Source organism: Acidiphilium sp. MT5 (assembly GCF_054767495.1).
The window spans coordinates 1-57,671 of sequence record NZ_BAABMR010000002.1; the positions used below are offsets into that span (position 1 = coordinate 1).

Genomic DNA, 57,671 nt, shown 5'->3' on the forward strand with positions numbered 1-57,671 from the left:
CAGAGAATTCTGGATGCTTCACCGCTTCGCTAGTCCGTGATTGAACCAGCAAATACTCAACGTCGGGCCCTCGCATCGGTTACCTCTCCGAGACAATCGCCTGCTTCTCAACCATCGACCATCGTCGCCGCGCGCCACGCGTGATCACCTCAACACGCTCAATCGGAGCACTCCTACGAGCGCTCGTAGGAGTGCTCGCTATTGGTGCCCCGTCAAAAACCTCATTCAATTCTTCCTGCATCATGCCGATCAAAATCGGCATCACATCGACTCACGCCAACAAGGTCAGAGAAACAACGCTTACCCGTTGAATATTCTGGATAACGTTGTCTGGAGCGACGATTGAAGGAGCCGACCGATTTGCGAGCCATAGTCTCGGCCTGATGGCTAACCCAAGTCGGCGATCGTTGCGGGTCGAGATGCTACCGGTTAACGCTGGCGAGCGGATTGTCAGATTCCACGCGATCTGGGGTTTTTCGCCGGCGTCCCGAGAATTTGCGGATCACACGGACGCGGATCAACCGGGTCGAGAGCCAGATGAACCGGGAAAAATTGATCGTTCCGATCTGCACCAGGAACGCGAATGCCCTAGCCGCACTCAATCCGCCATGGCGCCGATTAACGCGCGATACGATGGTAGCACTATCGCCAAATGCGAGCATCACCGCGTAGCGTTCATCGGCAGCTGATTCCAACTCATAGACAAGGCCGATGCGGCGCAATGCGCCGGTGCCTTTAGTGTTGCGTACCCGCCCCAGCAGACTCATGCCCCGTCTGCGGAAAAACACCTCGATATAATCACCGACCTTGAAGGGCGGTAAATCAGGTGGCATCAGGACGCTGGCACCGTGCCGCGACAGATCATAAGTCTTGGTCGTGTGCCATGGTCCGGTATTAATGCGGATCCATACCGGCTCGCGGCGCACGGCGCGGGGGGTTGATCGCGTTTGTCTGCGCTCAGACAGTGCTCCGAGCACATTCATCAATGTGATGGTATCGAGGAATACCCAGAGGCCGACCAGTATCAGCGCGTCGCGAAGATTGGGCTCGGTAAGCAGGCGCCATGCCCCAAAGATCACCGACACAAAATTGACCAGCGTGATGATATAAAATGGCCAGATTAAGCTGGAGACGAAATCCTCCTCAAGGAATTCGCCTTTTGGCGTGACTTTGAAAGTCGGTCGGTTTGGATGACGGATTACAGAAAACACCCCAAAGGCCAGAAAAATCGACTGTGCGGTCTCATAGACTTGCGAGAAGAACGGCCAGCGGACCTGCCCGTAAAAATACTGGCTGTTGATCAGGGTCGCCACATAATATGGCGCGGCGAAAATCAGTAATTCGCGTGGAGTTGTCACCGCAACATTGATCCCGAAGAATAGAAAGGCAGGAGGCATGGTCAGTAGGATCATGCGCGCGATCGGGAACAGCCAGTAAAAGGCGAAATTCGTGAACATCAGCCGTTGCATGAACCGCAACCCGGGCTTCAGCCAGACATTTTCCAGAATGAAAATTTGCACCATGCCCTGTGCCCAACGGATCCGCTGTAGGATGAAGCCGCTGAACGTTTCCGGCTGTAAGCCTGAGACCATCGGCCGGTTATAAAAGGCAGTTCGCCATCCCGCTGTCAGTGCTTTCACCGATGTTTCGGCATCTTCGGTGATGGTGCGTCCAGAAATCCCGCCGATTTCATCAAGCGTGGCGCGGCGCATCACGGCAGCTGAGCCGCAGAAAAACGCAGCTCCCCAAAAATCCAGGCCCGGCTGCATGACCGAGTAGAATAGTTCGTTTTCTGAGGGCATGTTGCGGAAGGTGCGCAGATTTCGCTCAATCGGATCGGCCGTCACGAAATTATGAGGCGTTTGCAGGAGAAACAACCGAGGATCATCGAGGAAGAACCCAACGGTGCGCCGCAGGAAATCCTCGGTTGGCACATGGTCGCAATCGAGCACTAGGATCAGTTCGCCATTGATCGATGACAGGGCTGAATTGAGATTGCCGGCTTTGGCATGCTCGTTACGTGCGCGGGTGAGATACTGCGCGCCGAAGCGTGACGCGATATTTTTCAGCGTGGTCGCGCGTTCTCGAGCTGCAAGACCGGCGGCACCGGGCTGGGCGCATTTTGCATCGGTTCCACCATCATCAAGGATATAAACTGTCAGGCGGTCCGCAGGATATCGCATCTGCGTCGCGGCGATCACCGTGGTCTCCACGATCGATGGGTCTTCGTTGTAAGTGGGCACCAGCACATCGACCCTGGGAAGATGTTCCGGATCGTCGGGAAGCGCGCGCGGACGTCTTTGCAACGGCATAGCGTTAATAATCTGACCCAATAGACTGGACACGATGCCATGACCTTCGGCGGCTAAAAGCAGAAATGCCAAGAACACATCGATCCAACCATAGCCATAAGGCATCGTGTTGTTGAACCGCCAAGAAAAATAGCGTGCGGTCAGGATCACGGTCAGCAGGCTAACCAGGGTGCGCGCGTAGGGATTCCGATCCTTACGGTTATATCCGCCATCAATCCGATAGATCAGATAGAGTGCGCTGATAATGGCGATCTGACTGATCACCAGGCTGATCCCAAGCACCGGGACCATACCAGCGGATACCACCAGCATCAGCAGCATCACGGCAGCTGTCTCCAGCAACTTGCCGCGACCACGCGGTTGATCGATTGGTGCTTCAGTCAATAAGGATGCCTCCCCGATCAAACCGGATCCGGCCCGTGAAGGCCCCGATCCCGAACAGGATCAGATTTTCAGCATAGTAAGCTGATTTTCCCGGTAGCCGCCCATTACTATCCAGTGTGTGGCGCACCCGCGCGATCTGTTGGGTCAATGCGGGCTCAATGCCAAGCCGCTGCAGATAGGGGACCAGCGCGCCAGAAAATCCGGCGTTGGCGTTACCATGATATTTGCCGCTCGCCACGATCACGTTGATCGGCGGGACTGCTCTGTCCCTCATGATCCCGGCCATGCCGGTCAGATGCGCGAGAATCTCAGGCGCTCCTGGCATCGTCGGTGGGTTCATGCCGGCCCACAGATAGCAACGGATCGCATTATAGCTGCCGATTTTGGTGCCAGGATAGCCGGTCGGGTGTGATAGTGTTCCCGGCAGCCATGACCAATCAGGGGCAAAGCCGTTTACAGTGGTCGCGCGGATCATTGGGACAACAGCGTCAGCCAGATCTGCCCAATCGCGATTTCCCGTCATGGTCGCCAGTCCCCGCGCGAGAAATAGCGGCGTGTAGCTCGGATTAACCAGAACTGGGCTCTGCCTGGGAAAATAATCAGCCCCGGGCAGCAAGACCCGACCGATCTGCGTGATGGCAGTCTCCTGCTCGATGATCGTGCGGACGAGGTCGATGGCCAAGGAGGCATAGTCATGCCGCTGCCAGCGCATACCCGCCAGAGCGATCGTATAGGCCAACCAAGAATCGGCATCGGCAGCCGAGTTGCTGCCGAGAACGCCCCAATGTTGCCCCGTCTGCCGCCCCCATTTCCAAGCCGGCAATTTACGACCGAGTTGGCCGCCAGCGAGATTGGTGTCAGTCCAGGAAAGAATTTTCTTGAACAGCGAGCGGTCATTATCGACGAGGCTGAAGAACAGGGCGTAAGCCTGCCCCTCGGAGGTGGTGATGCCGTCATTCTCGCTAAAATCGATCACTCGCCCTTGATGGTCGATGAACCGGTCGCGATACGCGTTCCACAAGGTGACCCATGACCAATCCGCAGCACTGTCAGCCATCTCGCCGGTGAGGCCATTGGTGGCCGCCATGGTCAATAGGAGGTGGCGTCTCAGCATCATCGCAATGGCAATGTCACGCCGAGCCCGACATAGGGATGGTAGCTTCCCGGGATGTTGGTGATCGCACCCAGCGTTCCGGAGAGTTGAAGTCGATGCGCGATATCGGTGCCCAGTCGCAGGCCGATCGTGCGGTTCCGGTAATTGGGGCCGCCGCCCATATCGAACTCCGGTCCCAATGTGAAGTGTGGTGCAATCTGGTATTGGGCATAGGACGTCAACCAGTAGCTGCGTAGGCCAGTCAGATAACCGCTATTGACCACCACGGACAATTTGGGTGCGATCGGCGCCATGACCCAGAGCGATGGTTCCAGAAATCCCCTACCCCCATGAACCGCGCCAGCCGGCAGATAGGGCGATAGGCTGGTGTTGGCATAGCCAGCGGCCAGAGACAGGTTGGTGTTTACCCCAGCGCTTGAGAACGCATAGCCCAAACCAAGGCTAGCGGAGGGCTGTAGACCGGTGAACCGGGTATTGGACTGGGTGAAGCTGTAGCGGCTCACGCCGATGATCGGGGCCAGGAAAAATCCCTGGCCGAGACGACCTCCCCAAACGGGATCGATCAGCCCAAAATACCCATAGTCCGATGCACGGCTGGCCTGTGCGCCACCGATCAGCAGCGACTGCGCCACCGCGACGTCCGGTGCAGCGATAAGCACAAGCAGACCGAGCAGCAGGGTGAGCAGAACCGGTTGGATTCTGAGGGTAACCCGGCTCATAACGCGCCACCCGGTTTCTTGCCAGAGCTATTGCGTTCCGCATATCGCCGGTTGAGCGCCTTACGGACCACAAGGACAGTCACCACCAATAGCGCTAGGAAGCCAAGCAGCGCGATGATGATGTTACGGGTGGCAAAATAGCCGATCCGACCGGCAACGCTCTCAACCTTGAGATTGGCGGGAGCGATCGCCAATGTCTTAGCACCCGGCTCGATCACTGCAACATGCCCGCCGAGCTGTGACCAGTGCGACCATCCAATTAGCGTATCCACGCCCGATTTAAGCGACGGCCCGGTTTGGGCCGCCACCACAATCGTCCCAAGCTTGCCCGACGGGATCATGGCGACATAGGTGGCGTCGTGCTTGCTGCTCACCGCGACCACCGGTCCAGTTGGCGGGATCGAACCGGACATCCCGCGGCTCGGGCGATCGGTAGCATTGTTGATGTAGACCACTCGATGTGATGATGCCGGCGCGCTGGCGCCCGGGACGATACCCGTCTTACCGATAATGGAGGTTGGGATCGAGGCCAATTTACCAATAATGACCGCGCCTTCGATCGGCACACCAGGCTTGAGCATCTGCGCGCGTAGCGTGATCCCGGAATCCGTCTGCGTGATTTTTGCCGCAAGCGTTGCGGCCGCGGACAGGACCGAAGGTGAATTACCTGCGAGTAGTAGCTGATGCGGCAGGATCTGAGCATAGTTCAATTCAGCCAGATTATCCGGGATCAACCGCGAGCCACCAGCAATCCTGACCGTGCTATCGTCAAAGAGAGTGATTGGAATGCCCTTGCTATATCCCGCCGAGGTGCACTCGCCGCCATGCACGGGTTGGTGGCGCAACGTGCCACGGAAAACCAGCTCGTTCTTGCCTGGAACCAGGACGTGCGCCGGCACTGCAATTTTGTAATCGGTGTAGACGCCCCCGATTGATCGGTTAAGCGGAACATTGCCTACAAAAATACCGTTGACATAAACGCCAAGCAGATTGTCCGGCGCCCCACCTGCCCCGTAGACGAGGTGCGCCGTAATCAGCGCGCGACCGCCCCAGTAATCGTTCCAGAACGTTATAGGGCCAAATTCCACGTTCGGCCCAACCAGGGTCGAGGTCAACGTATGCAGGTCGAGCAAGGACTGATCGAGGTTATCAGATGGCGCGGTCTTTTGATGATTGAGATAGGACGCGGTTGAAATCGTCGCACTGTTGGCATCGGGCCATGAGAATTGTCGGGTTCCGAGCAACCGAGCGGCGACCATCACCGACTGCCAGGTGCCGCTGATCCGAATCAGCGTGCCACCATTCGCTGTCGGCTTTATGGCAATCTTGGCGTTGGTCGAATTCTTCGGGTTCGTCGATGATGGACTGGGCGCGAGAACAATTACCGGCCGCGAGGGCGGGTCCGCGATGTCAGATTGCTGACCGGTCAGCGGCACGACGTCGATCTTCACCGGCACGTAATCATAAAGGCGAGCGATCCCTTGCGCAGCGGCGACGATAATATCCGGATGCTGGCGGGCCACCGCGTTATACAGGATTGTGACCCGCGCATCCTTCTGTAAGCTGTGTTTGTCGAAAATCCTACCGAGATCCGCCAGATTGCGAGTGATCGGGCGCGGCACCGACACGATGGTGACGGTCGAGAGCGGCGACAGACGCGTCCAGAGAGACGGTTCGTCAAACTTCTCGCAGATCTGACCCGTCGTTTGCACCACACGCAGCGTCACCACATTATAGCCCGGCGTGAAGAACTTACCTGGAATCGTGATCGTCTGGTTAATCTCAGGCTGAGATCCATCTAGCGACAGCGTCGATGCAGGATTACCATTCACGCTCACCAGGATCGATGAACGTTTCTCCAACAGACTCGGGGAATTGATGCCACGCAGATGCAGCGTCACGCTGGTGAAGCTGCGGTCGTAAGGCTCGGGTATGGTAATCTGGGCCGAGGAGATTTCGTGTTGGAATGACAGCGCGCCACCCCCCTGAAACCAAGTGATGCGATGATGGATCGTCAGCTTGGTAGGGACAGGCAAAGATGTGATTTGGGCGTCAGCTTGTGAAAAAAACAGCAAAGCTGACATGATGGATATCAACAGCAATAACAATTTTCGGCATATCTCGGAATTCAGGCAGTCACTTGATCGGCATGGGTTCAGAAATTCCAACACTGCTCTTGATATCATGCCTGCGCTTTCATTCGTCGGGTTAGGGAGAGACTGCTTACGCCGAATCTATTCACGTGATTGGTTGTAAAGAAAGCTAATTGATCTTTCAAACATTACACGCGATTTCTCGGTTCAATTTAGCAGAACGTACTACGGTCACAACAGCAGGTCGGATGCACGATGTGCCGCTGTTCAGCTAACTTAATCGATGGCGCTCGGATATTCGCACACCAGCCCGTGACTGGCGCCTGTTTGTAACACTGTCCCCGTATGACTGCGAATTCGCTTGCAATAACGACCCCGTGAGATGCGAAAATCGCGTCCAACGTCGATCCCCCTGACGTTTGGTGTCAGCACTGTTGATTTCCGCTGAGAACTGCACAGGGAAGGCCGGATTAATCGTCCGCGCCGCTCCTCATTGGTTGCCCTGCCACAACCACGGCTCGGCGATACCGAGCCCCCTGACGGCGATGCCATTGGCGGTGTGACCCTCATAGCTGCGGTGATGATGCCCATGCACCACCAGGCTGACGCCCATCTCATGGGCGAGTGCGTCGATCGCGGCAAACCCATGCCGATCCGATGTCGGTGCTTCATGGCAAACGAGGATGTCGGCCCGAATAGACCGCAGCGCCTGGTGATCTTCGGGAAAGATCGTCGCCCGTGCAGAGCGCGGCAGCCCGCCCTTGAGCCGATCCGCCCGGGCGGTGACCTTGACCATGTCGCGCCGAGTGCGGAATTTTGGGGGATCATCATCGGTGCCGCCAAATTTGGGATACCAAACTTGGGCGCGATAAATGCCACCCAGCCCCGCGACGATATGGCCGTCCAGTGAGGCCCAGGTGCCATTGAGATTTCCCGCCGGATCGCTCTCCACCAAAAACTCGTATTCTCCGAGACTATCGACATCGTGATTGCCGATAATCCATTTCCAGACCGGCACCAGATCCCAGATCGCGGCGAGTTTTTGACGGAGCGGTGCATCGAGACCGCAATCGCCGAGGATCACGACGGCGGCCGGCCGGTTGCGCAATACGGCGTCGATCAAAGGGCGCCAATTTCCATGAGGATCGCCATAGTACAGAATGCCTGACGGTTCACGGTGGTCTGGCAGGAGAGAATGCGTCATTATTTTGCTCCTATCGGTATTTCGCGCCGCTGCAGAGTAATACCGTGCCAAAATCGGTTGAAGTTCATCAGCTTGAATAAAAGCCCACCAATACCCGCCGGCATCGGCGGGGGTCAGAAGGCTCAACCAGCATTGATCGGGATCGGCGGGCAACGGGTGGTATTCGGCGATACCGAAAGATGCCAGCCGATATAAGCCCATATGGTCCACCAGCCATCAGAACCGGCGATCAGAACCGGCGATCAGCCTGCACGCCACTCTCCCGCCATGCAGGCTGATCTTCCGGATAGGCTGGCCTGGCTGACAGCGAGGCATCTGCATGCCAGCCGGGTTCGTGTGCCTAAATCGCTGACGGCTCGTCGCCAGGACGCGTAGTTTGGGTCCTTGAAGATTCTGACGGTGTCGCCCCCTGATCATCGCAGCGCGAATTTGCGCCGGATGGCGCAGACCCCTCGCTGTGCGTCGGCTTGCCAGACATTAGGTCCTGGCTGAGCGGCCCGTGACCGACTGGATCTTGACCGACTGGATCGTGACCAAGCGGATCGTGGCGGCGCGAACGGTGAGGGAGCGGCGTAGTATTATCGCCGGGCACGGCATCATCCTGGAGCAAGCGCGCAAGCTCTTCACCCGCCAGAGCCTGATGGCGCAACAATGCCTCCGCCAGCTTTTCCACCGTTCCGATCCGGGCGCGGATCAGCTCACATGCCCGCTGATAAGCGCGGTCAAGCCTCTTACCCACCGCCTCCGCCACATCCGGGCGCCGCCCCAGCCATTCGCCTACAGTCCGCGCCGTCGGCGGCATCTGCCAGATCAAACCCTGGCTCCCCAACCCAAGGGAAAGCTCAGCCTGCGCCGCAAGCACGGTCGCACTGCCCAAATCAGATCCCTCCGCACCCCCAGACCCCGAGCTGACATCCCCCAGCAATACCGCTTCCGCTGCCCTACCACCCATCAAGGCAATGAGCCGCGTCTCCAAAAGCGATGGCGTCAGAAAATTATGCTCCGTCATCGTGCTCAGGGTGGCGCCGCCCGTCTCACCCGTCCCGATCACCGTGACCGATGTAACCTCTACGCCATCAAGCTGGTGCATCACCACCGCGTGCCCGGCCTCATGAATCGCGATGCGCCGCCGCTGCTCGGCACTCAGCGTCCCCCCGTCCTTGTCGAGTGCCGCGATCAAATCCTCCTGCGTAACCTGCCGGCTCTGGTTGCGTGCCTTGCGGCGGGCTGCCGCGCAAATCCGCACCACATCCGCCCCCGTCTTGCCCGCACTCAGATATCCAAGCTGTTTCAAGTCCACTGAATCCGCGCAGTGACCTTGAAGCTCATCCTGGTAAATCCGCGCGAGCGCGGCAGGGTCCGGCGGGTAGAGCACGATATGATCCTCCATCCGGCCTGATCGCAAAATGGCCGGATCGATCAACTCCGGATAGTTGGTGGCGCCAATGATAATGACGCCCTCATTGCTATCCACGCCCGCGATTTGCTCCAGCAGCGCATTGATGATCGAGCGCCACCAATCGCTGCGTTGCGGACTATTATCGCCTCGCGAGCCGAGCGTATCGAGCTCATCGATAAATAAGACGCAAGGTGCGCAGGCGCGGGCCTCGGCAAAGACGCTCGCCATGGCGCGCAACACATCCCCGAGATGCCCGCGTTGATCGCGCTGCCATTTGGCATAGCTGGTCGACACGAAGCCAATGTCGCAATGCGCGGCAATGGTGCGAGCGAGCGTGGTCTTGGCGGTGCCGGGCACGCCACAGAGCAGCAGGCTCCGTCGTGCCTGTGACCAGGTCAATTTTTTTGCCGCATAATCCTGCAGGTCTTGCTTAAGCTCATCAGCCCAGGCTTCGGCCTTCTCCACGCCATGCAGCCGACTAAACGGAATGATCTGGTGGTCGATGATTTTGGGCACGGGTGTAGAAAGTTGTTTCAAGCGGCGGAGAAAAGTCTGGGTTTTGATCGCTGGCCGATAAGCCAAGCGGAGCATATGGGGCATCAGCTCCTCCACGGGGACATCGAGCAGATCGAACCTTTTTGTCCCAGGTGCGATCTCGCGCAGCAGGGCGATGAGGGCCTGCCGGCTGGGGGGTGGCAGGATAAAAATGCGATCCGCCGCATAGCGAAACGCCAAAGGCACGGTCTCGAGATCATCGGTGACGATGAACACAACGCTGCCGGCGGCAAGGTTTTGCTCGATATTTTGCAGCAAACGATTATTCTCCGAGGTCAGATCGGATGATTGCTCCTCTGCGGTCATACCGTACGAGCAAATTGTTGGGCCTTGGTAGATATAGGGCCGTCGCGACGAGCGACGCTGGGCTTGTCCGGGCCGGCGTTTCAAATAGGGGTCGATCAGATTTTTGATCGTCGAGGTCCAGGCGCTGCTGGGGGTTTGCACGATGAACAATCCCGGGCGGGGCGGGTTGGCCCATGGGCCCAAAGCCTGATCGAGCATTTTTGCTCCGACGAAATACGCGCAATCGAGTTGCCGCGGCTCGGATTGGTTGGGTCCGGCTTGGGTGGGTTGGTTCGGCTGGTCCGGCTGGTCAGGCTGGTTGGGCTGGTTGGGCTGGTCAGGCTGATCTGACTGCGCCGCGTCATCTTTTTCTGCCCATTCATCTTGATCCGCAGACGGATCAGACGGCTCGGGCAGGTCCCATTGATCGGAGTGATCAGAGTGATCAGATGACGCTGCGGTCGTGGGCAGAGTGCAGATCGGGCCATCCGCTTCAAAGTCGAACGTAAACTCCGCATCCGCAGGGGTGAGCGAGGCGGCTGCCGGATCAAGGGCCGGGTTGCTGAGAGATTCGCTGGCCGGGTTGATCACCAAGTTGTTGTCATGGTCGGTGGTGGAATCGGTGCCCGTGTTGGTGGTTGCCTTGGTGGCAAGGTGGTTCGCCGCGTTTGTGACAGTAGCGGTGCTGGCCTTGGCGCCGGCTCCGGCGTCGGCTTGGGCGCCGACCTCGGCGCCGGCCTGGGTGCCGGCCTGGGCGTCGGCCCCGGTCTGGGGTGTCGCAACATGAGCCCCCTGATCCGCCAGGGCGTGAGTTTTGTTGTTATCAGTCGAAGATTGGTTGGTCATCGGTCATTTACCTTCAATCAAAATGAGGTTGCGTGCTGCCGCACGGCGCTTCTGGCGCCGGGGCAAAACCGGAGTGCAGTTGGATGGGGGAGGGTTATCGCGCGGGCTTAAATCGGGATGATCGCGTCGTATTCGCCCTGGTCGTCGAACATGGCCAGCGCTTCATCCCAATCCACTGCGTCAAGCGCATCTTGCGACGGGGGTATGGGCGGCGGAGCCTTTTGCGGGCGCACCTGGGGTGGGGCGGGCACCCGTATTGGGCGCCGCTTTGGCTCAGATGCCTGCGGCAAACCCGGCGCCAATTTTGCGCCGGGCCGTGATGCGGATACTGGTGCAGGAATTGACGTGGGAGCCAACATGGCAACCGGCACAGGAGCTGGCGCAGGATCCTGGGCAGGAACTGGTGTGGCGATTGGCGCAGAAATTGGCGCACGAAGTGATGTTGGCACTGGCGTCGATCCTTGTGCAGGAACTGACGTCGGCACTGGCACCGGCACCGAAGACGGCATCAGGCGCGAGGCCGGGATTGGCGCCGGACGTGGCAAGGCGGACAATACTGGACACTGCGCCGTATTCGCTTCCATCCTCGGCGCCGGTGCATCATCATTCATCGAAGCCAGCCAGGAAAGCTGATCAATCCGGCGCCGCCGCTGAATGGCATGCAGCGCCAGATCAAAACTGTCGCGCGCAATCGTCGATGATTGCATCCAAGCCCGGCGGACGCTGACGTGACTCTTCGGGTTATGGCAGAAAAACACCGCGCCGATGGAGAGGCACACAAAAGCCGCGAGATCAAAATCATCTCGCTCATAATTGAACATGCCCGCCTTGGAGTAATAAAAACCCCGCGTCATGGTGAATGAGCAGCTTTGCCCTTTAGGTCGGCTGCGGGTTTTGACCTGAATACGGAGCAGATCCAGACCGGGAATATCCGCGATCAGATCATAAGCGATCCCCGGCATCGCAATCTGGGCCGGGATACCCCAGCCGAGCAACTGTGCCAGGACCAGGTTCGCACCGGCCTCGCCAATGAGGATCGCCGATGGGGGGCCATATTTGGGGCCCGTGTGAATTGTGCCCGCTTGCACTTTGCCGCCTCGGTAATAAGGAAGCGCAACACGGCTCAGGTCAGCATCGACCAATGGGGCCGAGCAAAACGGAGCACCGGCCCTGACACCAGCACCCAGGTTCTGGTTCAGGTTATGGTCATGGTTATGGTTGTGGTCGTTGTTCTGGCTGGATCTCAGCCCCGCCATGATGGGGAGTTTGGGTTCGGGTTTCGGCTTGGCTTCTCGCGTCGGCCCTCTGCGTCCCCGGCGTCTTGCTTTGGGTTTCAGCTCATCCAGAGCGTCGAGCCTCGCCGAAGGACTGACCAGGTTGGGCGTGAATAAATCCGGCTTCACCGCCACCGCAGGCATGGCATCAACGGTTGCAGGATGGCGTTCGCCCAAGCAGGGCGGCATAATAGAGGTAACCTGTCGCATTTGGTTCTCCAATAAATGTTACGGGCTAGGCTGGGCCGCGCGTTGCAGCGCACGGTCCGGCCGTCATGACAGTCATTTTATCGGCAACCCATCCTACAGGTTTGGTGTGCCGACATCCCATATCTAGTCAAATTGATCATTAAAACAATCAAAAAGATTATTAAATTTTTCTAATGGATGTAAATTGTGATCGACGTCTGGCATGCCACGTCGGACTGGGATAAGTATTTTACGTGAGGACGAAGATGATCTCTGGTGGTCAAATACGCGCAGCTCGAGCTTATGCCCGCTTGTCAGCAGCCCGCCTTGCCGAAATGTCTGGGGTGGCGCGCATGACGATCGTAAAGGCAGAATCGGTCGATGGAGATCCGCCGTTGACCGTTACTAATCTTCGATCAATTCAAGAAGCCTTAGAACAGATCGGAATAGTTTTCGGCGCCGACGGAACAGTGAATTATCAACCTAACGCTCTTGATCCAGCCACATTAACAACGCAAGCGGATCGATAAGGTCTGGCACCCTTGATCACGCTTGTTTTCAACGCACGTGATTCAATAACTGCTTTGATGAGATGGATGATGGCGAGCGCACAAAGTGGGGTTTGCGATCCCGGGTTCTGAAGGCTTCGGCGGAAGGGATGTCGGCACAGCAAGCGACAGTGCGTTTTGGGGTCGGGATATCGAGCGCAATCAGATAGATCGCACGGGCGAAGATTAGCGAGTGAATACCGCGCCCGCAGGGCGATAAATTAAAGACAGGAGCTTGATATGGAAAACGAACCGCGATTTGAGCTTTTTGCGTTCTGGCGCACATCGGCCACGTATCGGGTGCGGGTCGCGCTGAACCTGAAGGGCTTGCCGGTGACGGAGCGGTTTGTCGATATCGATGCCGGGGAGCACCGAGGTGCGGCGTTCCTGGCGATTAATCCGCTCGGGGCGCTCCCAGCGATGATCGATCGGGGCGAGGGTCAGAGCCAGGTGCCATTGACCCAGTCGCTGGCGATTTTGGAGTTTCTGGAGGAGAGCTATCCGTCGCCGGCGCTGTTGCCGGTGGACCCACATGGGCGGGCGCGGGTGCGTTCGATTGCGGCGATGCTGGCGGCCGACACGCATCCGTTGATTACGCCGCGGGTGAAGAAATATCTGACCGGGACCGGCGGTTTCGACGATGCGGCGTGGCGGGCCTGGCAGGTGCATTGGTTCACTGTTGGGCTGCAGGCGGTCGAGGCGCGGCTGGCGCGCGAGGTGGAGACCGGGGTGTTCTGCCATGGCGACGTGATGAGTATTGCCGATATCTGCCTTGCGAGCATCCTCGTGGTGATGCGGATATTCAAGATCGAGGTTGCGGCGATCCCGACAATCGAGCGGATCATGCACGCGTGCGAGCAGCAGACGGCGTTCGTGCAGGCCAACCCGTTCATCCAGCAAGGCGCCCCGGGGTAAGGGCGATTGTTTCCTCGATGGGTTAACCACGATTGACGAGCGCGTCGATCTCCTTACGAGAAATTGCGTCCATTCGATTGCCAACACCCAATATTGCGAACCTAAAAATAGTCAGAAATCAACAAGAAATCAGATCCGCGCACAGGTTTCCTTATGTAGCGAATGGACGGCGCTCTATTTTTTAGCCGAGATCAACGTTTCGACAATCGATCGTATGTCAGGACCGGCGTAATCCCGCCCGCCGACCGCTTTATAGGCAATATGCCCGGTTTTATCGATCAAGAACGTGGTTGGAATACCCGCGACATGAAAGGCGTTTGCGACTTTGCTCTTTTGATCGAGGAGGATCGGAAAGGTTGGCGATGGCGTCAATTGACCCAGATACGCGAACACAGCGCTTTGCGTCTCACCTTGATCCAACGCCAGGATTTGAAGGTCTTTGCTCTTGATCGATCGGTGCAGACGTTCAATCGACGGCATTTCGGCACGACATGGCGGACACCAAGTCGCCCAGAAATTGATCAGGACCACCGTGCCTCGAAATTGTTTCAGCGAGTAGGTTGGGCCGGCCACGCTGGCTAATGTGAAATCAGGTGCTGGCGGGCGCGGCGCCAAAGCCGTCATCGGCGCACGGATACCGGCTTTGGCCGACCCGGTGAACACAAGCCCCGCAGCCGCGGCGCCCAGCGTCACCAGGGCGCTACGGCGCGTGCGATGCCTTGGTTCATTTGCGGTCAGCGCATTGAACGTGGCGGAGGATGGCGGTGTGAGTATGTCCATGGTCAGTCCAGTGATAAATTAGGTTAAAGCGTGTGCCGGGTTTGAGTTTGATCGTGGTGAAACCTTCGCCCCAATCACCCGGCTGAAACGTCTGCTGTGCAGGAAAGATCGAAAAACCGTAATCAACACCCTGCGCGCGCCAAATGCGCTGCCAACCGCGTTTGCTGCGCAGCCTGTGCCGAATGTGATTGCGGGTCACCGCCCGCCAAGTGGCGACGTTGTAGGCAATTGCTGATCCAGCATTATTGCGCGCGTCGGTCCCGAACACGCAATAGTTGGCGATCCGATCAACGTTTGCAGGCGAGGCGCCCATACCCTCATAGATGGCACGCACATTGTCGGGTGTCAGTTGTTGCAGCGAAAGACTGAAACCATCCTGAGTATTCGTCCAGGTCAGCAGACCCGATTTTGGGTCTCTATGGGATATGGTTGCGGCATTCGCGCTCGCGGCCACGCCGATACCGGCCAACAAGACAGCCCAAATCACGCGGCGTTGAATGAAGCCCCAACTCATATCAGACTTTTTGGTGGTTCGGTCGAACAATTCGAACATCCTTCGCAATCCAAAGCCCTGACATCACAACCAACGCTGCGGTCAGCCACATCACCGGGCGCACCGCATCGGCGAGTTGCGCAACACCGCCGAGCAGAACCGCGCCGATCGCGTAACCTGTATCGCGCCAGTAGCGATAGGTGCCCAAGGCTTTACCCCGCATCAAGGGTGCGGTCAGGTCCGACATTGCCGCGATCAGGTTCGGGTAGAGCAATGCCATACCAACCCCCATCAGGGCGGCGGCAGCCAGCCAAATGGCGGGTGTCGAGCCGGATGCGGTCATCGCAATGCCACCAGCGAGCAGCATAAAACCCGTCACAATCGGTGCCTTGCGTCCAATGCGATCGGCGAGATGGCCGGTCCAGAGTTGGGATAGACCCCAGACCATGGCATAAAGTCCGGTGATCAGCCCAATCATGCTAAGCTTAAGCCCTGCCCTTTGGAATAATATCGGGAACAGAACCCAGACCAGCGTATCGGCGATCTTGTTGACCACGCCGCCCTGGCACAGCGCGCGTGTTGCCTGGTCCTGGAACGAGACCCGCATAAAGACCGCACCCCAGCCTGGAGCGGGCAAGGGTTCTGCCGGTTGCGCGCTCTGCGCATGCTCCGCCCGAACCCAGGGCAACGTGTCGCGAAGCATGGTAGATAAGGCCAACGCCGCCACAATGGTCGCCAAACCAAAGCAGAGCAGGGCAATTCGTGGCCCGTAAGCCAGGGAGAGATCAGCGGCAACAAACCCTGCCAACCCGACAGCGATATAGCCAACGGCCTCATTGATCCCCACCGCTAGACCGCGCTGATGGCTCGCCGCCAAATCGATCTGACTGGTCACGGTCATGGTCCAGGTAAAACCCTGGTTGATACCCAGAAAGATATTGGCCACGATAATCCACCACCAATTCGGCGCGGCATAAATCAGCAGCGGGATCGGCACACCGGCAAGCCAGCCCGCAATGAGAATGGGTTTGCGACCGTAATGGTCAGACAAGGTTCCCGCGACAAGATTGAGCACCCCCTTCACCAAACCGAACGAGAGCACGAAGCTGGCAAGGAACAAGAACGCACCGGGCTTTACGCCGAAATCCGCACTCAGCGTCGGCAAGACGGCGCGCTCCATGCCGATGATCAGACCAACGAAGAACACTTGGCACGCCTGCAACCCGAACTGACCTTTGTTCAGCCGGATGCCGCGCCGTAATTCTGATAGGCTGGCGGTGATGGGCGTTCTCCCTCTACTCACGATGTTCAACGTGGGTGATCTTGACACGGCGTCGATCGTGTTCAATCACTATATTCGTTGAATGATTGAGTGAACTCACCGTGATGTCAAGCCCCAGTCCGAAACACCGCATTTTTGCCAGCCTTGCCGACATCGCCCAGGCGATTGGCCATGCAAGCCGGCTGGATATTCTCGAGCATCTGGCGCAGGGGGAACTCAGCGTTGAGGACTTGGCGATGCGAACCGGCCTGTCGATTGCGAACACCTCGCGACATTTGCAAATCCTGCGCAAGGCGCGTCTTGCGGAGCCGCGCCGCGCGGGAAAGCGCATGATCTATCATCTGGTCGGTGAGACGGATGTGATCGTTCTACTGAGCGCGTTGGGCCGGATTGGTGAGCGTAATAGCGCGGAAATCCAGCTTGTTATGGCCAACTATTTCGGCAAACGGGATATGCTGGAGCCACTAACGCGCGCCGAGTTACTGGCACGGATCAAAGCGGATGACGTATTGCTCATCGATGTCCGCCCCGACGACGAATATGCAAAGGGGCATATCCCCACCGCCATCAATATCCCACTTAGCGAGCTCGAGGCGCGGATGGCGGGCTTACCGCGCAATCGATTAATCGTGGCCTATTGCCGCGGGCCATATTGCGTGTTCTCGGTTGAAGCCGTCGCATTCCTGCGGGCGCAGGGTTTCGAGGTTCGCCGCCTGGAAGATGGACTACCCGAATGGCGGACGGCAGGGTTATCGGTCGAACCGTGACGCCGGTTCCGTGGTTGGGTCTGGGATGCCAATTCCAACTGATGGCCACTCGGGCAAATGCCAAGGTAGACATGAGCAACTTTTTTGTCGCGTGCCCGACGCGCAAGATCAAGGCTGGCGAGCCGCTGATTGCCCTGCTCCAACGCGACGGGAGCGCCATTCATCAATGATGGATGGTCGCAGGGTGTCCAACGTATTGCTTCAAACGTGCACGTATGGCGTTTGCGGACAAGGGGCGACCGAAAAAATAACCTTGCACGAAAGAAACGCCCTGTTGGGTAACGAAATCAAGTTGGCCCTGGGTTTCGACCCCTTCGGCTGTAACAAGAAGATTCAGGGCCGTCGCCATACCCATAATAGCCTCGAATACCGGCTGGCGGTCGTCGCGGCTTCGCACGGTTGATATGAATTCTTTGTCGATTTTTAGGAAATCGAAGCGAAACGTATTCAGATACGATAGTGAGGAATAGCCCACCCCAAAATCATCCAGAACGAGACTGACACCCAACCCTCTCAGGTCCTGCAGGGTCCGTATGTTTGCTTCATGATTGGCAACGAGAACAGACTCGGTCACTTCGAGTTTTAGTCGCCTTGCTGGCAGCCCCGATACACGCAAGGCTTCCTTAACCACCGATACGAAGCCTCCAGGCTCCAATTGGCGCGGCGAAACATTGACCGAGACCATCACTGAGTCTGGCCACTCGAGAGCCGCCACACAGGCACGATGCAAAACCCACGTGCCGAGTTCACGAATAAGACCACTTTCTTCCGCGATGGGAATGAACTGAGTTGGTGAGATGAGGCCGCGATCTGGATGACGCCAGCGAAGGAGAGTTTCGACGCCCACAATCTGTTGGTCTGATAGCTGCACGATGGGCTGAAACATCAGTTCAAACTGGTTGCGCTCCAACGCGATCTTGAGTTCCCGCCGTATATTGCCTCTCAACTCGAATGCATTCTGCATCTGCGGCTGAAATAGCTGATAGCTGCCCCGGTTCGATTTTTTTACCTCGTGCAGCGCGAGATCTGCCTGCCGGTAAATATCTTTAGGGGTGCTATCGGGCGTTGAGATCGCGATGCCGATCGACACGGTGCACGACAAAATATGCTCGTCGAGTTCAATCGGGTTTTGGATCGCGGCAATAACCCGATCGGCGAACGCCATTACACCCTTCAAGTTCCGGATCCCGGTCAGCATAACGACGAATTCATCGCCACCGGTCCGCGCGAGAATGTCTGTTTCCCGCAGACACGACTTCAAACGGGTCGCAATTTCGATGAGGATACTATCACCAACGGTATGGCCATAAGTATCGTTGATTTCTTTAAAAAAATCGACGTCGACAAAAAGCAGTGCGACCGATTCCACTGGATTTTGTTGTGATAGGTGAATTTCAAGTTGCTTGACCTGTGTCTCACGGGTGACAGCACCCGTCATCATGTCATGCGTAGCAGCATATCGTAGCTGCTGTTGTGCTGCACGGCGCTCGGTAATATCCCGCATGAAAAGAGAGATTTCATCGTCGTTATTAACGATGGCGACCTCTAGCCATAGATCGGTAGGGGGCCAGAAAATCTCCATCGGCCGACTTGTCTCGTTTTTGAGAGCTTTGCCCACCGTGCACCTGATTTTCCTTGCATGGGCTTCGCCAAATAGATCGCTTAATGTCTTCCCCTTGAGGTCGCCCGACAATCCGAGCTTGATACCGAATTTTCTATTTGCAAAAATCACGCGCTGACTGCGATCGCATATGATGACCGCATCGCTGGTTGCTTCCAGCACCCGAAACGCAGCCGCCTCCGCTGCTCGTCGAGCGGTCTCGGCGAGATGCCGATCAGTCACATCTTCGAGTGTGCCATACCAACGAATAATTTTGCCGCGGTCATCAAAACGAGCCGAAGCCCGGGCGCGAAACCAACCATGATCACCATTGACCAGGCGCAATCGATATTCGGTATCAAGCCTTTTGCCCGATTGAAGACAATCTTGCCACGCTGCAATGATCGCTGGGCGATCTTCCTCGATGACCGCCTCTAGCCAACCATTGGGTAGTGTCTGATCAAGAGCGATGCCGGTAATGATATGCCACTGGGGGCCGACCTCGATAATCGCGCCATCCGGTGCGGCGAGCCACGGGATTTGCGGATGGAGTTCAACCATATGGCGATAATGGTCTTCACTTTCTCTGAGGGCCGTTTCGATCTGCCGATGTTCGGTGACATCTTGAGACGTCCCTCGGAGACTGAGAATCTGCCCGTCAGGGCCGGCAATAGGCTCCGCGTAGGTTAAAATATTGCGAATAGAGCCGTCGGGATAGACGATCCGATATTCCGATTTGATCGCCGTCTTTGTCTTCACGGCTTCATAGAAGCGAGCCATCACGGCATCGTAATCGTCGGGATGAAAAATTTGTCGCATCCGCTCATAGCTGACCGGCTCGTCCCGAGGCCGCAGTCCCATCATCCACCAGACTTCGGCCGAGAACCATAGGCAGCGCTTCAACAAATCCCACCGCCAGGCGCCCATTCGGGCCAACCGATGCGCGGCCGCAAGCTCGTCACCTTTCTGGATCAATTCGTCCATGAGGAGGGACAACCGCCGCGCGTCTTCCTCAGCCCGAATATTTTGCGCTTTCAAATCTTCAGCCAATTCGCGCAGACGTGTAATGTCCATCGTCGTGCCCACCATCCGCAGAGGACGGCCGGTGGCATCATGCTCGATGATCTTGCCACGGGAGATGACCCATTTATACGAACCATCGCGGCAGCGCAGGCGATGTTCGACCTCGTACATCGTGGTCTCACCCTCGCAATGCGCTTTGATTTGGGCCTGGACAAAAGCGAGATCGTCAGGATGAACTCGCTTGTAACTCTCCTCGATATGGCTGAGTAAAGGCATATCGTCATACCCGAGGATCGCAAGCCAACTGCGCGAATAACGAATCTCGCCAGTCAAAATGTTCCGATCCCAAACGCCAAGACCGCTGCAGTCGATCGCCTGCAACCCGATATCCGAAAAGTCATCGACTTTTCGGCCGTTGAACGCCGTCATTAGGTTTCCGATCTAGCAGGGGCCAGTGGTCGTTTTATGTCTGATATTGTGAGATTCTACCAAGACACGGCGTATTATCGCCATTTCCGACTAATTAAAAATGTCAAAAATGAATGCCAGAAACCCAAAAATCAAAGCCCAGATCATAACGGATATTATGAGAGCGCTTAAAACGCCACGCGCCTCTCTGAGGTTGTCTTCGACGAGACCGTCGCCCGCGAAATTGTTTGAACGATCCTTTGCGATCAGGCTGCTCAACTCAGTCCTATCGACTTGGTTTCCTCGTAGCAGATCATAGAGGGCAGGATTTATATCGTTCATCCTTCCCGGACGACGACGATCCACCAATACGTTTGATTCACCCGGGCGCCCGTGTCCGAACGATTGTTTGCCCCCATTACGCGAATCCATACCCAACCCCCTTTGTGAATTGATTTTTCTACAACCTTAATATCTTTTTACATGTCAAACAACAACTCTCGGTTGTCAAGCTCTCAGCGGGGTCAAATTCGATGTTATGTTACATTTCGAGCCACGTCGGAAACCATGTTTGAGCCTTAAATTTTAGAGATTGCCCTGGCATTCTCTCCCATGATCATCCGGCGTGTTGAAGACGACAGCGACGCATTGCTGGGAATGGTTGGTCGCGAAGTGCAGCGCGGCAGCCGTCGTGGCGGCAAGGCGCATCTAACGAAGGACAGTCTCGCCACGGCACCCGCCCCGCAGCGCCAAAATTCACCCGATCATGCGTCTAATGTGCTAAATATCACATCTTTGCGCCCGCCCCCGCGCTATCCATCATCTCAACGCTTCACACCCCAACCCACACCCCGCCAGGAGCAACCGCCATGACCACCATCGCCCCCACCCCCGCCGTCACCAGCACCGCCCTTCCCGCCAAGCCCTTTCGCGCCGACGCAAAAATCGCTTTTTCGCGCCCGCAAACCATTGTCGATCGGGATTTCGACATAGCGCTCCGGATCAAATATGTCGGCACCCTGGCCGCCACCGCCGTCACCCTGATCACCGGCGCTGTGTTCCTGTTCATGTAATTATCGCGCCGCACCAATCGCCGCACCAAATTTCGCACCGCTCCCGAGTATCCTACAGCCCGAATTTCAGCTCCAGCGCCGCACGGAGCGATAAGGTGGCCCCTTGCGCCATCAGAGCGGCGCGAGTTTCCGCAGGCAGCGTGCCCGCCACCGCCGCCGCTTCGAACAGTGCCATCAGCGCATCCCACACACTCTGCTCGGTGGGGTCCATGATCTGTTGATGCACGGTCCAAAAATGCTCGGTATGTCCCGCGAGTTGTGCCGCCACCGCCAGCGCGCCCGCCCGTGTCGCCAGCAGCGCCAAGTCGCCCGTGAAGCAAGCGCCGATCGCGTGATCCTCCATCTCGATGACCAAGGGCACCGCCTCTCGCGCCGCCTGAACCGCCGCCGCATCATCTCCCGCCAGCAGCGCATAGCTCGTCAGGTTCACAAGGTCGCCGGTGAGATTATACCAGTCACGTCGGGCGCGGCTTAGAGCCGAGTTACGCTTTACGCTCGCGATCGCACCATCATAATCCCCAAGCGTAGCCTGGAGTTCAGCCAGGTTGCCAGAGACAGTAAGCACCCCGTTCTGGTTGTTGAATTTTTCATGAATCGCCAAAGAAGCCGCAAAATCCCGGCGCGCCGCGTCCATCGCTGCTGCGTCCGAACCAGCAAGATATTGATAGGCTGCGAGTTGACCCAGCATCCCCGCTTGGATCAGGTTTGGCTTGATGGTTGGCAATATCGCCCGTGCCGCTTCTGCAGAGCGCCGCGCCCCAGCCTCATCCCCCGCACGGAGGAGCAAAAATGCGGTCCTGGATGCTGCCCACCCAGCCATGGGCCTGTCTTGCAGCATCTCATACAAAGCCCGCGCTGTCTCAGCGGCCGTCGTGCAGGCCCGCGCACCCGCAGATTGATCAGACGAAAGAGCTCGCCAGAGCCGGGCGGCATCCTTGGTCGGCGTGTCAGGCGTCAGCTTGGTGATCGCTTCTCGCACAAAAGCGAAATAAGTGGGGTCCGCGAGCAAAGCCTGTTGTCGCAGGGGCTCCAAGCGCGCCGCGAGGGCAATCGCGATCGCGCCATCCCCCGCATCGCTAAACGCCCACTCCAGCGCCACCAGCAAATTCTCAATCTCAGGCTCCACCGATGCCCGCCAGATCAGCGTATCCGTGTCCCAGAAGCGGTCCTGGGCCGCACCGAATAATGTGACCATATATTCGGCGTGGGCGCGGCGGAGTGCCTGGGCCTCACCCGCTTGCGCCAATGCCTCCAGCGCATAAGCCCGCGTGCTGTCCAACAGTCGGTAACGCGGCTCCGCGCCCGCGGCGGGCAGCCGCGTCACCAGCGATTTATCCAGCAGGCTCGCCACCAAATCCAGCACTTCCAGCGCCTCAATGTCGCCCCCCGCCAGCACCGCCTCCGCGGCGGACAGGTCAAAACTGCCCGCAAACACCCCCAGCCGCCGGAACGCAATCCGCTCCTGCTCGCTCAGCAGCGCAAAACTCCAATCAATCAGCGCCCGCAATGTCTGCTGTCGCGGCAAATGGGTGCGCGCCCCACCCGTCAGCAGCCGGAACCGATCATTCAGCCGCGCTAGCAAATCCTTTGGCCGCATCAGCCGAATGCGCGCCGCCGCCAACTCAATCGCCAAGGCAATCCCGTCCAGCCGCTGGCAAATCGCAGCAATATCCGCCGCATTATCCGCCGCCAGCGCAAAGCCCGGCTGCACCAAATTCGCCCGCGCCACGAATAATTCGATGCCAGCATAGGTCGCAGCATCCGCCACCGTCATCCCGGCAATCGCGTCAGGTTCCGGCACCGCGAGGGTGGGCAGAGCAAAACTTTGCTCGCCCGGCAGCCCCAACGGGCTGCGGCTGGTGGCCAGGATCGTCACACCCGGATTGCGCCGCAAAACCGCATCCGCCAGCGCCGCCGCCGCCTCAATCAAATGCTCGCAATTATCCAGAATAATCAGCATCGCGGCCCCGCGCAGCGCCGATGCGAATTGCTCCGCCGCATTCCCACTGCCGTTCAGCGCAATATTCAGCGCCGCCGCCGCACTCGACGCCACCTGCTCGCCCTGGCTTACCCCCGCCAGCTCCACCAGCCACACCCCATCCGCATAGTTCTCCAGCGCCTCGGCAGCGCTCTGTAGCGCGAGCCGGGTTTTGCCAATCCCGCCAGGGCCAAGCACGGTCACCAGCCTGTGGCGCGCCAGCAAGCCGCGCAGATCCGCAAGCGCCCCCTCCCGGCCAATCAGCGTGCTCGTCTGCTCGGGCAGATTATGCGGCCTGGCATTCAGCGTCCGCAGCGGCGGAAACCCTGTCGCCAATCCCGGCCCAGTAAGCTGGAAAATTTCTTCAGCCTGGCCCAAATCCTTGAGCCGGTGCATCCCGAGGCTCTGCAGCGCATAAGGCTCCGGCACGCCGCCCGCCCCCGCTGTCACCGCCATCGCCACGGCAGCCGAGACCAGAATTTGCCCGCCATGCCCCGCCGCCATAATCCGTGCGGTGCGCCCCAAGGTCAGGCCAAAATAATCATCATCCCGAAATTCCGCCGGCCCGGTATGCACGCCAATCCGGAATTTTAACCCGCCCACCGCCGCAAAATTTTCTCCGCCCAAGCGCGTCTGCAGTAAGGCCGCCGCTGTCAGCGCCGCCGGGATTCGGGCAAACACCGCGCAGCCGCCATCGCCCGTAGTCTTGAACACCGCACCACCCGCCGCCGCCACCCCTTCGCGCAGCAGCGCATCATGCCGCGCCATCGCCGCCCCCATCGCCTCCGGATAGCGCGCCCAGCGCTGAGTGGAGCCTTCAATATCGGTAAATAAGAACACGTAAAGCGTGTCCGCCCGCGCATTAATATCAATTAAATGATCCATCAGGCTCCCAGTCGGCGCGGCTTCATCGAATAATGCTCGCGCCACCATACCGGACGCTTCATTCGCGTGGCAAACGAAAATGCGAGGCAGGCGATGGCGCAAGGGCTGATCGCGATGCAGACGACGCAACGCGTGATTTTGGGTCCGTTCGGACCAACCGACCATTGCCGAGACGAATGCAGGCTTGGTGCAGGACTTAAAAGTGACCTATGTCCGCCTGCTTCTCACTTCATAATATTACTGCGAGATCACGAACCGTTGATACATGCTATACCCATAACCATCCGGCTCATTTCTGTTGCCATCAGCGCCTCGGACAGCCCGCCCCAGCACAGCGCTGGTACAGGCGGTTCAAGGCACCGCGCCGACTGCGCCGAGGCTCACATCACCGACCCGCCAACATCAAGGCCCAAAATCATGGCTGAATTCGGCTTGGTGATCGGGGCCAGACTGCCCACCTCGCCGACATGGTGGATCATTAACCGCGGTCGAGCCAAATATCGGCTTGGCCATCCGCCAAATCGTGTTGAGGAGCGGCCTGATAAGCCGCTCAACCCCAGCCAACTTTGATGCAAATCCGGTTTGATTGAGCATGGCTTCAACCCTCAGATCCTCGCTCTGCCTGCGCATTCGAACACCCGGATCCAGAATGTCGATCAGCATTGAGAGTCCTTCGATTTTTCGTGCGAGAGGGCCATCGGAGAGAAGGCGTTCAACGCGGAAATCTGCAATTCGACTTCGGCCAACCGCTCGGCCAGTTGGGCCTGACCGTCGAGAATTTCTTTGTTGGACCGCGCCAGGACCTCCAGAAAATCGAGTATTTTGTCCAAATTGCTCCGTTCGCCCGGTCTCGGTGTCAGAAGATTTTGCATCTGCACCTTGATAGCCTCCGAATTCGCGAACGTTTCCAGCGTTGCCGCATCCGTTAGGTTCAAACCTCGCTGATCGATTTTTCTCACCACCTTTTCTCGAATCTGCCGCCGCTCCGCCGAAACCCCGTATTTCAGCAGGTGAAGCATGATCTTGGGCGTCCAGATCCGAAGGATATTCAATTGGGTCGTTTCGGTCATGATAGTCGGCTCCTTGGTTTGATATCCGTAAAAGAGAAAGATCAGTGATCCGTGCAAACACGTCGGCTGCCCGTATCCGCTGACCCGCTGCAGCACTCGCCCAGCCGATGACACGCGTCAGACTATGCACACCCCCCGCCAGATCGACGAGAACCGGCACGCGGTCCCCTTGGCAGAGACAAAGTCCCTCCAAGGCAAAATGCTCGACCAATCTCTCGGTTGGACTTTGTCGCCAAACGCGGAATGCCACATTGGCGACATCAACCGGGTCAATGCGGGTGTTTGCCGATTGATGCCGTTGCTTGGGCGTCATGCGGGCCACCGGCTTGGGTATCGTGGTCAGCCCCGCTGCTTCAATCGAATCCGCACAATCCGTAATCCCAGCGCGCCGCAACGCCGCTACGACCGCCCGATTATGCGCGCCAGGCACATGTCGCCCTGCGAATTCGAATTCCGCCAACCTGCAAATTTTCTCGCGGCGGGCATAATCATGACCAAGCGGTATAACCGTGCCCGAAGGGCGAACCCGGGAATACGCCCGATGGCGGTGCTCACGCCCATGCTTTTCATGCACCGCTTCGACAAAAGGTTGCCGCTCAAACGCAAATTCAGTTTCGAACAAAATCCAGAACCGACCCCATTGCTGCTCGGTCCATGGTTGCTCAGGATCAACATGGACATGATAAATCGACTGGCGCGAGACCGCATGCGAGACGATGCGCGTCAACTCAATGATCGCGTCTTCTATTGTTGTGCTTACAACACCGCGGCACTCACCCAGTCGCGTAATATCATTCTCGGGCTCGCGGTGCCTATCCGCGAGGTGACGTGCCAAGGCAGATCCACCGGGGCCCCTGGTTGCACCCGAAATCACGCCGCTGGCGGCCATAGCTTTTCCTTCAATCGATCAAGTTCGAAGACAATTTTTTTAACGTCATCTAATCGTGACCGGATCGCCGCGTAATCGTCTTCATAACCTTGCTCGCGCACCACCTTCGCCGCGTTATAGATCGCGTCACTGATCTCTCCGGCGGCTACTCGCAGATGCGCGATTTCAAGAACAATCGCCGGCGGTATTGCCCTGCTCGTCACCGGGCCTCGCTCCACGCCAATGGCATCCGCAATCAACCGCCGTAACCACGTCGCGGTCGACACTCGCGCAGCTTCGGCTCGGGAAACCACTGCGGCATGTTGCTCGCTGGTCAATCGCACCAGGACCTGCCCCGGCAAGCGGCGCGTTTCACTGCCACGCCTAGCCATCGAAGCCCCCTTCCCCGCCACTCACAGCGTCGAGATAATCGAATCCCAAACTCGATATCCGGTGACGCGCGGATACGCCGATATGGCTGGCTAAGCACTCATTAAGTGCCCACAACCGGTGGCAAGCCCAAAACCCGGAAGTGATTACGCCGGATAAGATAAAATAAAATCGCTGAAAATTTAAAATCTCATAAAAATATATAACCGCATTATCGCTAAAGATAAAATTAAGTTTGGATTTTACCTTCGCCCCTAATTTAATATCGGGGTCGCCTGACGACCTTAAATTTATACGAACCCTAAATCCGAGATTATAAAAATCTATTTTTATAAATCTATAGCCGAGCGCCATAAGTCCCGCCCATAAATTATCAGCCAGCCTTTGGTTAAAATAAGCCGCATCCTTAACCGGTATATTAAATCTGATCGGTATATTAAGAGCGGCGCACGTGGTCGGAGAATTTCGGTACTTAAATCCGGATAATTTTAACTGACCCATGTTAACCTCCCCCTTATCCCGCAGATCGCCATAAATGACCCATATCGACCGGCGCACGGACACGCTCGATAAACAACCTCGCCTCCTGGACGCTAAGATCTCGCCCATAGCGCGCACCAACTTTTCCGGTTGAGTGACCAAACACCTTGTCGGCCAATTCATCGCCAATTCCCGAAGCACGCAGCATCTGCCGAAACGCGTGCCGCAATGAATACAGAACGAGGCCCGGATCATCGGCCACATTGGCGTTCAAATACCGATTCAGTCGTTTTGACCAAGCGGCCGCATTCCGCGGCACCCCGGAAGACTGAACCAAACTATATCCGCGAGCGGATTGTTCTCCCGCCCAATCCCGAAAGCCCATTTTCGCAAGTTCCGGTAATACCGGGATCAATCGTGGCGCGGCGCAGGTCTTACGACCAACATTCCGTAAATCGATGCAGTCAATACCGCCGAGTTGCACCAAGGTTGCCGGCGCAAGAGCAATTTCCTCTGTCCGTGCACCACTCAACGCCGCGATCGCCAAAAACCACCTCATCGCCCAATCCTCATCAGACCGCGGCGACACAAAGATGGATGAATGAAACAAACAGTTCAGCTCGACATCGGTAATCGCTCGCCGCGATGGTCCAGATAGTCGCTCCGTGGAGGTCAAACTCCGAGCCTGCACAGCCTCAAATCGATCATCAGGCGCCAAACCCGCCGTGACGGCCCAGCGCATGAAACTCTTGACGTGACCTAAACTGCGCAGGATCGATTTGTGATGGAGTTGGCCTCCATGCTTATTCGGGCGATCACGCAGATAATCCGCATAAATTTTCACATCACACCGCCGGATCTCGCTGATCGGCTTCGCGCCAATCAGATCCGCCCAAGCCGTGAATGCCTGCTCATAGCTCCACCGCGTCTTTTCCGTAAGGCCAGGTTTATCCCGATAAAATGCGTCCAAATGGTCGCGCCATGATCCCCCGGCATATCGTGATGGATAATCCGACGGCGAAGCGACGGTCAGTGCCCCCAAATGGTTTTGCAAATCAACCGTCCCGCAGATATCCGACGGCCGTAACGGCAGCGATCCTTTCGACGCAGCCGATGCCTCCGATGCAAAAGCTGAATTTTCAGGCACCTTCCTCATCAGAGACGCCAATATATCGACGCCCCGCGCACCCCCGGCCATCTGGGCGCCGCCTAAATCTGACCCGCCCTTCCATTGGGCCCGAACATTCTCAATCAGATCCCGCAGCTCAGCGTCATACGCACGCCTAATCCTTTCGACGTCCGCCTGATAATGTTGGCCAAGCTCAAATGCCGCGCGCACCAGCTTTGCCGCCGCATTCTCATTTCGCTCGTCAATATGGTGGTCGTCCAACATCCTGAGACGTATTGTCGTCAGAAAATGTGTTAAGACCAAATACAAAATCGCGCCGCGCGTTTTTGCCGCCGCGGGATCGCTTGTCCCGAGCGAGGCAATCACATGAGTTCGTTGCAGAACCTGTGCAATGTCTGATGGTAAACGGATCCGAAAATAGTAAAGCCGCCGACGCCGTTCAATGAAAGAGCATAATCCCATTTTGACTTCCCGCGTGTGTCACAAGCGTATGTCACATCAGCGGGACGACAAAAATTTAGTGGTTTATTTTCAATGGGTTATGGCAGTTGGCGTCCCGTAGGGGATTCGAACCCCTGTTACCGCCGTGAGAGGGCGGTGTCCTAGGCCTCTAGACGAACAGGACGTGATAAAAGCTGGGTAGCCGAGGTGCGGGTTGGGGTCAAGCCGGGGTTGCGTCTTGGATGGTAACGCTCAGCGTGGTGGCACCGTTCCAGCGGTCAATGCGGAGTTGCCCGGCGATATGGAGCGGCGTAGCGCTGCGGCTGAGGAGGGCTTGACCCAACGCGCTGTCGGCGGCGCGAAACAGCATGGCTTTCAGGCTACCGCCGGTCTCCGCCTGCAAAAACGCCCGGATCGTATTGCCGTCCCGCCCAATCCGATCGGCCTTCGCCACGCGCAGGCGCGGAAACACGAAAATAGGTTCAGGATTACCCGCGCCGAACGGGCCGAGGCGGGCGATGATGGTGGCCAGTTCCAGCGTCGCGGAGGCGGGTGCCAGCGTGCCATCGAGCACCAAATCCGCAGCGCGTGGATAAGCGCTTGCATCAGCCAGGGCGGTGGTCAGAAACGCCCGAAACGCCTCGATCTTCTCGATATCGAGGGCAAAGCCGGCGGCCATGGCGTGACCACCGCCGCGCCGCAGCAAGCCGTCCTGGCGCGCCCGGATGATCGCGCTACCAAGATCAATGCCGGTTATCGACCGGCCCGAACCGGTGGCCAAATCGTCGGTCATGCCCGCAACCAAGGCTGGGCGATTGAATTTTTCTTTTATCCGGCCTGCAATAATACCAACAATGCCGGGATGCCAGCCCTCGCCCACCACGAACGCCGCCGGCGCTCCCTGCGCGAATTGTGCCTGCGCCTCCGCCATCGCAGCATCCAGCACACTCGCCTCCACCGCTTGGCGTTGCTGATTAATTTGGTCAAGCTCGCGGGCAAAATGCAAGGCCTGCTCGGGATGATCGGCCAACAAGGCACGCAGGCCGAGATCCGCCTGGGCAATGCGCCCTGCGGCATTGATCCTTGGGCCAAGCGCAAAACCGCAATGAGCCGCGCTCGGCGCTTCATTCACCCCCGCCACCTCAAGCAACGCGGCAATGCCGGGCCGCGCCCGCCGGGCCATGATTTTCAATCCTTGCGTGACCAGTGCCCGATTAAGCCCGGTGAGGGGCATCACGTCACACACCGTGGCCAGGGCCACGAGATCAAGCAAATTACGCAAATCCGGCTCGGGCGTATCCGCAAAGGCGCCACGCCTGCGCAATTCGCGTTGGGTGGCGACCAATGTTAGAAACGTCACGCTCGCCGCGCAAATCGTGCCAAGCCCCGATCGATCATCAAGCCGGTTCGGGTTCACGGTCGCAAAAATCGCCGGCGGCGGCCCATCAAGCGTGTGATGATCGAGCACAATCGCATCGGCCCGACCCTCAAGGCTAGCGAGCGGCTCATGCGCGGTCGCTCCGCAATCCACACACACGATCAGCGAGGCCCCGCGATCAGCCAATGCTGACAACGCCGGCGCGTTAGGACCATATCCCTCCGCAATCCGATCCGGCACGTAATTGATCGGTTGCGCACCAAGAGCGCTCATACCCAAGGCAAGCACCGCGCCGGAACAGGCACCATCGACATCGTAATCGCCAAAAATGCCGATGGTTTCGCGGTTTTGCGCCGCATCGGCAAGGCGGCTGGCCGCGCGATCCATATCGGTGAGCACCGAGGGGTCGGGCAGATATTCCCGCAATGTCGGCTCCAAAAAGCCACGCGCGGTCTCCGCATGAACATGTCGCGCCGCTAACAGCCGGCCCAAAATATCCGGCAACCCATTCAGTTGCGCGATCCGCTCAGCCGCCCGTTCATCAACCGGGCGCCACACCCAACGCCGCCCAGCGAGGCTCGCGGTTACCCCTAACGCAATCTGCGGCGTGCTGGGGGCTGCGGGCGGATGGCTCAGACTGGAATCCATGGCTTGGTTTGGAAATTATGGGTCGCCTCAATGGTGCGCACCGTGCCTGAGCGCGAGCGCATCACGATCGAATGGGTGGTCGCGCCGTGATGCGACCAGCGCACACCACGCAGCATCGGCCCGGAGGTAACGCCAGTGGCCGCAAACATCACATCGCCACGGGCCATGTCGGTCAGCCCGAAAATACGGCTTGGATCGGTAATCCCCATGGCGCGCGCACGGGCAATCTGCTGGTCGTCTTCATAGAGCAGCCTTCCCTGCATCTGCCCACCAATGCAGCGCAACGCCGCCGCCGCAAGCACGCCCTCCGGCGCCCCACCCGAGCCAAGATACAGATCAATCCCAGCCTCCGGCTGCGCCACGGCAATCACGCCCGACACATCGCCATCACCGATCAAGGTAATGCGCGCCCCTGCTTCGCGGCACCGCGCAATGATTTCAGCATGGCGTTCGCGCTCTAACGTACAAACCATCAAGTCCGTCACGTCGCATTTTTTCGCCCGCGCCAGATTGCGCAGATTTTCAATCACCGGCGCATCAAGCGCAACCACACCCTCCGGCAAACCAGGACCAACTGCAATTTTATCCATGTAAATATCAGGCGCATGCAGAAAATTTCCGCGCTCCGCTAACGCAATAACAGCAATCGCGTTCGGCGCGCCCTTCGCGGCGATCGAGGTGCCCTCAAGCGGGTCCACCGCAATATCCATCGCCGGCCCGCCCGCACCAACGCGCTCGCCGATATACAGCATCGGCGCTTCGTCCATCTCGCCTTCGCCAATCACCACCGTGCCCTCAATCGCCACGGCATCGAACGCGCTGCGCATGGCGGCGACGGCTGCGCCATCGGCAGCATTTTTATCGCCCCGGCCAATCCAGCGCGCTGCCGCAAGCCCGGCCGCCTCGGTTACGCGGACCAACTCAAGTGCAAGATTACGTTCGGCGAGAATAGGATTATCACGGTTTGACATGGGCGTTCCTTTTGTTAGTTTCTAATCCAAAAGCCAATCAAGCTGGCTCGATGCGAATGGCGGTGGGCGGCTCCAGCACAGCGCTGAGCCTCGCGAGCCGGTCAAGTGCGGCGCGCATCGCGTGTTCGTTCGTCACATGCGTAACCAGCACCACCGGCACCGCCTGGTTCGCACTCCGGCCATGTTGCAGCATCGATTCGAGTGAGATGGTATGATCGCGCAAAACCGCGGTAATATCCGCAATCACGCCAGGCTGATCTTGAACCATCAGGCGCAGGAAATAAGCGCCCCGATGCTGATCCATCGGCATTGACGCCATCATTGCCAAATCAGCATGAGCGACACCCAGCATCGGTGTGGCCCGATTACGGGCCAGATCGATCAGATCAGCAATCACCGCCGAAGCGGTTGGCCCTGCCCCCGCGCCACGGCCTTGCAGCACCACATCACCCACGGGATCACCATGGATCACCACCGCATTATGAACGCCATCAACCTGCGCTAACGGCGCAGTTAGCGGCACCATCGCTGGATGCACCCGCGCTTCAATCCCCGCATCGGTCGCCCGCGCGATGCCGAGCAATTTGATCCGGTAGCCAAGCTCATCAGCGAAGGCGATATCCAGCGCACTCACCCGGCGAATTCCCTCGACGTGAATGCTGGCAAAATCAACCGGGCGGCCAAACGCCAGCGCCGCCAAAATCGCGAGCTTGTGCGCGGTATCAACACCATCGATGTCAAAACTCGGGTCCGCTTCTGCATAGCCCTGAGCCTGCGCATCCGCGAGCACCGTGGCGAAATCAAGCTTTTCGGCGCGCATCCGCGACAGAATATAATTGCAGGTGCCATTGAAAATACCTGAAACTGCCTCAATCCGGTTCGCCGCCAACCCTTCGCGCAGCGCCTTGATGATCGGAATCCCACCCGCCACCGAGGCTTCAAACCGAAACGCGGCCTGATGCGCCTCGGCCAGCGTCGCAAGGTGGTTGCCATGATGCGCGATGAGCGCCTTGTTCGCGGTGATCACGCTCTTGCCCGCCCGCAACGCAGTTTCCACCAAGACCCGCGCCGATCCCTCAGCACCACCAATCAGCTCGATCACAACATCCACCGACGGATCGGCTGCAAGCGTCACCGGATCATCATGCCAGCGCAACCCTGCAAGATCGACACCGCGATCACGCGTGCGATCACGCGCGGACACCGCACACACCTGCAACGGGCGACCCGCCCGTGCCGTGATTAACGGCTCGTTATCCGCAAGCAGCCGCAACACCCCAACCCCCACCGTGCCAAGCCCGGCAATCCCAATCGAGAGAGGCTTGGTCATGCGGAAACAGGCTCGGTTTGCGGCGCCACATTGCCCGGCGCCATGAAGGCGCGAATATTGCGCACCGCTTGGCGCAGCCGATGATGATTTTCCACCAGAGCGATGCGCACATGGGTATCGCCATATTCACCAAAGCCGATGCCCGGTGCCACCGCCACTTTCGCGCGCTCTAACAGCAATTTGGAGAAATCAACCGAACCAAGATGCGCATAGCGCGGCGGGATCGGCGCCCACGCAAACATCGAACCCGCAGGGCTCGGCACATCCCACCCGGCCTGTGCTAGGCCCTTGATCAGAATATCGCGCCGCTCTTTATACAATGCGCGCACCTGATCAACACAATCTTGCGGCCCGTTTAGCGCAGCCGTCGCCGCCACCTGAATCGGCGTAAAAGCACCATAATCGAGATATGATTTCATCCGCGCGAGCGCCGAAATCAAGCGCGGATTGCCCGCCGCAAACCCCATCCGCCAACCCGGCATGGAATAGGTTTTCGACATCGAGGTAAACTCAACCGTAATATCTTTCGCGCCGTTGACTTGCAGCACCGAGGGCGGTGGTTCACCCTCGAAGTAAATCTCGGCATAAGCCAGATCAGACAGAATAAAAATATCATGCTTGCGGGCGAAAGCGACAATATCTTTGTAGAAATCGAGCGTCGCTAAATAGGCGGTCGGGTTCGAGGGGAAATTCACAATCAACGCGGTTGGGCGCGGCACCGAATGGCGCACTGCGCGTTCAAGCGCATGCAGCATCTCTTCATCAGGCGTCGCCGGTACCGAGCGCACCGAGGCCCCGGCAATGATAAACCCAAATTGATGGATCGGGTAAGACGGGTTGGGCACCAAGATCGTATCACCCGGGCTGGTGATCGCGTTCGCGAGATTGGCCAGCCCCTCTTTCGAACCCAGTGTCGCAATCACTTCGGTATCTGGGTTGAGCTTGACGCCAAACCGGCGGTCATAATAGGCGGCTAACGCCCGGCGCAAACCCGGAATCCCCTTGCTCGTCGAATAACGGTGGCTGCGCGGATCAGCAACGGTCTCAATCAGCTTGGCGACGATATGCGGCGGCGTCGGGCTGTCCGGATTGCCCATGCCCAGATCGATAATATCTTCGCGGGCATTGCGCGCAGCAGCCTTGGCCTGATTAACCTCAGCAAACACATAGGGGGGCAGCCGGCGAATCCGGTGAAATTCCTCAGTCATGATCGGTCCTTGGCACGGGAGTTGGAGGAGGTGGAAGGGTTGGCAGACGGTGAAGGATGAGGCTCGGCAACAATAAATTGCGCGGCCCCGCCGCGCGCGCCGGTCAGGGCGGCGAGGCGAATTTGCGCACCGGGCACGCCAGCCTCGGTCAGCGCGTTGGCAATGGCCGTTGCGCGCAGCATGGCGAGGCGCAGACCCGAGCCCGTGCGTTCGCGGGCAAAGCCAGCCGCTCGGATCAGGGCCGCACCGCGCTTGGCCGCAAAACCCGCGAGCAAGCGCTCTTGCTCGGGCGATAAAATCGCCGAACCGGGCGCGAAACCAAGCAGCAAAGGCGGTGCTGTCATCGCCATCGGCGCGGGCGCAACCGTTGATGCAGCGGCGCCACCGGGCGGCGCAAGATGATTTTGCTTGATATTTTCAGCCTGCAAGGCCGCACGGATCTGCCGTTGCGCCGCCACACTGAGCGCAGGTGGGCGCGGCGGCACCGCGGCGAGGTTCGGGAAAGGCTGGTTCAAGCCGGGCGGCGGCGGCGGATGGTGTGCAATCACCCCCCCTTCATAGGCGTGAAACCGGGCCACCGGCGCCGCACAGCCGCCGAGCAGCGCCACCAATGCAAAGCTGGCCAGCGCCTGCCTTGCGCGTCCTTCGTTTTTGCAACATTTGGTCGTATAAATCACGGTAACCTCATCAAGTTCGCACGTCTTGTAGCGTGCGACGGGCGGGGCCGGAAGGAGCGTCCATGACCGAAACTCACACCCCTGCAACCGACCCGGTGCAACTCGCCCGGGGCATGGCTGATGTCGCCCAGCGCTCGCAGCGCCTGGTGGCCGAGTGGCTGAAACGCCAAGCCGAAGCCGGTGCGCCCGGGGCGCTCAATCTGGACCCGCTGAATATCGGCGGCGCCTTCATGGAAATGGCCAGCCGCTTGGCCGCCAACCCGGAAAAGCTGATCAAAGCGCAGCTCGGCTTCTGGCAGGATTATATGACTTTGTGGCAACATTCGACCCGCCGGATGATGGGGTTGGCAACCGAAGCACCGATTCCACCCGACCCACGCGACAAAAGATTCCAGGATTCGCAGTGGAACGATAATGAAATTTTCGACTTCATCCGACAGAGCTATCTGCTTTCGGCCCGGTTTGTCCATGATGTGGTGCGTCAGGTTGATGGATTACCCCCAAAAACCGCGCAAAAACTCGATTTTTACGCCCGCCAATTCGTCGATGCGATGAGCCCGTCCAATTTCGCGCTGACCAATCCGCAAGTCTTGCGCAAAACCGTCGAGACCGGCGGCGATAATCTGCTTCGCGGCCTGAATAATTTGCTGCGCGATCTGGAAGCCGGCCAAGGCAAGCTGCACATCAAAATGACCGATCACGAGAGCTTCACCGTCGGTGCCAACATCGCGGTCACGCCAGGTGCCGTGATTTTTCGCAATGAATTGATGGAGCTCATCCAATATAACCCCACCACGCCCGAGGTGCTGCAGCGCCCCCTGGTGATTTTCCCGCCCTGGATCAATAAATACTATATCCTTGATCTTAAACCAAAAAATAGCTTCATTCGCTGGGCGGTAAGCCAAGGCCATACCGTGTTTGTCGCAAGCTGGGTCAACCCGGATGAGCGCCTCGCGGAGAAAAATTTCGCCGATTACATGAAAGAAGGCGTGTTCGCCGCCCTCGATGCGATCGAGCGCGCCACCGGCGAGCGCCAAGTGAATGCCATTGGCTATTGCCTCGGCGGCACGCTGCTTGCCGCAACCCTCGGCTATATGGCGAAAATCGGCGATCATCGCATTGAATCTGCAACATTTTTGGTCACGCTGACCGATTTCGCCAATGCCGGCGAGCTCGGCGTGTTCATCGATGAAGAGCAATTGCGTGCGCTCGAAGAAAAAATGGCGCAGCGCGGCTATCTCGAAGGCAGCGAAATGGCCACCACCTTCAATTTGTTGCGCGCTAATGACCTGATCTGGAGCTTCGTGGTCAATAATTACCTGCTGGGCAACGAACCGTTCCCGTTCGACCTGCTCTATTGGAATTCGGATGCCACCAGGATGCCGGCGACGATGCATTCATTTTATTTACGAAACATGTATCAAGACAACAAACTGGCCCAGCCCAACGCCCTCGCCCTGGATGGGGTTAAAATCGATCTGCGCGCGGTGACGGTGCCCGCCTATTTTCTCTCCTGCCGCGAGGATCATATCGCGCCCTGGATGAGCACCTATCGCGGCGCCAAATTGCTCGGCGGCAAAAACCGCTTCGTGCTGGCCGCCTCCGGCCATATTGCCGGGGTGGTCAACCCGCCCGAAGGCGGAAAATATAATCATTTCGTTAATGACGTGCTGCCCGCATCGCCGGAACAATGGTTCGAGCAGGCCACTGAAGTCGCCGGCTCCTGGTGGCCCGATTGGCAGCGCTGGGTCACCGCCAAAGCGCGCAAAAAACTGCCGGCCCGAATCCCCGGCGCCGGAGGCTTGCCGATTTTGGCACCAGCCCCCGGCACGTACGTGAAAGTGCGCTCTGTTTGACCGAGGCCCATGCTTGAGCGAGGCCCGTGCTTGAGCGAGAACGGTTCGGCACCCCGCATCGCGATGCTGTTGCCACCCCGCGAAGGCTTCGCGCCGGATCGCGCCGGGGCGATCGCGCTGGTGGTCCGGCGCTTGGCGCTGGCCAGCCATGCCGCCGTGCTCGGCGCAGCCCAGCCGGGCGGTGCCTACCCTGATATCGATTACACCCCGATTGCCGCACCGCCACCGCTCGGTTTCGGGCTGGCGGCCCTGCGCGCACTTCGGCGGCTGCGCCCTGCGGTGATCGAGGTGCATCAGCAGCCGCGCTTGGCGCGGATCATTGCGCGCGTTTTGCCGCAATCGCGGGTCATGCTGTTTTTGCATAATGATCCGCAAGCGATGCGCGGTCTGCGTAGCGCCACAGCGCGGCAACGCAGCCTCGCATTTCTGCATCAAACCATCTGCGTCTCGGCCTATCTCGCGGATCGCTACCGAGAAGGACTAACCCACACCGAGCGATTGACGGTGCTGCATAATCCCCTGACCCTGACCGATCTGCCGCCCCGCGCCACCCAGCGAACCCGCGAAATTTTATTCGCCGGGCGCATTGTCGAGAATAAAGGCGTCGCGGATTTCATTGCCGCCTGCGCGCAAGCACTCCCAGCCCTGCCCGGCTGGTCGGCGCGGATCATCGGTGGCGACCGGTTCGGCCCTGCCAGCCCAACCACACTCTATGTGCAAACCATGCGCGACCAAGCCGCCCAAGCCGGCATTATCTGCGCCGGGTATCAACCGCACGAACAAGTGCTGGCCGCCATGGCACAAGCCGCCCTGGTGGTGGTGCCAAGCCGCTGGCCCGAGCCGTTCGGCCTAACCGCGCTAGAGGCCATGGCCAGCGGTGCGGCGCTGATCGCGAGCAACACCGGCGGCTTGCCGGAATTGGTGGGCGATGGCGGCCTGTTGGTGCCGCCGCGCGACCCGGCCCAGCTCGCGCGCGCCATCCTGCAGCTCGCACAGGATGATACCGCACGCGCCCAGCGCGCCGAAGCCGGGCTGGCGCAAGCACGCTTGTTCGATACGCCGATCATCGCGGCACGATTATCAGCCCTGCGCCAAGCTTCGCCCTGAGCAATTTGGCCCGGTGACGCTCTGCCCTTATATCAGGGGCAAGAGTTCGAGAGGATATCAATGATGAGCGACAAGCTGATCCCGGTCACCGTGCTGACGGGCTATCTCGGTGCCGGCAAAACCACCCTGCTGAACCGGATTCTCACCGAGCAGCACGGCAAGCGCTATGCCGTGGTGATCAATGAATTTGGCGAAAGCGGCGTGGATAACGACCTCGTGGTGGATACCGACGAGGAAGTATTCGAGATGAATAATGGCTGCATTTGCTGCACCGTGCGCGGCGATCTGATCCGCATCATCACCGGGCTGATGAAGCGGCGTGATCGGTTTGATGGGATCATCGTGGAGACCACCGGCCTCGCCGACCCGGCACCCGTCGCGCAGACATTTTTTGTCGATGAAGACGTCAAAGCCCACACCCGGCTCGATGCCATCGTCACCGTGGTCGATGCCAAGCACGTGCTGGCCCGCCTCGCCGATAGCAGCGAGGCGCTGGAACAAATCGCGTTCGCCGATGTCATCGTGCTCAACAAGCTCGATTTGGTAACACCGGAGGAATTAGCGGTGGTCGAGGCGCGCCTGCGCAGCATCAATCGGTTCAGCACCATCCATCACGCAACCCGCGCCGATGTGCCCGCCGATCAATTACTGGGGATCAACGCGTTCGATCTGGCACGGGTGCTGGAAAACGCGCCCGATTTTCTCGATGAAGACAGCCACACCCATGATGAGCATATGCTGAGCATCAGCCTCACCACCACCACATCGCTGGATGCCGAAAAATTCAACGCCTGGATCAGCGGCGTACTGGCGATGCAGGGTCAGGATATTCTACGCACCAAAGGCATCCTGGCCTTCGCCGGCGAAGACCGCAAATTCGCGTTCCAGGCGGTGCATATGATGGCGGATGGCGATTTCATCGCCCCTTGGCCACCAAATAGCGTCCGGGAGAGCAAGTTGGTGTTCATTGGCCGCAATTTGAACCGGCCCCAATTGCGCCGGGGCTTTGAGAGCTGTTTTGCCGCATGAATGAGGGATTGAACACGGCCGACCGCATGCTCCATGAGCGCGGCGTGCAGCGCGAGTGCGGCGCCTATGTCACCAGCCTCGCCTTCACCCGTGACCAAACCCATGCGGTGTTCGGCTTGGGGGACGGGCGCTTAATCAGCCGCGCGCGCACCGGCACCGATTGGCACGACCATGCGAGCCATGACGGCGCGGTGACCACCCTGGCACCGGATTTTGACGGCACCGGCATCCTCAGCGGCGGCGATGATGGCACGCTGCAACGCTTTGAGCCGCATCAGGGGGCGGCGCACAACCTCGCCCAGTTCGGCCTGAAATGGGTCGATCATGTGCTCAGCGTCGCGGATCGCAAAGCGCCACTGCGCGCCGTCGCCGTCGGTAAAAATTTGCATCTGCTCGATCAGGCCGGCCAAACGCTGCGCACCCTCGCCCACCCCTCCACCATCACCGGCCTTGCGTTGGATGCGAAAGCCAAGCGCATTGGCGCTAGCCATTATAACGGCGCGTCATTATGGTTCCTGCGCTCGGATCAATCAAAGCCGCTGAGCCTGGAATGGAAAGGCAGCCATCTGGCCATCGCGATTCACCCATCGCTCTATGCGGTCGCCACCGCCATGCAGGAAAATGCGCTCCATGGCTGGCGAATTTCCGATTTGCAGCATATGCGCATGAGCGGCTACCCGGCCAAACCCGAATCGCTCGGCTTCACCGCCTCTGGAAAATGGCTGGCCAGCGCCGGCGCGGAAGCGATCATTTTATGGCCGTTTTTCGGCGGCGGGCCGATGGGCAAAGCCCCACTCGAACTCGCCGGCGGCGATCAAGCGATGGTCAAGCGCATCGCCTGTCATCCCGCGCATGAGGTGGTCGCCGCCGGCTATAGCGATGGTCTGGTGGTGGTGGTCGATATCGAACGCCAACGCGTTTTGCCGGTCGCAGCGCCCGGTCGCGGCGCAATCTCTGCCCTCGGCTGGAGCCATGACGGCGCCACATTAGGCTTCGGCACCGAAACCGGTTTCGCCGCCTTGATTGATTTTTCCACCAAGGAGACCGCGTCATGATTTGCCCAACCGTCGGCACGAACGGCATGGCCATGCCAAAGCTTGGTCTTGGCACCTGGAAATTATCAGGCGCATCCTGCACCGATGCCGTTCACCGCGCCCTCGCCCTTGGCTATCGGCATATCGATACGGCGGAAATGTATGGCAATGAGGCCGAAATCGGCGCAGCGCTCGCCCAATCGCGCGTCGCCCGGCGCGAGATATTTCTAACCAGCAAAGTTTGGTATGAACATCTGGCGCCCGCCGCCTTGCAAGCAGCGCTCGATGCCAGCCTTCAGCGCCTGCGCTGCGATTATCTCGATCTTTACCTCATCCACTGGCCCGCCCCGAACATGGATTTGGCGGCGTCGTTAGCCATCATGATGCGCGCCCAGGAAGCGGGCAAAATTCGCCATATCGGCGTCTCGAATTTCCCGGTTTCCCTCCTGCGTGAGGCGGTCGAGACCCTTGGTGCGCCGATTGCGTGCAATCAGGTCGAATATCATGTGCTGTTGGGCCAGCGCGCGGTTTTGGAGTATGCGCGCGCGCATGGCATCGTCATCAGCGCCTATTGCCCGTTAGCGCAAGGGCGTTTGGGCGAGCATCCGGTGCTCGATCAAATCGCGGCCAAGCATCAGGTCAGCGCCGCCCAAGTGGCCTTGGCCTGGCTATTCGCGCAGGATGGTGTCGCCGCGATTCCCAAAGCCGCACGCGCCGAAAGCCAGCAAGCCAATCTGGCGGCGCTCACGGTGCGTCTGGATGCAGCAGACCACGCCGCAATCGCAGCCCTGCCCAAGGATCAGCGATTTGTTAATCCAGGATTTGGACCCATTTGGGACAAGCCCTGATCAAGCAACACCAGATCATCGCGGTGAATAATCTCATCGCGGCCCCGCCAGCCGAGTAGCGCTTCAATATCATCGGTGCGATGCCCCGCGATAATCGCGGCATCAGCGCTCGAATACGCGCACAGACCCCGCGCCAAAATCGCACCATCGGGCGCGATCAGCTCAACCGGATCACCGCGCTCAAACTGCCCCTCGATCCGGGTAATCCCCGCCGGTAGCAATGAGGAGCCGCGAACAATCGCGCGCACCGCACCCGCATCCAGCGTAATGCGGCCCAGCGGCGCGAGCGATCCGGCAATCCAGCGTTTGCGCGCTGAGCGTCCGCCCGGCTGCGGCAAAAACCAGGTGCAGCGCGCCCCTGCGCGCAGCGCGGCCAGCGGATGCATCACCCCACCCAGCGCAATCGCCATCGCGCAACCCGCTTGCGTCGCAATCCGCGCCGCCACCAATTTGGTGCGCATCCCGCCCGATGAATAACCCGGCGGTGGCGCCCCACCCATCGCCTCAATCTCGGCGGTCAGCGTCGGCACCAGCTCAATATGCTGCGCGTGCGGATCACGCTTCGGATCATCCGTGTATAGGCCGTCAATGTCTGAAAGCAGGATCAGTTGATCGGCCTCGATCATCTCCGCCACGCGCCCGGCCAGCCGGTCATTATCGCCAAAGCGAATTTCCCCGGTCGCCACCGAATCGTTTTCGTTAATCACCGGCACACAGCCCAGCTCTAGCAAAGTGTGCAACGTCGCGCGCGCATTCAAATAACGGCGCCGATCTTCGGTGTCGCCCAACGTCAGTAGTAATTGCGCAGCCGTTAGACCATGGCTCGATAACGCCGCACTCCACGCCCCGGCCAGCCGAATTTGCCCGACCGAGGCAGCCGCTTGCTTCTCTTCCAAGCGCAATCGTTTTTGCGTCAGCCCCAACCGGCGCCGCGCCAGCGCAATCGCACCCGAGGACACCACGACAACGCCAATCCCACGCTTGCGAAAATCCGCGATATCCGCCGCCACACTCGCAAGCCAGCCGGTGCGCGGCTCCGCCGCCTCGGGATCAACAATCAGCGCGCTGCCAATTTTCACCACCACCAGCCGGGCCTGATCCAGCCTGGGTGTGGGGTGCAGGCTCATGCGCGTTCGGCGCGGATCATCACGAGGGCCGCGCGCAACACCTCATCCACCCCGGTTTTCCCAGCCGCAGACGCCATCAGCACCGGCGCGCCGCTCGCCCGCTCCAGCGCCGCCCGCCGCGCCGAAGCCTCGCGCGGGCTCATCGCATCAGCCTTGTTCAGCACAATCAACTCAGGCTTTTGATCCAAGCCACCACCATAAGCGCGCAATTCCTCGCGCACCGTGCGCCACGCTTTGACCACCTGCCCCGCCGCCCCATCCACCAGATGGATCAACACCGCACAGCGCTCGACATGGCCGAGAAACCGATCACCAAGCCCCGACCCCTCATGCGCGCCCTCAATCAACCCCGGAATATCGGCCAGCACGAATTCCTCGGTCATCGACAGCCGCACAACGCCCAGTTGCGGATGCAGCGTGGTGAACGGGTAATCGGCAATCTTCGGTCGCGCCGCCGAGGCCGCCGCCAGAAAGGTCGATTTCCCAGCATTCGGCAGCCCGATCAGCCCGGCATCGGCGATCAATTTCAGCCGCAACCAAACCCAACGCTCCTCGCCCGGCCAACCCGGATCGGCGCGGCGCGGCGCCCGATTGGTCGAGGTTTTGAACATCGCATTGCCATGCCCGCCATCACCGCCGCGCAGCAGCACCACTTCCATATCCGGCTTATCAAGGTCGGCGAGCAAGGTTTCGCGGTCATCGGCAAAAATCTGCGTGCCAATCGGCACCTTGATCAGCAAGGTCGGCGCCGCCGCTCCGGTGCAATCGCGCCCGGCGCCATTGCCGCCTTTACGGGCGCGGAAATGCTGGGTGTAACGAAAATCGATCAACGTATTCAGATTTTCCACCGCGCGAAACACAATATCGCCGCCGCGCCCGCCATTACCGCCGTCTGGGCCGCCAAATTCGATATATTTCTCACGCCGGAACGCAACAACACCGTTACCGCCATCGCCGGAGCGCAGATAGATTTTCGCCTGATCGAGGAATTTCATCGGACTACAACAAAAAAGGCCGGCACGGGCCGGCCTTCTGGCGCGTGCCGGACGGAACGATTATTCGGCAGCGATTTGGTGCGCGTCAACCGAAACATGCACCCGGCCCTCGGCCCGGCGATCAAATTTCACATGACCATCAACCAGCGCGAAAATCGTGTGGTCGCGGCCAAGGCCAACATTGCGGCCCGGATGCACCTTGGTGCCGCGCTGGCGAATAATGATGTTGCCGGCAACCACTTCCTGCCCACCGGACTTCTTGACGCCCAAACGGCGACCCGCGGAATCGCGCCCGTTGCGCGATGAACCGCCTGCTTTCTTATGTGCCATGAAACAATCCTCCGATTCAGGCGGCGTTGATCGATGCGACGCGCAGCACAGTCACGTGCTGGCGATGACCATTCTTGCGGCGGCTATTCTGCCGGCGGCGCTTCTTGAAAATGATCACCTTATCGAGACGATCCTGGGCAATCACGGTCGCGGTCACCGAAGCGCCCTCAACCACCGGCTTGCCAAGCACAATCCCGGCCTCACTGCCCATCGCGAGAATATCGGTAAAGGTGACTGTGCTACCCGCCTCAGCCTCCAGCTTCTCGACCTTGAGCACCATTTCCGGTGCGACGCGATATTGTTTGCCGCCGGTGCGGATCACTGCGAACATCGATTTGGTCCAATTCTCTCGAAAGCGGCTGACGGATCAGCCAAAACAAAACGCGCGAGGCCAAGCGGACTCGCGATACGCAGCGTATAGGGCGGGCCAACGCCCCAAGTCAATCATCACCCTCAGCCCGCATGCGAAGGCTGGGCTGCTTGCGCGGTATAGGCTGGCGGCGTGGTGTAGCCGAGCGCGTACAGCTTTCGCAAAATCGCAAACATCAAAGGCTGCACCCCAAACCAGGTCAAATGCACCTGATCGGCAACCACATAATTAACCTTGCCCGCACTCAGCCGGTTCCACGCCAGCACATGCACATTCGGGTCATGGGCCTGCGCCCAGCGATATTGCCGCGCCACCTCGCTCTGCCACGGGCGCGGCACCGCCGGAATGATCAACAACACCTGGCGCTGCCCCACCAGCGCCAAAAACTGCACCAGATTGGCGCGATCAACCGGCCCATTACTGCCAAGTTCGATCACGATATATTTGATATTATGATAAAATTTTTTCTCCTTCAGCGCCGCGATGATCCCGATGCTGCGCACGAAAGAACGGCCCACATGGCCATCCAAATACCCATCCGGCACCTCATGCAGCACATAACCCGACCAGCCGAGCAGAATCGAATCGGTCAAAAACAACACTTTCTTGTCCGGATAGAGCGGGTTCTGCGCAATCCGCCGATTATCGAAATAAACATAGTTCTTGCGCGGCTCCGGCACCCAGGTCAGCAAGCTTTTGCGCCGCGCCTGCGCCGCCGCGATTTTCGCTTGCGTCCGCGCCGCCTGCCGTGCCTGATGCGCCGCAATCGCGCGTTGATCCGCCGCCAGCGCAGCACGGGTGCTGCGCAATTGATCGGTCAAATAGCTCGATTTGGCGTTGAGATTATCGATTTGCCCGGCCAGCCGCGCCACCTGTTGCTGCCCGGTCGCGGCGCGATACCAGCCATAAGCGCCAAAACACAGCAGCAGGCTCGCCACCAAAGCCGGCATCACGCCCAGCATCACCCGTGGCTGCTTGGCCACCAGCCTTTGCAAACTGACCTCGATTGATTGATAGGTCAGCAGCGACAGCGCAAAAATCAACAAAAGCGCCAACACAAGCTGATCAAAAGGCGGCGCGTCATAAAGAAAATGATGCACCACCGCGATCACCGGCACATTCCACAAATAGAGCGAGAACGACATCTCGCCGATCACGCTGCCGATACTAGGCTTGATGCTGCACAACCACCGGCTGCGCTTGGCGCTGAACAAAACCAGGCCCGTCAATACAGCGGTCGCCACCGAATAGATCACATAATCATGATACCGGCCAAAAACCATGATCAAAGCCAGGAGCAAAACCGCCCCCAAGCCGAGCGCATCATAGCGCCAGGCCGGAGCGCGGTCAGATGCACGGTCAGATGCGCGCTGCTCAAACCCGGCATATAAACTGCCCCACAAATAAGGAAATCCATGCCAAGGCAGCACATAGGCCTGGTTGGCATGACCGCGCAGCACCAAAACCACCGCCCCCGCCAGCATGATCGCCGCGATCACCGCGATGGCAGCGAAAAAATACCGGTCGCGGCGAAACAAAATCCGCAGCAAAAAATGCAGCAGATAAAGCTGCACCAGCAGCGACAGGTACCACATCCCCAGGAACAAATGCGGCATACTATCATTCTGAAAATACGGAATATGCCGAACAACCAGATAAAAATTATAGGCAAACGCAACCGACCATAAAGCCGGACGCCAGGTGCCAATCCCGCTCAGCACGGCAAAACCCGCAACCAGCAGCGTGATCACAATCGTCGGCACCATGATCCGCGCGAGCCGCCGCTTGACAAAATCCGCACTGCCCGCGCCCAAACCCCCCTGGCGCACCCGGCTGAGCGACTGGGTGATCAGAAAACCGGAGAGAAACAAAAACACATCGACGCCAACATAGCCGCCCGCAAAATATCGGCTTTGGTAGGTGATGTTTTCGTGCAGATGAAAAAATATAACCGCGATAATCGATAAAAACCGCAGATAATCGATGTAGACCATCAAATTCGTCCCAGCACCCCGCTCAATAGCCCCGATCCACCGGCGGCGGATATTTGGCCACCTCCTGCGCAATCGCGTGAACCATCACTTGAATGCCCGCCCAAGTCGGATGCACATGATCCGACCAGAAATAATTCGGATGATCCGCGCTCAGCAAATCCCACCGCACCAAATGCGCGTTGGGATAGCGACTCGGCAGTTGGAAATATAAATTCTGCACCTCCGGCTCCCAGGAGCGCGGCACCACCGGCACCACGAAAAACACCTGCCGATGCCCGACCATCGACATGAATTGCGCCACCTGCGCCGGGTCGACATAGCCATTAGTGCCCAGCTCCACCACCACATATCCAACGCCATCGGTCTCATGGTCCGCATGCATCATCGCCCAAATATGCAGCGCGCTGGAAAATTGCCGGCCGACTCGGCCATTAATCAGCGCATTGGGAAAGATATGCGCCACATAGCCCGACCAGCCGGTGATAATGCTATCACCAATAATGATCACACCCGTCGGGGTCACCGTCGGAGGCCGATTAACCGCGTCGGCGTCAAGCACATAGCCCGGACGCGGCGATTGGGTGAAATCCTGATGCGCATCAATCAACGCCGCTTGATCAAGCGTCGTCGCCGCGTGCGCCGCCGGGCGGGGCACAGCACAGCTCGTGAGTGACAGGGAAATTAGCAGGGGCAGAATTAACCGAACATCATAACGCGGCACGCGGGGCACTCCATTGACCTAAATCATTGTGCCAGAATCGCCGAGCACCGCAAGAGAATGGGCAGACATCAGCCGTGCCGCGATTGCACTTGCGCAGCAAGCGACAATGTTTGGCACCATCAGAGAGGAGGGCATGATCATCGAGCAGGGCAAAATCAGCGCGCGGGAATTGCATGAAACAGCGAATAGGTGCAGAGGCATGCGCGTAAGCGCAATACCGTGTGGACGTGGCGAAATCGGTAGACGCAGCAGACTTTGACATTGGAGTGCCCACGGGGAAATCCGTGGTGCAGAACCGCCCAAATTCGGGGAACGCTACCGGCCTACGGGCCCAAGCCAATCCCGAGCCAAGCAAAGCCAGGGTCACCGGCTTTGAAGGTGTAGAGACTAGACGGGTGGCGCCTAAGGCCGAGCGCACAACGCTCAGCGATGGCGAAGGGATAGTCCAGACCACGAACGCCCAGCGGGAACCCCAGCGGGAACCCACCAGGGCGGCGGCGAAAGTCGAAGTGGTATGAAAATCTGTTTCTCGTATGAGAGTGCGGGTTCAAGTCCCGCCGTCCGCACCATTTTTCCGCGCCGCCCCAACGCGCCGCACCTGCCTTTACCCCCCTGTATCCGCGCCCGAACGGCCTCACCCGATCGACCTCAACCTCTGTTGACAGGACCGCACAGGTCCGGTATTCACATCCCCATCAATTGCGAATAGTTCTCATTCGCATTACCAGGAGTCCTCAATGCAGTCCAGCGTCGTCGAAACCACCCGTCGCACCTCTTGGGTTCGCATCCTGGCGGTGTTCGGCCCTGGCCTCGTCGTCATGCTGGCCGATACCGATGTCGGCAGCATCATCACCGCCGCCCAATCGGGCGTCGCCTGGGGCTACCGGCTGCTGGTGCTGCAATTCCTGCTGATGCCAATCCTCTATGTGGTGCAGGAACTCACCGTGCGGCTCGGCATCTTTACCGGCAAGGGCCATGGCGAGCTGATCCGTGACACGTTTGGCGCGGGCTGGGCCTGGCTCTCGGCGGCGGGCCTCACCGTCGCCACCATCGGCGCCCTGCTCACCGAATTTTCCGGCGTCGCCGGCGTCGGCGCGCTCTACGGGGTGCCGCGTCTGGTCTCGGTCACCCTCGCCGCCGGCTTCCTCCTGATCGTCGCCTTCACCGGCTCCTATCGGCGCGTCGAGCGCATCGCCATCGCCCTTGGCCTGTTCGAATTTGTGTTTTTCGCCGTCGCCTATCTCGCCCATCCGGACGGGCAGGCCATGGCCGCCCAAGCGCTGCAACCCGCGCTCGGCAATCCGGCCTATCTCTATCTGGTCGCCGCCAATATCGGCGCGGTGATCATGCCCTGGATGATTTTCTATCAACAATCCGCCGTCGCCGACAAAAAACTAACCCCAGCCGATTTCAAATATGCCCGCTGGGATACCGCCGTCGGTGCCGTGGTCACCCAATTGGTGATGGCCGCCGTCTTGATCGCCGCCGCCGCCACCATCGGGCTGCGCAATCATCAAGCCAATCTCAACAGCGTCGGTGACATCGCCCACGCGCTGACACCCTTCCTCGGCGATACCGTTGGCAAATTAGTGTTCGGCATCGGCGTGCTCGGCGCTGGTTTGATCGCCGCCATCGTCGCCTCCCTCGCCCTCGCCTGGGGCCTCGGTGAAGTCACCGGCTATCGCCGCTCGCTCGAAGACCGGCCCGCCCAAGCCAAATGGTTCTACGGTGTCTATGCGTTCTGCCTGATCGCCGGCGCGCTGTTAGTGGCCTTCGTGCCTGATCTGGTGTTTCTCAACATCGCAGTCGAAGTCATGAACGCCCTGCTGCTGCCGCTGGTCCTGGGCTTTCTGATCGCCCTCGCCGTGCGCGCCCTCCCCGCCAATATCCGCCTCCGCGGCTGGTATCTATGGCTCACTTTGTTCCTCGCCACCCTCACCGCCGGCCTCGGCGTCTATGGCGGCCTATCCGGCGCCGGCCTGTTTTAAGGTCGGACAGAGCAATTAAGGTTCTTCTTTTTTGTGAACAAAAAAGAAGCAAAAAAAACTTTGCTCCTTGGGTGCGGTGCCGGTCCAACCGCCAGCCCATAAACTCACGAAAGTTTTTTGCTTCTTTTTTTCAAAAAAGAAGCCTTCCTTAAGTCCTTATCGTCCCTGACATCCCAAAAAGATCATCCAATTCGCCGACTGATAAATGCCCATGACGGACTTAATCTCAGGTGAATTCGGAAAGCAGCGAGGCCTGGCGCGAATCATTACCCTCGCTGTCCGAGAGCGGGATCGGATAATCGCCGGTAAAGCACGCATCACAAAAAGCCGGCGCATCAGAGTCCCGCCGATGCCGCCCCAGCGCCCGGTACAACCCGTCAATCGAGATAAAAGCGAGACTATCCACCCCGATCAATTTCGCCATCGCCGCAACATCATTATGCGCCGCGAGCAATTTGCTCCGCTCGGGCGTATCAATGCCATAAAAGCAGGAATGGGTGGTCGGCGGCGAGGAAATTCGCATATGCACTTCGCGCGCGCCCGCCGCCCGCACCATTTCCACGATTTTCGATGAGGTGGTGCCCCGCACAATCGAATCATCCACCAAAATCACCCGCCGCCCTTCGATGATCGCCCGGTTGGCCGAATGTTTCAGCCGCACGCCCAAATGCCGGATCTGATCGGTCGGCTCGATGAAGGTGCGCCCGACATAATGATTGCGAATAATCCCGAGTTCGAACGGCAACCCGCTCGCCTCGGCATAGCCCATCGCGGCGGGAACGCCCGAATCGGGCACCGGCACCACAATATCGGCCTCGGTCGGCGATTCCTGGGCCAATTCAGCGCCGATCAATTTGCGCGCCGCATAGACCGAATTACCCTCCATCACCGAATCAGGCCGGGCAAAATAAATATATTCAAACACGCAAAACCGCGATTTTTGCACAGCAAATGGCTTGTAGCTGCGCACACCACTGGCATCGATCGCCACAATCTCGCCCGGCTCGACATCGCGGACAAATTCCGCGCCAACCATATCCAGCGCGCAAGTCTCCGAGGCGAGCACCCAACCCGGATCAACCCCATTCGCGCCGATGGTGCGGCCCAGCACCAGCGGGCGCACGCCCAGCGGATCGCGGCAGCCAATCAGCAGATGATCAGACAGCGCGACCAGCGAATACGCCCCCTCAACCTGCTTGAGCGCATCAATCAACCGGTCAATCACCGTCGCATACAGGCTGATCGCAATCAGATGCACAAAGACTTCAGAATCGGTGGTCGATTGAAACAGGCAGCCGCGCCGGGTCAGCGCGCGCTTGAGCGCATAGGCATTTGTCAAATTGCCATTATGCCCAACGGCAAAGCCGCCAAAGGCAAACTCGGCGAACAGCGGCTGCACATTGCGCAGCAAGGTCGCCCCGGTCGTCGCATAGCGATTATGCCCAATCGCCCGCGCGCCATGCAGCCCGGCCATCACCTTCGCATCGCCGTAATTATCCCCGACCAACCCAAGCCCCTTATGGGCATGAAAGCGCAACCCGTCATGGGTCACGATGCCGGTGGCTTCCTGGCCACGATGCTGCAACGCATGCAACCCGAGTGCGGTAATCGCCGCCGCATCCGCGACATTCCAAACACCAAACACGCCGCACTCTTCGTGCAGCTTGTCATCATCCAGCTTGTCATCATCGACATCAGCAGAATTTATCAGGTCCGCAGAATTTATCAGGTCCATTGCGCCGCCTTGGGTTACCGATATCGGTATGGGCAGCATGTAGGGCTTTGCCCGCCCCCTGTCGAGCGCTTTGACATAAAACTGACTTATCCGCCGCGCTGATCAGCGATGCGCCCCCTCGCTATATCGCTCCGGAGGACGCGGCACCGGCGGGAGCCGAGGACGAATGGCCCGCTGGCTGCTCCGGCGCGGTCGATTGACCCGCTTTCGCCTTGTCCGCGTTCGCCTTGCCCGTTTTCGGCTGACCCGCATCGCTCGGCAGCGGATGGCCCAAAACCGGCCGGAACCGGGCGGGCAGCACACTAATCAACAAGCTGGCCCCGGTTTCCGTGGCGGGCAAGAATTCCGCATTGATCACCGCCGCCGGCCATTCCGCCGGTTGCAAGAAAATCGAGACGAATATCAACAGCAAACACACAATCGCAGCACCGCGCACCAGCCCAAACACCAACCCCAGCGTGCGGTCCAAGCCGGACAGCACCGAGTCGCGCACCAGCGAGGCGATAAAACTGACAATAATGGTCAAAATAATCAAAACCACCAGAAACACGGCGGCGATGGTCAGCGGCAAGGCCAGTTTCGGGTTGGAAACATAATGCAGTACGAACGGCTCGAACGCCCCATAGGCCGAGAGCGCCACCAGCCCGGATGTCACCCACGCGAAAACGCCCAAAATCTCGCGCACAAAACCGCGCGCCAGCGCAAGCAAGCCGGACAGCAAGACAATGGCAACCGCAATGCCATCCGCCCAAGTCATGACATTAATACATTCATAACGGTTCAGCCCCTGCCCTCGTCAGTACCACTATCACTGCTCATGGCAACCACCAAATCGCTGAGATGGCCAAATTCCGCAAGCGTTATTCCATCGGGAACCCGCGCGCCCCGATCTCCGCGCGCTATCCGCCGGGGTAACCCCGCCCGCGAAAACCCAAGCTTCGCCGCCTCCTTCAAGCGCAATTCCGCCTGCGCCACCGGTCGCAACTCACCCGAAAGCCCAATTTCGCCAAAAAACACCATCGAGGCATCGGTCGGCGCGCCGCCCGCCGCCGAAATCAACGCCGCCGCCACTGCCAGATCCGCCGCCGGCTCATTCACCTTCAACCCCCCGGCAATATTCAAATACACATCCTGCGCCCCGAGCTTCAGCCCGCAGCGCGCATCAAGCACCGCGAGCAGCATCGAAAGCCGCCCCGCATCCCAGCCAATCACCGAGCGCCGCGCCGAGCCCGCACCATTCGCCGACAGCAGCGCCTGCACCTCCATCAATACCGGGCGCGAGCCTTCCAACCCGGCAAACACCGCCGATCCCGCAACATTGCCATGCCGCTCCGCCAAAAACAGCGCGGATGGATTAGCCACCTCCGCCAAGCCACCCCCGGTCATCTCGAACACCCCGATCTCATCGGTCGCGCCAAACCGATTTTTTGCGCCGCGCAGAATCCGAAATTGATGACCGCGATCACCTTCGAAATGCAGCACCACATCGACCATGTGTTCGAGCACGCGTGGCCCCGCCAAACCGCCTTCCTTGGTGACATGGCCCACCAGCATCAACGCAAAACCGCGCTGTTTCGCCGCGCGGATCAGCGCAAACGCGCTCGCACGCACCTGCGTCACCGTGCCCGGCGCCTGCTCAATCGATTCATCCCAAATCGTCTGGATCGAATCGATAATCACCAAAGCAATCGTGCGCTCCGCCTCCAAAGCCGCCAGAATTTCCGACAATGCCGTGGCCGTCGCGAGGCTAACCGGCGCATCACTCAACCCCAGCCGCTGGGCGCGCAGCCGGATTTGCCCCACCGATTCCTCGCCGGAAATATACAGAACACGCTGCCCCGCCCGGGCGAGCGTCGCCGCCGCTTGCAGCAATAAGGTCGATTTGCCGATCCCCGGATCACCGCCGACCAAAATCGCCGAAGCCTCGACCATGCCGCCGCCCAGCACCCGGTCAAATTCGGCAATCCCCAGCGCCAGGCGTGGCGGCAGCGCCTGTTCGCCCGCCAATCCCACAAAATCAAGCCGATGGGCCGGGTTCACCCGCCGCGGTCGTGCATCAGCGCTCGCCGCCTCCGCCACCAGCGAATTCCACGCGCTACAGGCCTCGCAGCGCCCCACCCATTTCGCGGTCACCGCGCCACATTCCGAGCAAACAAACCGAGGAGCAACGCGCGCCATCGCTCAATTATTTCGCAATATCATCGATGCCAACCGTACTGGCTGGCCAAAAACCGGTTCAGCGCCAGCAGCGCATCCGGCCCGGTCACCAGCGGTGCGACCGCCTGCGCCGCCGCAATCCCCGAAACCAGCGTCAAATCACTGGCCGAGGCCGCATCCTGCATCGCCGGATCATGAATCGCCCGTCCCGCCGCAAAGCGCCACAGCGCAATATCACTCGGCGCGGTCAAATGCGGCAGCAACAACATGAAATCGATCGCGCAAACCGCCGCAACCGCCCGATAAGCCTGATCCAACGGCTTTGACAGCGCCGAGCCGCCCCGCGCCGCAATCAATGCCTCCAAACTCGGCACCTGACCAAACGCCGCCTGCGCGCCGGCATCCGGCCCCGGCAACGCCAAGCTACACACCACAATGCCCCCCTGCGCGGTGAGCGGTGCGACATCCTCAATCACCCCCTCACCAAACAACAGCAGCGCATCGGCCTGCCCATCGGCGAACGCCCGGCTCTTCGCGCGCGTGCCATTCAGCCCAAAAACCGGCGCCACCGGCACACCGAGCCGCGCCATCGCGAGCAACCCGGCCAAATCACCACTCTCAGGGGATGCCGCCGCCACCCGCAGCGGCGTCGGCGCGCTCAGCCGTTGCAACCCGCCGCGCACCACAAACACCAGCGGACTCAACCCGCCCAACACCGGCACGAAATCATCCGGCTGAAACTGCACCCGAGGATCATTGGTCAAAAACGCAATCGCCGTAGTGCCCGGCAGCATCGTCGCCGTCCGCCCATTCGGCACCACCAAATTCTGCGCCCGATTCGCCGCCGTCACCCCATCAACACCGCCCACCGTCTCGGTGCTGATCACCCCATGCGGCGCGAGCGACCCCCTCAGCGCCTGCGCCGCCGCGCGCGACCAGCGATCAATCCGCCCCGCCGGCGGACCGCCAGCCACAATCATAATATCGGTTAACACCGAAGCCGCCCGCGCCGCCCCACCCAGCAACGCCAGCGCCCCCACCGCCTGCAACATCTCCCGCCGACGCATCATCGGGCGCACATAAAATCAGGAATCGTAGCGGACCAACGAATCGAATGGCACATCAAGACGCTCCCGCCCTTTGAGGAAGCTCAACTCGATCAACGCAACCGCCGCCGGCACCTCAGCACCAATACCGCGCAGCAACGCAATCCCCGCCGCCATGGTGCCGCCCGTCGCCAGCAAATCATCAACCACCACCACGCGCTGCCCCGGCGTCACCGCATCTTCCTGCACCTCAATCCGGTCGGTGCCATATTCCAACGCATAATCATGCCCCACCGTCGGCCCCGGCAATTTCCCCCGCTTGCGCAGCATAATAAACCCGCAGCCCAGCTTCAGCGCCAGCGGCGCCGCGAGCAAAAATCCGCGCGATTCCACCCCGGCCAGCACATCCGGCTGATAAGCGCGCACCAGCTTGGCCAGCCGCCCCATGGCCACCTGCCACGCATCGGCATGACGCAGCAGCGTCGAAATATCGTAAAACAGGATACCCGGCTTGGGAAAATCCGGAATACCGCGAATATGATCCTTGAGGTCCATTCGCCTCCTATAGCCGAGCCTGATCGGGGCGCAAACCTCGCGCTACTCCCTGCCATGCTGATTGCCACTTGTCATCAAGCCTTCATTGATGTGTCATAGAGACGTCATCAAGAAACTGTAACAGATCGAGCTTTCCACAACAGGGAGACGCACAGATGAAACGCCGCACCTTACTCGCCGCCGCCCCCGCTACGGCAACCTTGGCGACCGCCGCCTTGGCCAATGCCAGCCTCGCCGCCACGGCCCGCGCCGCCGCCCCGGCCAGCGCAACCCTCTGGCACGCCATGAGCGGGCAATTGGGCCAAACGCTGCAAGGGCTGGTGGACAAGTTCAACGCCAGCCAGACCGAGGCGCGCATTGATGCCGTCTATAAAGGAACCTATCCGCAAGTCCTCACCGAAACCATCGCCGCCTGGCGCGCCGGCAAAGCCCCCTCAATCGCCCAGATTTTCGATGTCGGCACCGCCGAAATGCTCGGCGCCGGCCGCGCCGTGGTCGATGTCTGGAAACTCGGCGAAATGACCGGCGTGCCGGTCAATGCCAGCACCTACATCCCCGCCGTGCGCGGCTATTACGGCGTCGCCGGCGGCAAAATGGGCGCCGCCCCGTTCAATTCCTCCACCGCCCTGATGTGGATCAACGAAGACGCCTTCGTCCGCGCCGGGCTCGACCCGAAAGCCCCACTCGCCACCTGGGATCAAGTGATCGCCGCCGCCCGCGCGATCAAAGCCAAAAAAGCCGCCAAAATCCCGGTCATGACCTCCTGGCCGACCTGGGTGCATTTCGAACAATTCGCCGCCATCCATGACGTCGAATTCGCCACCCTCGATGACGGTTTCGGCGGCCCGAAACCCACCCTCAAACTCGATACCGCGCCATTTGTGAAAAATCTCGGCACCCTGCTCTCGATGCAAAAAGAGGGATTGTTCAAATATGAGGGCCGCGATGGCCTGCCCAGCCCCATCTTCTATTCAGGCGATGCCGCCATCACCTTCGATAGTTCCGGCATTTACGGCCAGCTCAAACAAAGTGCGAAATTCAAATTCGCCGATCATTATTTGCCGTTCCACCCCTCGATCATCAAATCACCGATCAACTCAATCATCGGTGGTGCCTCCTTCTGGCCAATGACCGCCCCGCACCGCACCAAAGACGAATATCGCGCCGTCGCCCTGTTCTTTAATTTCATCAGCAAACCGGAAAACGACGCGCATTGGAGCGAAGCCACCGGCTATATCCCGGTCACCCTGGCCGGCAACGCGCTGATGACCAAGCAAGGCTACTACGCCAACAACCCCGGTGCCGATCTCGCGGTCAAACAACTCACCCGCACCAAAGTGACGCCCTATTCCTCGGGCATCCGCCTGGGCAACATGCCCGAAGTGCGCGTGATCATCGAAGAGGAATGGGAACGCGCGATCCAAAACGGGGCCTCGGCGCAAACCGCCTTGGCCCAGGCCAATAAGCGCAGCCAAGCCGTGGTGGATCAATTCGCCCGCACCGCCCATAGCTGAGCCTGACCATGGAGCGCCGGACCCTGTTTGCCGGATGGCTACTCCCGGCGCTCCTGGTGGCCCCGCAATTGGCGGTCACCATCCTATTTTTTTTCCTCCCCGCCTATAAAGCCTTCGCCCAAAGCGTCACCGCGACCGATGGTTTCGGCCTGCATGTCAGCTTCGTCGGCCTCGCCAATTTCGCCGCCCTGCTCGCATCGCCAAGCTACCAAGCGACCTTGCTGCGCACGCTGATTTTCTGCGCGTGCGTGACGCTCCTCGCCATGGCCGGCGGCCTCACCCTCGCCATCTTCGCGGATCGCGGCATCAAAGGCCAAGCCATTTACCGAACCTTGCTGATCTGGCCCTACGCCATCGCCCCGGCCATCGCCTCGGTGATTTTCGTGTTTCTGCTCCAACCCGAAATCGGCATGCTCACCCGCCCGCTCGCCGCCTTGGGCATCGATTGGAATTACGCGCTGAATGGCGGCCAAGCCTTCGCTCTGGTGATTTTCATCGCCGCCTGGAAGCAAGTCGCCTATAATTTCATTTTCTACTTGGCCGGCCTGCAATCAATCCCAAAATCCCTGATCGAAGCCGCCTCGCTCGATGGCGCGCATGCCTGGCAGCGTTTCCGCAGCATCATCTGGCCCCTGCTCGCCCCCACCACCTTCTTCCTCATCATCGTCAATCTGGTCTATGCCGCGTTCGACACGTTCGCGCTGATATTCGCCCTCACCGAAGGCGGCCCCGGCACCGCCACCGAAACCTTGGTGGTCAAAGTCTATCGCGATGGCGTCATCAATCTCGATCTCGGCGGCTCCGCCGCCCAATCGGTGATCCTGATGGCCCTGATCGTCGGCCTAACCATGATCCAGTTCCGCTTCGTCGGCCAGCGCGCCGCCACATGAAAACCGCACCATGAAGGCACGCATTGGCCCCCGCCCAGACTATCTCGCCCACGCCATCCTGCTGCTCGGCGTGTTGATTTTTGCCCTGCCGCTCTGGGTCACCTTCGCCGGTGCTACCCAATCCGCCGGAGCAATCAATCGCGGCGACATTTCGCTCATCCCGCGCCTCGCAGGCCTTGGCAATTTTATCACCGTGCTCGGTTCCGGCGCCACCGCGCAAGGCGGCGTGCCGGTCGGGCGCATGCTGCTGATCAGCTTCGCCATGGCCATGAGCATCGCCGTCGGCAAAATCATCATCTCCGCCCTCTCCGCCTTCGCCATCGCGTTTTTCCGCTTCCCAGGCCGAAAATTGGCGTTCTGGCTGATTTTCATCACCCTGATGCTCCCCGTCGAGGTGCGCATCATCCCCACCTACGCGGTGATGGCGGATTTTCATTTGATCAACAGCTTCACCGGCCTCACCATGCCGCTGATCGCCTCCGCCACCGCAACCTTGCTGTTCCGCCAGGTGTTCCTCGCCGTGCCCGATGAGCTGGTCGAAGCCGCCAAGCTCGATGGTGCCGGGCCGATGCGCTTCTTCATCGATATTTTGCTCCCCGTCTCCGGTGCCAATCTCGCCGCTCTGTTCGTCATTCTCTTCGTCTATGGCTGGAACCAATATCTCTGGCCGCTGCTGGTCGCCACCAACGGCAAGCTCGACACCATCGTGCTCGGCATTGTCCAAATGATCTCCACCGATCAAATGACGCCGTGGAATCTGGTGATGGCCGCCACCATCTGGGCCATCCTGCCGCCGGTCTTGGTGGTGATCCTGATGCAGCGCTGGTTCGTGCGCGGCCTCACCGACGCCGACAAATAATCGTTCAATAACCGCTCAATAACGGACCCATCATGGCACGGTTACAACTCCAAGGCATCAGTAAAAATTTCGGCAAAGGCACCATCCTCGCCGGGCTGGACCTTGATGTCGCCGATGGCGAAATGCTGGTCATTGTCGGTGCGTCGGGCTGCGGCAAATCCACGCTCCTGCGCCTAGTCGCCGGCCTCGAAACCCCCAGCGCCGGCCGCATCCTGCTCGATGGCGAGGACATTACGCACCGCGACCCGGCCCAGCGCGACATCGCCATGGTCTTTCAAAACTACGCGCTCTATCCGCATATGACCGTGTTTGAAAACATGGCCTACGGGCTGAAATTGCGCGGGCTGAGCAAAGCAATCATCGCCGAAAAAGTCGCCGCCACCGCCGCCACCCTGGGCCTGGACTCGCTCCTCGCGCGCAAACCCCGCGAATTATCCGGCGGCCAGCGCCAACGCGTCGCTATGGGCCGCGCCATCGTTCGTGAACCAAAATTATTTCTGTTCGACGAGCCGCTCTCAAATCTCGATGCCAAATTACGCGTGCAAGTCCGCGCCGATATTCGCAAACTGCAAAAAAAGCTCGGCATCACCTCGCTCTATGTCACCCATGACCAAACCGAAGCCATGACCCTGGCCGATCGCCTGATCGTCATGAACCAAGGCGAGGCCGCCCAAATCGCCCCGCCGATGGAAATTTTTGCTCACCCCGCGGATCGCTATGTCGCCACCTTCATCGGCGACCCCGCGATGAATCTCTGCCCCGCCACCCTGCTCCCCGGCGGTGAGACCGCCCAACTAGCA

General features: G+C 59.3%; 47 protein-coding genes, 1 tRNA gene and 2 pseudogenes (1 of these 50 running past the window's edge). 16 read left to right on the forward strand and 34 right to left on the reverse strand.

Going from position 1 to position 57,671, the window contains the following annotated elements; all coding sequences use genetic code 11:
• Positions 1–422: 422 nt before the first annotated feature.
• The 7 genes from bcsA to ACYUCQ_RS02140 all read right to left on the reverse strand — a co-directional run bounded on the left by bcsA (position 423) and on the right by ACYUCQ_RS02140 (position 12,395).
• A complete protein-coding gene (gene bcsA, locus ACYUCQ_RS02110; protein WP_460252847.1) occupies positions 423–2,696 on the reverse strand; it encodes a UDP-forming cellulose synthase catalytic subunit in 2,274 nt (757 codons plus the stop codon).
• A complete protein-coding gene (bcsZ, locus tag ACYUCQ_RS02115) occupies positions 2,689–3,813 on the reverse strand; it encodes a cellulose synthase complex periplasmic endoglucanase BcsZ (protein ID WP_460252848.1) in 1,125 nt (374 codons plus the stop codon). The genes bcsA and bcsZ overlap by 8 nt, the downstream gene beginning before the upstream one ends.
• Positions 3,810–4,529 carry a cellulose biosynthesis protein BcsS gene (bcsS, locus tag ACYUCQ_RS02120; RefSeq protein WP_460252849.1) on the reverse strand — a complete coding sequence of 240 codons (720 nt, stop codon included), beginning with the start codon at positions 4,527–4,529 and terminating at the stop codon, positions 3,810–3,812. The genes bcsZ and bcsS overlap by 4 nt, the downstream gene beginning before the upstream one ends.
• Positions 4,526–6,613: a cellulose biosynthesis cyclic di-GMP-binding regulatory protein BcsB gene (locus tag ACYUCQ_RS02125; RefSeq protein ID WP_460252850.1), complete on the reverse strand. Its 2,088-nt coding sequence runs from the start codon at positions 6,611–6,613 to the stop codon at positions 4,526–4,528. Before ACYUCQ_RS02125 ends, bcsS begins: the two co-directional genes overlap by 4 nt.
• Before the next feature lie 499 nt (positions 6,614–7,112).
• Positions 7,113–7,826, reverse strand: a complete 714-nt coding sequence (locus tag ACYUCQ_RS02130; protein ID WP_460252851.1) for a metallophosphoesterase family protein — start codon at positions 7,824–7,826, stop codon at positions 7,113–7,115.
• 340 nt (positions 7,827–8,166) lie between these two features.
• The gene (locus ACYUCQ_RS02135; protein WP_460252852.1) at positions 8,167–10,911 is read right to left on the reverse strand and encodes an AAA family ATPase; all 2,745 of its coding nucleotides are present in this window, start codon (positions 10,909–10,911) and stop codon (positions 8,167–8,169) included.
• A 107-nt stretch (positions 10,912–11,018) separates the two neighbouring features.
• Entirely contained in the window at positions 11,019–12,395 is a 1,377-nt protein-coding gene (locus tag ACYUCQ_RS02140) for a PDDEXK-like family protein (RefSeq protein WP_460252853.1), read from the reverse strand.
• A gap of 245 nt (positions 12,396–12,640) precedes the next feature.
• Between ACYUCQ_RS02140 and ACYUCQ_RS02145 the strand changes: the two genes are divergently transcribed.
• From ACYUCQ_RS02145 to maiA, 3 genes and pseudogenes are all read left to right on the forward strand, one after another.
• Positions 12,641–12,904, forward strand: a complete 264-nt coding sequence (locus ACYUCQ_RS02145; protein ID WP_460252854.1) for a helix-turn-helix domain-containing protein — start codon at positions 12,641–12,643, stop codon at positions 12,902–12,904.
• Between the two features lie 62 nt (positions 12,905–12,966).
• Positions 12,967–13,089 (forward strand): annotated as a pseudogene (locus tag ACYUCQ_RS02150) (IS630 family transposase); the annotation flags it as partial.
• Positions 13,090–13,162: 73 nt separating this feature from the next.
• Entirely contained in the window at positions 13,163–13,837 is a 675-nt protein-coding gene (gene maiA, locus ACYUCQ_RS02155) for a maleylacetoacetate isomerase (protein WP_460252855.1), read from the forward strand.
• Positions 13,838–14,011: 174 nt separating this feature from the next.
• Here maiA and ACYUCQ_RS02160 read toward each other — a convergent pair whose 3' ends face one another.
• Genes ACYUCQ_RS02160 through ACYUCQ_RS02170 form a run of 3 tightly spaced genes read right to left on the reverse strand, consistent with a single transcriptional unit; the run spans position 14,012 to position 16,413 of the window.
• A complete protein-coding gene (locus ACYUCQ_RS02160; protein WP_460252856.1) occupies positions 14,012–14,617 on the reverse strand; it encodes a TlpA family protein disulfide reductase in 606 nt (201 codons plus the stop codon).
• Positions 14,562–15,170 carry a hypothetical protein gene (locus ACYUCQ_RS02165; protein ID WP_460252857.1) on the reverse strand — a complete coding sequence of 203 codons (609 nt, stop codon included), beginning with the start codon at positions 15,168–15,170 and terminating at the stop codon, positions 14,562–14,564. Before ACYUCQ_RS02165 ends, ACYUCQ_RS02160 begins: the two co-directional genes overlap by 56 nt.
• The gene (locus ACYUCQ_RS02170) at positions 15,133–16,413 is read right to left on the reverse strand and encodes an MFS transporter (RefSeq protein WP_460252858.1); all 1,281 of its coding nucleotides are present in this window, start codon (positions 16,411–16,413) and stop codon (positions 15,133–15,135) included. Before ACYUCQ_RS02170 ends, ACYUCQ_RS02165 begins: the two co-directional genes overlap by 38 nt.
• Positions 16,414–16,496: 83 nt before the next feature.
• Between ACYUCQ_RS02170 and ACYUCQ_RS02175 the strand changes: the two genes are divergently transcribed.
• Together ACYUCQ_RS02175 and ACYUCQ_RS02180 are read left to right on the forward strand one after the other, a co-directional pair.
• Positions 16,497–17,159, forward strand: a complete 663-nt coding sequence (locus ACYUCQ_RS02175; RefSeq protein WP_460252859.1) for an ArsR/SmtB family transcription factor — start codon at positions 16,497–16,499, stop codon at positions 17,157–17,159.
• A 41-nt stretch (positions 17,160–17,200) separates the two neighbouring features.
• Entirely contained in the window at positions 17,201–17,329 is a 129-nt protein-coding gene (locus ACYUCQ_RS02180) for a hypothetical protein (protein WP_460252860.1), read from the forward strand.
• On the opposite strand, the gene ACYUCQ_RS02185 is transcribed toward ACYUCQ_RS02180, so the two are convergent.
• Complete coding sequence (locus tag ACYUCQ_RS02185; protein ID WP_460252861.1) at positions 17,323–20,211, reverse strand: EAL domain-containing protein; 2,889 nt, start codon at positions 20,209–20,211, stop codon at positions 17,323–17,325. The genes ACYUCQ_RS02180 and ACYUCQ_RS02185 overlap by 7 nt on opposite strands.
• Before the next feature lie 848 nt (positions 20,212–21,059).
• Here ACYUCQ_RS02185 and ACYUCQ_RS02190 point away from each other — a divergent pair.
• Entirely contained in the window at positions 21,060–21,263 is a 204-nt protein-coding gene (locus ACYUCQ_RS02190; protein ID WP_460252862.1) for a hypothetical protein, read from the forward strand.
• Positions 21,264–21,315: 52 nt separating this feature from the next.
• On the opposite strand, the gene ACYUCQ_RS02195 is transcribed toward ACYUCQ_RS02190, so the two are convergent.
• The 12 genes and pseudogenes from ACYUCQ_RS02195 to ACYUCQ_RS02250 form a co-directional block, all read right to left on the reverse strand.
• Positions 21,316–24,126 carry an adenylate/guanylate cyclase domain-containing protein gene (locus tag ACYUCQ_RS02195; protein WP_460252863.1) on the reverse strand — a complete coding sequence of 937 codons (2,811 nt, stop codon included), beginning with the start codon at positions 24,124–24,126 and terminating at the stop codon, positions 21,316–21,318.
• A gap of 656 nt (positions 24,127–24,782) precedes the next feature.
• Complete coding sequence (locus tag ACYUCQ_RS02200) at positions 24,783–25,196, reverse strand: hypothetical protein (protein ID WP_460253227.1); 414 nt, start codon at positions 25,194–25,196, stop codon at positions 24,783–24,785.
• Between the two features lie 463 nt (positions 25,197–25,659).
• Positions 25,660–26,085, reverse strand: a pseudogene (locus tag ACYUCQ_RS02205) (relaxase/mobilization nuclease domain-containing protein); the annotation flags it as partial.
• Positions 26,067–26,456 (reverse strand): hypothetical protein, encoded by a 390-nt coding sequence (locus ACYUCQ_RS02210; protein WP_460252864.1) that lies wholly within the window; start codon positions 26,454–26,456, stop codon positions 26,067–26,069. The pseudogene ACYUCQ_RS02205 and the gene ACYUCQ_RS02210, both read right to left, overlap by 19 nt.
• Positions 26,449–26,955, reverse strand: coding sequence for a hypothetical protein (locus tag ACYUCQ_RS02215; RefSeq protein WP_460252865.1), 507 nt, complete (start codon positions 26,953–26,955; stop codon positions 26,449–26,451). Before ACYUCQ_RS02215 ends, ACYUCQ_RS02210 begins: the two co-directional genes overlap by 8 nt.
• A 13-nt stretch (positions 26,956–26,968) precedes the next feature.
• On the reverse strand, positions 26,969–28,525 hold the full coding sequence (locus tag ACYUCQ_RS02220) for a DUF6538 domain-containing protein (protein ID WP_460252866.1): 1,557 nt from the start codon (positions 28,523–28,525) through the stop codon (positions 26,969–26,971).
• An 87-nt stretch (positions 28,526–28,612) separates the two neighbouring features.
• Positions 28,613–28,688: transfer RNA gene (locus ACYUCQ_RS02225), tRNA-Glu, on the reverse strand.
• Between the two features lie 36 nt (positions 28,689–28,724).
• On the reverse strand, positions 28,725–30,530 hold the full coding sequence (gene recJ, locus ACYUCQ_RS02230; RefSeq protein WP_460252867.1) for a single-stranded-DNA-specific exonuclease RecJ: 1,806 nt from the start codon (positions 30,528–30,530) through the stop codon (positions 28,725–28,727).
• Positions 30,515–31,501 (reverse strand): class II fructose-bisphosphatase, encoded by a 987-nt coding sequence (gene glpX / locus ACYUCQ_RS02235; protein WP_460252868.1) that lies wholly within the window; start codon positions 31,499–31,501, stop codon positions 30,515–30,517. The genes recJ and glpX overlap by 16 nt, the downstream gene beginning before the upstream one ends.
• Positions 31,502–31,538: 37 nt before the next feature.
• Positions 31,539–32,831, reverse strand: a complete 1,293-nt coding sequence (locus tag ACYUCQ_RS02240; protein WP_460252869.1) for a homoserine dehydrogenase — start codon at positions 32,829–32,831, stop codon at positions 31,539–31,541.
• Positions 32,828–34,039, reverse strand: a complete 1,212-nt coding sequence (locus ACYUCQ_RS02245; RefSeq protein ID WP_460252870.1) for an LL-diaminopimelate aminotransferase — start codon at positions 34,037–34,039, stop codon at positions 32,828–32,830. Before ACYUCQ_RS02245 ends, ACYUCQ_RS02240 begins: the two co-directional genes overlap by 4 nt.
• The gene (locus ACYUCQ_RS02250; protein WP_460252871.1) at positions 34,036–34,716 is read right to left on the reverse strand and encodes an OmpA family protein; all 681 of its coding nucleotides are present in this window, start codon (positions 34,714–34,716) and stop codon (positions 34,036–34,038) included. The genes ACYUCQ_RS02245 and ACYUCQ_RS02250 overlap by 4 nt, the downstream gene beginning before the upstream one ends.
• A 62-nt stretch (positions 34,717–34,778) precedes the next feature.
• Here ACYUCQ_RS02250 and ACYUCQ_RS02255 point away from each other — a divergent pair, with 62 nt between their 5' ends.
• From ACYUCQ_RS02255 to ACYUCQ_RS02275, 5 genes are all read left to right on the forward strand, one after another.
• Positions 34,779–36,572: a PHA/PHB synthase family protein gene (locus tag ACYUCQ_RS02255; RefSeq protein ID WP_460252872.1), complete on the forward strand. Its 1,794-nt coding sequence runs from the start codon at positions 34,779–34,781 to the stop codon at positions 36,570–36,572.
• A 30-nt stretch (positions 36,573–36,602) separates the two neighbouring features.
• Positions 36,603–37,679 (forward strand): glycosyltransferase family 4 protein, encoded by a 1,077-nt coding sequence (locus tag ACYUCQ_RS02260; protein WP_460252873.1) that lies wholly within the window; start codon positions 36,603–36,605, stop codon positions 37,677–37,679.
• 63 nt (positions 37,680–37,742) lie between these two features.
• Positions 37,743–38,708 carry a CobW family GTP-binding protein gene (locus ACYUCQ_RS02265; RefSeq protein ID WP_460252874.1) on the forward strand — a complete coding sequence of 322 codons (966 nt, stop codon included), beginning with the start codon at positions 37,743–37,745 and terminating at the stop codon, positions 38,706–38,708.
• Between the two features lie 26 nt (positions 38,709–38,734).
• Entirely contained in the window at positions 38,735–39,763 is a 1,029-nt protein-coding gene (locus ACYUCQ_RS02270; protein WP_460252875.1) for a WD40 repeat domain-containing protein, read from the forward strand.
• Positions 39,760–40,590: an aldo/keto reductase gene (locus tag ACYUCQ_RS02275; protein WP_460252876.1), complete on the forward strand. Its 831-nt coding sequence runs from the start codon at positions 39,760–39,762 to the stop codon at positions 40,588–40,590. The genes ACYUCQ_RS02270 and ACYUCQ_RS02275 overlap by 4 nt, the downstream gene beginning before the upstream one ends.
• Here the strand turns inward: ACYUCQ_RS02275 and proB are convergent.
• The 6 genes from proB to ACYUCQ_RS02305 all read right to left on the reverse strand — a co-directional run bounded on the left by proB (position 40,542) and on the right by ACYUCQ_RS02305 (position 46,127).
• Positions 40,542–41,717, reverse strand: coding sequence for a glutamate 5-kinase (gene proB / locus ACYUCQ_RS02280; protein WP_460252877.1), 1,176 nt, complete (start codon positions 41,715–41,717; stop codon positions 40,542–40,544). The genes ACYUCQ_RS02275 and proB overlap by 49 nt on opposite strands.
• Positions 41,714–42,712 (reverse strand): GTPase ObgE, encoded by a 999-nt coding sequence (gene obgE, locus ACYUCQ_RS02285; protein WP_460252878.1) that lies wholly within the window; start codon positions 42,710–42,712, stop codon positions 41,714–41,716. Before obgE ends, proB begins: the two co-directional genes overlap by 4 nt.
• Positions 42,713–42,772: 60 nt before the next feature.
• Positions 42,773–43,042: a 50S ribosomal protein L27 gene (gene rpmA, locus ACYUCQ_RS02290; RefSeq protein WP_460252879.1), complete on the reverse strand. Its 270-nt coding sequence runs from the start codon at positions 43,040–43,042 to the stop codon at positions 42,773–42,775.
• 16 nt (positions 43,043–43,058) lie between these two features.
• Entirely contained in the window at positions 43,059–43,373 is a 315-nt protein-coding gene (gene rplU, locus ACYUCQ_RS02295; RefSeq protein ID WP_460252880.1) for a 50S ribosomal protein L21, read from the reverse strand.
• Positions 43,374–43,495: 122 nt separating this feature from the next.
• Positions 43,496–45,406 carry an acyltransferase family protein gene (locus ACYUCQ_RS02300; protein ID WP_460252881.1) on the reverse strand — a complete coding sequence of 637 codons (1,911 nt, stop codon included), beginning with the start codon at positions 45,404–45,406 and terminating at the stop codon, positions 43,496–43,498.
• Between the two features lie 22 nt (positions 45,407–45,428).
• On the reverse strand, positions 45,429–46,127 hold the full coding sequence (locus ACYUCQ_RS02305; RefSeq protein ID WP_460252882.1) for an SGNH/GDSL hydrolase family protein: 699 nt from the start codon (positions 46,125–46,127) through the stop codon (positions 45,429–45,431).
• A 737-nt stretch (positions 46,128–46,864) separates the two neighbouring features.
• Between ACYUCQ_RS02305 and ACYUCQ_RS02310 the strand changes: the two genes are divergently transcribed.
• Complete coding sequence (locus ACYUCQ_RS02310; RefSeq protein ID WP_460252883.1) at positions 46,865–48,115, forward strand: NRAMP family divalent metal transporter; 1,251 nt, start codon at positions 46,865–46,867, stop codon at positions 48,113–48,115.
• 226 nt (positions 48,116–48,341) lie between these two features.
• On the opposite strand, the gene purF is transcribed toward ACYUCQ_RS02310, so the two are convergent.
• The 5 genes from purF to ACYUCQ_RS02335 form a co-directional block, all read right to left on the reverse strand.
• Entirely contained in the window at positions 48,342–49,850 is a 1,509-nt protein-coding gene (purF, locus tag ACYUCQ_RS02315) for an amidophosphoribosyltransferase (RefSeq protein WP_460252884.1), read from the reverse strand.
• A gap of 121 nt (positions 49,851–49,971) precedes the next feature.
• Positions 49,972–50,607 (reverse strand): CvpA family protein, encoded by a 636-nt coding sequence (locus ACYUCQ_RS02320; protein WP_460252885.1) that lies wholly within the window; start codon positions 50,605–50,607, stop codon positions 49,972–49,974.
• Between the two features lie 23 nt (positions 50,608–50,630).
• The gene (gene radA, locus ACYUCQ_RS02325; protein WP_460252886.1) at positions 50,631–52,028 is read right to left on the reverse strand and encodes a DNA repair protein RadA; all 1,398 of its coding nucleotides are present in this window, start codon (positions 52,026–52,028) and stop codon (positions 50,631–50,633) included.
• A gap of 20 nt (positions 52,029–52,048) precedes the next feature.
• Positions 52,049–53,077, reverse strand: coding sequence for a hypothetical protein (locus ACYUCQ_RS02330; RefSeq protein WP_460252887.1), 1,029 nt, complete (start codon positions 53,075–53,077; stop codon positions 52,049–52,051).
• 15 nt (positions 53,078–53,092) lie between these two features.
• Positions 53,093–53,608 carry an adenine phosphoribosyltransferase gene (locus ACYUCQ_RS02335; RefSeq protein ID WP_460252888.1) on the reverse strand — a complete coding sequence of 172 codons (516 nt, stop codon included), beginning with the start codon at positions 53,606–53,608 and terminating at the stop codon, positions 53,093–53,095.
• Positions 53,609–53,763: 155 nt separating this feature from the next.
• Here ACYUCQ_RS02335 and ACYUCQ_RS02340 point away from each other — a divergent pair, with 155 nt between their 5' ends.
• The 4 genes in view from ACYUCQ_RS02340 to ACYUCQ_RS02355 are tightly spaced (at most 32 nt apart) and all read left to right on the forward strand, a layout consistent with a single transcriptional unit that may run on beyond the window.
• Positions 53,764–55,122, forward strand: coding sequence for an extracellular solute-binding protein (locus ACYUCQ_RS02340; RefSeq protein ID WP_460252889.1), 1,359 nt, complete (start codon positions 53,764–53,766; stop codon positions 55,120–55,122).
• A gap of 8 nt (positions 55,123–55,130) precedes the next feature.
• On the forward strand, positions 55,131–56,012 hold the full coding sequence (locus ACYUCQ_RS02345) for an ABC transporter permease subunit (RefSeq protein WP_460252890.1): 882 nt from the start codon (positions 55,131–55,133) through the stop codon (positions 56,010–56,012).
• Between the two features lie 10 nt (positions 56,013–56,022).
• Complete coding sequence (ugpE, locus tag ACYUCQ_RS02350) at positions 56,023–56,871, forward strand: sn-glycerol-3-phosphate ABC transporter permease UgpE (protein ID WP_460252891.1); 849 nt, start codon at positions 56,023–56,025, stop codon at positions 56,869–56,871.
• A gap of 32 nt (positions 56,872–56,903) precedes the next feature.
• Positions 56,904–57,671: the 5' portion of an ABC transporter ATP-binding protein gene (locus tag ACYUCQ_RS02355; protein WP_460252892.1), read on the forward strand. The gene runs 372 nt beyond the window's last position; 768 of the gene's 1,140 nt are visible here — the first part of the coding sequence; it begins with the start codon at positions 56,904–56,906; its stop codon lies beyond the right edge, outside the window.

Coding starts and splice junctions, on each gene's coding strand:
- radA (WP_460252886.1), bottom strand. CDS start 52,028: ATGGCGCGCGTTGCTCCTCGGTTTGTTTGCTCGGAATGTGGCGCGGTG.
- ACYUCQ_RS02335 (WP_460252888.1), bottom strand. CDS start 53,608: ATGGACCTCAAGGATCATATTCGCGGTATTCCGGATTTTCCCAAGCCG.
- ACYUCQ_RS02195 (WP_460252863.1), bottom strand. CDS start 24,126: ATGGATCATTTAATTGATATTAATGCGCGGGCGGACACGCTTTACGTG.
- maiA (WP_460252855.1), top strand. CDS start 13,163: ATGGAAAACGAACCGCGATTTGAGCTTTTTGCGTTCTGGCGCACATCG.
- bcsZ (WP_460252848.1), bottom strand. CDS start 3,813: ATGATGCTGAGACGCCACCTCCTATTGACCATGGCGGCCACCAATGGC.
- purF (WP_460252884.1), bottom strand. CDS start 49,850: ATGGACCTGATAAATTCTGCGGACCTGATAAATTCTGCTGATGTCGAT.
- ACYUCQ_RS02275 (WP_460252876.1), top strand. CDS start 39,760: ATGATTTGCCCAACCGTCGGCACGAACGGCATGGCCATGCCAAAGCTT.
- ACYUCQ_RS02310 (WP_460252883.1), top strand. CDS start 46,865: ATGCAGTCCAGCGTCGTCGAAACCACCCGTCGCACCTCTTGGGTTCGC.
- ACYUCQ_RS02130 (WP_460252851.1), bottom strand. CDS start 7,826: ATGACGCATTCTCTCCTGCCAGACCACCGTGAACCGTCAGGCATTCTG.
- ACYUCQ_RS02340 (WP_460252889.1), top strand. CDS start 53,764: ATGAAACGCCGCACCTTACTCGCCGCCGCCCCCGCTACGGCAACCTTG.
- ACYUCQ_RS02320 (WP_460252885.1), bottom strand. CDS start 50,607: ATGACTTGGGCGGATGGCATTGCGGTTGCCATTGTCTTGCTGTCCGGC.
- ACYUCQ_RS02220 (WP_460252866.1), bottom strand. CDS start 28,525: ATGGGATTATGCTCTTTCATTGAACGGCGTCGGCGGCTTTACTATTTT.
- ACYUCQ_RS02165 (WP_460252857.1), bottom strand. CDS start 15,170: ATGTTCGAATTGTTCGACCGAACCACCAAAAAGTCTGATATGAGTTGG.
- ACYUCQ_RS02210 (WP_460252864.1), bottom strand. CDS start 26,456: ATGGCTAGGCGTGGCAGTGAAACGCGCCGCTTGCCGGGGCAGGTCCTG.
- ACYUCQ_RS02185 (WP_460252861.1), bottom strand. CDS start 20,211: ATGACGGCGTTCAACGGCCGAAAAGTCGATGACTTTTCGGATATCGGG.
- ACYUCQ_RS02175 (WP_460252859.1), top strand. CDS start 16,497: ATGTCAAGCCCCAGTCCGAAACACCGCATTTTTGCCAGCCTTGCCGAC.
- ACYUCQ_RS02255 (WP_460252872.1), top strand. CDS start 34,779: ATGACCGAAACTCACACCCCTGCAACCGACCCGGTGCAACTCGCCCGG.
- ACYUCQ_RS02245 (WP_460252870.1), bottom strand. CDS start 34,039: ATGACTGAGGAATTTCACCGGATTCGCCGGCTGCCCCCCTATGTGTTT.
- obgE (WP_460252878.1), bottom strand. CDS start 42,712: ATGAAATTCCTCGATCAGGCGAAAATCTATCTGCGCTCCGGCGATGGC.
- recJ (WP_460252867.1), bottom strand. CDS start 30,530: ATGGATTCCAGTCTGAGCCATCCGCCCGCAGCCCCCAGCACGCCGCAG.
- ACYUCQ_RS02345 (WP_460252890.1), top strand. CDS start 55,131: ATGGAGCGCCGGACCCTGTTTGCCGGATGGCTACTCCCGGCGCTCCTG.
- ACYUCQ_RS02145 (WP_460252854.1), top strand. CDS start 12,641: ATGATCTCTGGTGGTCAAATACGCGCAGCTCGAGCTTATGCCCGCTTG.
- ugpE (WP_460252891.1), top strand. CDS start 56,023: ATGAAGGCACGCATTGGCCCCCGCCCAGACTATCTCGCCCACGCCATC.
- ACYUCQ_RS02160 (WP_460252856.1), bottom strand. CDS start 14,617: ATGGACATACTCACACCGCCATCCTCCGCCACGTTCAATGCGCTGACC.
- rpmA (WP_460252879.1), bottom strand. CDS start 43,042: ATGGCACATAAGAAAGCAGGCGGTTCATCGCGCAACGGGCGCGATTCC.
- ACYUCQ_RS02240 (WP_460252869.1), bottom strand. CDS start 32,831: ATGACCAAGCCTCTCTCGATTGGGATTGCCGGGCTTGGCACGGTGGGG.
- ACYUCQ_RS02180 (WP_460252860.1), top strand. CDS start 17,201: ATGGCCACTCGGGCAAATGCCAAGGTAGACATGAGCAACTTTTTTGTC.
- ACYUCQ_RS02140 (WP_460252853.1), bottom strand. CDS start 12,395: ATGCGACAGGTTACCTCTATTATGCCGCCCTGCTTGGGCGAACGCCAT.
- ACYUCQ_RS02300 (WP_460252881.1), bottom strand. CDS start 45,406: ATGGTCTACATCGATTATCTGCGGTTTTTATCGATTATCGCGGTTATA.
- ACYUCQ_RS02330 (WP_460252887.1), bottom strand. CDS start 53,077: ATGATGCGTCGGCGGGAGATGTTGCAGGCGGTGGGGGCGCTGGCGTTG.
- proB (WP_460252877.1), bottom strand. CDS start 41,717: ATGAGCCTGCACCCCACACCCAGGCTGGATCAGGCCCGGCTGGTGGTG.
- ACYUCQ_RS02190 (WP_460252862.1), top strand. CDS start 21,060: ATGACCACCATCGCCCCCACCCCCGCCGTCACCAGCACCGCCCTTCCC.
- ACYUCQ_RS02270 (WP_460252875.1), top strand. CDS start 38,735: ATGCTCCATGAGCGCGGCGTGCAGCGCGAGTGCGGCGCCTATGTCACC.
- ACYUCQ_RS02200 (WP_460253227.1), bottom strand. CDS start 25,196: ATGACCGAAACGACCCAATTGAATATCCTTCGGATCTGGACGCCCAAG.
- bcsS (WP_460252849.1), bottom strand. CDS start 4,529: ATGAGCCGGGTTACCCTCAGAATCCAACCGGTTCTGCTCACCCTGCTG.
- ACYUCQ_RS02215 (WP_460252865.1), bottom strand. CDS start 26,955: ATGGGTCAGTTAAAATTATCCGGATTTAAGTACCGAAATTCTCCGACC.
- ACYUCQ_RS02265 (WP_460252874.1), top strand. CDS start 37,743: ATGAGCGACAAGCTGATCCCGGTCACCGTGCTGACGGGCTATCTCGGT.
- glpX (WP_460252868.1), bottom strand. CDS start 31,501: ATGTCAAACCGTGATAATCCTATTCTCGCCGAACGTAATCTTGCACTT.
- ACYUCQ_RS02125 (WP_460252850.1), bottom strand. CDS start 6,613: ATGTCAGCTTTGCTGTTTTTTTCACAAGCTGACGCCCAAATCACATCT.
- ACYUCQ_RS02135 (WP_460252852.1), bottom strand. CDS start 10,911: ATGACCAACCAATCTTCGACTGATAACAACAAAACTCACGCCCTGGCG.
- rplU (WP_460252880.1), bottom strand. CDS start 43,373: ATGTTCGCAGTGATCCGCACCGGCGGCAAACAATATCGCGTCGCACCG.